The following is a 54,372-nucleotide window of genomic DNA, read 5'->3' as shown; positions in this document are numbered from 1 at the left end:
GGGTGACGTGGCCAATGCCTTCAAGCTCAAGACCGCCGACACCGTGATGAGCGGCGTGCAGAAAGCCGCCGACACGGTGAGCGGCGCGGCCGGCGCCGTCGCAGGGGCCGCCGCCCGCGTCACGGGCCGCGCGAGCCCCGCCGAAGAAGCAGAAGAAGACGAGGGCGAGGACGCCGAGCCCGCCGCCCAGCCCGCCAAGGCCAAGGCGAAGGGCAGCAAGGCGGCAGCGGCCGCCGCCGCCGCCGCCGCGCCCACCGTGGTGGACCCGATGCAGTGGTGGGGCGCGCTCACCGGCCAGTTCCAGCAGATCGCCGCCAACGCCATGAAGGACGCGGCCAAGCAGACCGCCATCGACACCACCAAGAACATGGCCACGGGCCTCGCCAAGGAAGCCCTCAAGACGGCCACCGGCATGGCCACCCAGTTCGCCGCCAAGGGCATGCAGACCATGCAGGGCGGCGCCAAGCGTGCCGCGGCGGCGGGCACCGCCAGGAAGACCGCCGCCACCAACAAGCCCGCGGCCCGCAAGACCACGGCGAAACCCGCCGCCAAAAAAACCGGCAGCAGCACCCGCAGCCCGGCGGCCCGCAAGCGGGCGGGCTGACGCCAACGCGGGCGGGTGGCAACCCGTGGGGGCCCGACACCCCCGCCACCGCCCCTGGCACGGAGATCCACACCATGAAGCTTTTCCCTTCCGGCCACGCCACCCATCCCCAGTGGCGCATGGCCGCCGCGCTGGTTCTGGCGCAGTTGCGCGCCCAGATGGCGCTGCCCGAATACGCCTCGGCGCCCACGCTGGGCCTGCTCTACATCACCGACCACTACGCCAGCGAGGCCCAGGCGCTGCTCGACCACCTCAGTGGCGAACTGCCCGAGGTCACGGACTGGAGCGGCACCGTGGGCGTGGGCGTATCGGCCAACAATGCCGAGTACTTTGACGAGCCCGCGCTGTCGGTGATGCTGCTCGATGTACCCGCCGACCAGTACCGCGTGTTCTCGGGCGTGGCACCGTTGCCCAACCACCCGCGCCACCCGGCCAGCGGCTTCGTCGCGCACACCGCGCTGGTGCATGCCGATGGCCAGACGCCCGAGCTGGCCGAACTGCTGGCGGAGATGGCGGCCCGCACCGATACGGGCTATCTCTTTGGGGGCCTGAGCGCAAGCCGCGGCGCGAGCGTGCAGTTCGCCGTGGGGGGCGATGGGAACATGGCCGGGCAGGGCGCGGCGGGCGGCGTGTTCGATGGCGGCCTGTCGGGCGTGGCGTTTGGCGCCGGCGTGGCGCTGGTGTCGCGCGTCACGCAGGGTTGCCAGCCCGTGGGGGCGCTGCGCACCATCACCGACGCGCAGGAGAACGTGGTGCTGCAGCTCGACGGCGAACCCGCGCTGGACGTGCTGCTGGAGACGCTGGACGTCACGCTCGACGGAGATCCCCAGCCCGCCCTGCGCAAGGTGCGCGCCACGCTGGCGGGCCTGGTCAGCGCGGGCGAGCAGCCCCAGGGCCAGCGCCGCACGGGCCACTTCGGCACCGACACGCGGGTGCGGCACATCGTGGGGCTGGACGGCGCCCGCCGGGGCGTGGCGCTGGCCGACAAGGTCGAGGCCGGCATGCACCTGGCGTTCTGCCAGCGCAACGTGGCCGCGGCGCGCGCCGACCTCATGCGCATCTGCGCCGAGATCCGCGAGGAGCTGTCGCCAGAGGAGCTGGAGCCCGTGCCGCTGGTCTCGGATGCCGCGGCGGGCGCGGCCGCCGGGCCCGCCGCGGGCGGCCAGGGCAGCCTCGCCCCGCAGGCGGGCCGGCGCATCTGCGGCGCCATCTACGTGAGCTGCTCGGGCCGTGGCGGCCCGCATTTTGGCGGCCCCAGCGCCGAACTGCAGATCGTGCGCCACGCGCTGGGCGATGTGCCGCTGGCCGGTTTTTTTGCGGGCGGCGAGATTGCCCACCACCATCTGTACGGCTACACCGGCGTGTTGACCGTGTTTGTGGACGGCGAGCCCTCACCGTCCTGATGTAGAAGAGGGGGCGGGCTGGTGCAGCAGCCCCCGCAATCGCCAACGCCGGTCAGCCCGCGCCGTTGTCGTCGGACTCGGCTTTTTCCTCGGGCGTCAGCCGCGTGGCCAGGATCTTGTCGATGGTCTTGCCGTCCATGTCCACCACTTCGAGCTTCCAGTTCTCCCACTGCACCGTGTCGGTCACCTTGGGCAGGCGGCCGGTCAGCAGCATGATCATGCCGCTGAGCGTGTGGTAGCGGCCGCGCTCCTCCTCGGGCACGGTGTCCAGGTTCAGGCGGTCCTTCAGCTCGGGCACGGGAATGTGGCCGTCCAGCAGCCAGCTGCCGTCCTCGCGCTGCAGCGCCCACGAGGTCTCGGGGTCGCGCGGCTGGAACTCGCCGGTGATGGCCTCGATCAGGTCCTGCAGCGTCACGATGCCCTGCACCTCGCCGTACTCGTCGATGACAAAAGCCATGTGCACGTCCGACAGCCGGAAGTTGTCCAGCAGCTCCATCCCCGTGATGGTTTCGGGCACGTACAGCGCGGTCTGCAGCGTCTGCTGGGTCAGGCCGTGGGCGCGGTCGCGCAGCGTGCGCGACAGCCACTGGCGCGCGTTGAGCACGCCCAGGATGTTGTCCATGCCGCCGCGCACCACGGGAAAGCGGGCATGGTCGGATTCTTCGATGCGCTGCAGGTTGTCTTCGAACGGCGCATCGATGTCCAGGCACACCACGTCGCCGCGCGGCACCATGAGCGAGCCGATCTGGCGGTCATCGAGCCGGAACACGTTGCGCACCATGGTGTGCTCGTGCGACTCGATCACGCCGGCCGTGGTGCCTTCCACCAGCATGGCGTGGATCTCTTCCTCGGTCACGGGGCTGCCGCTGGTTTCCTTCACGCCCAGGAGGCGCAGCAGCGTGCGCGTGGACGTGGACAGCAGCAGCACGAACGGCTTGGTGGCCAGCGCCAGGAAGTTGATGGGCCGCGCGACGAGCCGGGCGAAGGTCTCGGGGTACGACTGGCCGATGCGCTTGGGCACGAGCTCGCCCACGACGATGGAGAAGTACGTGATCAGCACCACCACCAGCCCCGTGGCCGCATAGCCGCCATAGGGCAGCGGCACGCCCAGCGACTCCAGCCAGGACGCGAGCGGCGCGGCCAGCGCGGCCTCGCCCACGATACCGTTGAGGACGCCGATGGACGTGATGCCGATCTGGATGGTGGAGAGGAAGCGGGTGGGGTCCTCGCCCAGCTTCACGGCGGCGGCGGCGCCGCTATCGCCCTCATCGATCAGCTTCTGCAGCCGGGCTTTGCGGGCCGTGACCAGGGCGATCTCGGACATGGCAAACAGGCCGTTGAGGAGGATGAGGGCGAACAGTATTGCTATTTCCATACAAAGGGCGCCTTGCACGCCCTTGGGTGTTGATGAGTATGGGATTGTAAGGACGGGGGCGCGGCGGGTTCCCCAAGGCCACGGCGCCTGCGCGCGCGGCACCCGACGGTGCAGGGCGCGCTGGCCGCAGGGCAGGCCTGGCGCGGGGGGCGTGGCCGCCCGTGCGCCGCGTGCTCAGCCGCCTTCGGTGGGCAGCCCGGTCGCGTCCCACTCGGGCAGCCCGCCGCGCAGCCAGTACACGGACTTGAAGCCCTTGGCCGCCGCCACCTTGGCCGCCTTGTAGGACTTCCAGCATTCGGCGCCGTTGCAGGCAAAGATCACGGGCTTGGCCTTGTCCAGGCTGGGAATCTTGTCGAGCGCCTGGAAATCGTCCTGGGCCGCGTTGAACGCTACGTCCTTGAGGCTCTTTTCCACATAGGCGGCAAACACGGCGCCCCGGATGCGCCGGGTCTTGAATTCCTTTTCGGTGCGCGTGTCCACCAGCGTCGCGCCCTGGGCCTGCAGGCTCTGCGCCTCGCGCGCGGTGATGCGGTTCACCCCGGGCAGGCTGGTGGGCGTGAAGAGGCCGAGCTCCGCAACGCGCCGGTACTCCGCGGCCTCGGGGCGCACGGCGACCGGGGGCAGGCCGGTGGCGGACGAGGCCCCGCCAAACCACTGGGCCAGCTTGCCGCGCGCATCGGCGGGCAGGTCCTTCTTCACCACGATGGAAAACCCGCCCGGCACCGGCTGCGAGGTGGCCAGCACGCGCGCGGTGCCCGGGTGCGCGGCGGACCATTCCGCCCACTCGTCCTCCCGCACCACGGTGGCGTCGGCCGTGCCCAGCGTCAGGGCCGTGAGTCCCGCCTGGGGAAACTTCTCGTACTGCACGGCCCGCAGGTCCTGGAACGACAGGCCCGCCTCGTTGAGCATGCCGCGCGCCATGTAGGTATAGAGCGAATCCTGCTGGGGCAGGTAGAGCCTGCGGCCCTTCATCGCCGGCACCGCGTCGATCTGCGGCAGGCCGACCAGCAGGTACCTGTCCGATTTCTGCGTCGCGCCCACCAGTTCATAGCCGCGCTGCAGGGCGGAAGCGGCCACCTGGGCGGGGCCGATGAAGATGTCGTGGCTGGCGCTGCGCGTGGCGCGCATCACGTCGGCCAGTTCGTCGCTGGTGGCCAGGGCCACCGTCTGGCCGGCCGCCTTGGAGAGCCCGGACTCGGCGGCCGTGCGCAGGATGGAGTGGGCCGCCTTGCGGGCCGTGGGCTCCACCGCCACCATGGCGGTGAGCTGGGCCTGCGCCACGGCACAGGCCGCGCACGCGAAAAGCAGCACCGCGAGCTTGCCGCCCATGGGTCTCCAGTCAGTGTTCATGGCGCGCGCCCTCTCTCAAAAGAAAGGGCGAATATGCCCACGCCCTCCGTATCTGCGTACGAATGTTTCCGATGTTTTGTATTTGTTACGTTTACTAACGCCATGTCGCGCGCGGTGCGCAGGGGCTGCCGCACAGAATGCGGCCTAGGCTGAAAGCCGGGGGCCTGCCCACCGCTGTCGCGAGCCTGCCTGTTCAATCATTATTTTGGAGACCGTTTCCATGAAAGATTCCATGACATTGCCGCGCCGCCACATGCTGGCCGGAAGCGCCGCTGCCTTGAGCGCGCTGGGCCTGGCCGGATGGACCGGCAGCGCCAGGGCGCAGCAGGCCGCCAGCCCCGCCAAGCCGCTGCCCGCGTACGCGGGATGGAAGTCTTCCGATGCGCTCATCGTGCACAGCAGCAGCACGCTGGAAACCCGGCGCTCGGCTTTCGGCACCAGTGTCATCACGCCCTCCAACCAGCTGTATGTGCGCAACAACCTGCCTGCGCCCGATGCGGCCATCCTGGACAACCGGGACGCCTGGACGGTGTCGGTCGAAGGCGTGAAGAACCCGCGCAGCCTCACCCTGGCCGAGCTCAAGACCCTGGGCGTGGAAACCGTGGCCACCGTGCTGCAGTGCTCGGGCAACGGGCGTGGCTTCTTCCCCAGCAAGCCCAGCGGTACGCCCTGGGCCGTGGGCGCGGCGGGGTGCGTCGTGTGGAGCGGCGTGCCGCTGCGCAATGTGGTGGCGGCGCTGGGCGGGCTCGCCGATGGCGCGGCCTACCTCACGGGCACGGGGGGTGAGAAGCTGCCCGAGGGCGTGGACCCGCTGTCCGTGCTGGTGGAGCGCTCCGTGCCCATCAAGGCCACCGAGGACGCGCTGCTGGCCTGGGAAATGAATGGCGAGCCCATCTCGCTGGCGCACGGCGGCCCGCTGCGGCTGGTGGTGCCGGGCTACCAGGGCGTGAACAACATCAAGTACGTCAAGCGCGTGGCCTTCACCGGCGCCCAGTCGCAGGCGCGCATCATGTCGCACGGCTACCGCATGTCGCCCCCCGGCTCCAAGGCCAGCCCCGACCAGCCGTCGGTGTGGGAGATGGGCGTCAAGTCCTGGATCAATGGCCCCCTGCCCGAGAAGGGCCCCCTCAAGGCCGGCCAGGTGCAGGTGCATGGCGTGGCCTTTGGCGGCACGCAGGCCATCAAGGGCGTGGAGGTCTCGGTGGACGGCGGCAAGACCTGGCAGGCCGCGCGGCTCATCGGCCCCGATCTGGGCAAGTTCGCGTGGCGCCAGTTCGTGCTGCCGGTCACGCTGGCGGCGGGCACGCACGTGCTGGCCAGCCGCGCCACCGATGCCGCAGGCAATGTGCAGGCCGAGCAGCGCGAGGAAAACCTGGGCGGCTACAACAACGCGAGCTGGCGCGACCATGCGGTCACGGTGACCGCAGCGTGACCGGGCGCCCCCCTGAGACGCTGCGCGCCTTCCCCCCTGGAGGGGAGCGCGCCCCCCGGACTGGCCGTGCCAGATCCGCGGTGGCACTGGTGCTGGGGCGCATCGGTTTCCAGCATTTGCGCGTGCCTGCGCTCGCGGCCATGTCGAGCGTGCTGCTGCTGTGGACGGGTGCCGGCTGGGCGGCGGATGCCGCCGAGCTGGCGCGGGGCAAGGAGCTGTTCATCAAGATCCAGCCTGCTTGCGCCGTGTGCCACACGCTGCAGGCCGCCGGTGCCGAGGGGCAGGTGGGCCCGGTGCTGGATGAGCTCAAGCCCGACGCGGGCCGCGTGCTGCGCGCGCTCAAGGCGGGCATCGGCGTGATGCCTTCGTATGCCGAACGCATGAGCGAGAAGGACATGCAGGCCGTGGCGCAGTTCGTGGCGCACGCCACGGGCGCTGCCAGGTAGGCCGGGCGCTGGCCCGTGGTGGCAGCGCCGCCTGCGCGGCGGTGCTGCAACCCCGCTGTGCTCCCGTTCAGGCCGTGGTGCGCGATGGCACCAGCGCCTTGTCGGGAGCGCACCCCTGCAGACCCTGGAATGCAAAGTCCACTTCGGGCACCCGGCCGCTCACGATGTCGGCCAGGGCCTTGCCCGAGCCGCAGGCGTGGGTCCAGCCCAGCGTGCCGTGGCCCGTGTTGAGGAAGAGGTTGGCCACCTTGGTGGCGCCGATCAGCGGCACGTTGCTGGGCGTGGCGGGGCGCAGGCCGGTCCAGAACTGGGCCTGGCTGGCATCGCCCGCGCCGGGGAACAGCTGCTCCACGCGGCGCACGATGGCGTCGCAGCGCACCTGGTTCAGGTGGCGGTCGTAGCCGTTCAATTCGGCCGTGCCGGCGATGCGCAGGCGGTCGCCACCCTGTTCGCTGGTGTAGCGCGAGAACACGAGCTTGAACTCGTCGTCCGTGAGGCTCACCTGGTGCGCCTTGCCGGCATCCTTGACCGGCATGGTCACCGAATAGCCCTTGGCCGGATAGATGGGCAGGCGGACGCCCAGCGGCTGTGCCAGCAGCGGGCTGAACGAGCCCATGGCCAGCACGAAGGCGTCGCCGCGCACGCGCTCGAAGCGGCCCTCGGCGTTGGTCACTTCCACATGGTCGATGTGGCCGCCGGCTTCGCGCAGCGCGGTGATGTGGTGGCCCAGGCGGAACTGCACGCCCGCCGCCTCGCACAGCCGGGCCAGCTCGCGCGTGAACTGGTTGGCATCGCCCGACTCGTCCTCGGCCGTGAAGGTGGCGCCTGCGAGCTGCGGGCGGATGTGGGCCAGCGCGGGCTCGATGCGCACGGCCTCGTCGGCGCTGATGACCTGGCGCTCGCAGCCCAGCGCGCGCATCTGCTCAGCCGGGGCCAGAGCGCCGTCGAATTCCTTTGGGTTGGTATAGAAGTGCAGGATGCCTTGTGTGCGCTGGTCGTACTGGATGCCGGTGGCCGCACGCAACTGCTGCAGCGTGTCGCGGCTGTAGGTGCCCAGGCGCACGATCTGCTCGATGTTGTGGCGCGTGCGCGCCGGCGTGCAGTTGCGCAAGAAGTCCAGGCCCCAGAGCCACTGCCGCATGTCGGCGCGCAGGCGGAACAGCAGTGGAGCATCCTCCTTGCCCAGCCACTGCAGCACCTTGAGCGGCGCGCTCGGGTTGGCCCAGGGCTCCGCGTGGCTCACCGAGATCTGGCCACCGTTGGCGAAGCTGGTCTCGGCGCCGGGCGCACCCTGGCGGTCGATGACGGTCACCTCGTGGCCGCGCTGTTGCAGGAAATAAGCCGAAGTCACGCCGAGCAAGCCGGCGCCCAAAACGATCACGCGCATGATTTTCAAAGCCTTTCTGGGCTCTGGCGCTAGAACAACATGCGCTGGCAGCTATGAATTCAATAGCGTGCAGCTGGCGCATGAATGCCCAAGCTGCCGCTCCCCCTGTCCTTGGTACCTGAGAGATTCACCGCGCGGCCCACATGGCGCGCGGTTTGCTCCTTCGGTGCGCTTCGCGTTGCGCGAAGCGGCTCTCCAGACGGCTTTGATGAATGGTGCAGTACGGGACCTGAGCGTGTATGGGAGTTTGCGCCTTCGGTGAAGCGGGCGGGCCGCTGACTCTCCTGCGGGGGCCATTCTAGGAGCCCGCATCGCGCAAAAACCGCTTTGTCCGCGCTAATGAACCGCAATCGTTGCTGATGCTGCGGGCACGGGGTTGGCCATAATCCGCCGGAACCTTCGCCTTTCTCTGCAGGACGCCTTGATGCCCGATACCGCCTTTGATCCGCTGACCAGCGCGGCCGTGCTCACCATGGCCCGCCTGGGGCGCACGCCCCGTCCGCTCGACCTGCCCGCCGCATTGCGTCCCCAGAACGCTGCCCAGGCCTATGCCGTGCAGGACGCCGTGGTGCGCGAGCGCGGCGAGATCTCGGGCTGGAAGGTGGGCGCGGCGTCGCCGCAGGCGCTGCCTGCGCGGGCGGCCCTGGCGCGCGATTCGGTGTTTGCGATGGCCGGCGGGGGCGCGGTGCGCCTGTCCTGCGCGGGCTTCGCCGTGCTGGGTGTGGAGGCGGAACTGGTGTACGAACTGGGTGCCGATCTGCCTGCCCGGGCGCAGCCCTACAGCGAGGCCGAGGTGCTGTCCGCCGTAGCGTCGGTGCGGGCGGCCATCGAGGTCTGCGACACGCGCTACGCCGCCTGGGCGCAGCAAGGCGAGTGGAGCCGGCTGGCCGACCAGGCCTGCCATGGGGCACTCATCGTGGGGTCGGGAACGGAGAGCGCGCAGTCGGTGCAGCCGATGCGGCAGCCCGTGGTGCTGTCGGTGAATGGCGCGCAGGCCGTGCGGCACGCTGGCTGGGGCAACCCGGCGGGCGATCCCTTGCGCCTGCTCGCCTGGCTGGCCAATGGCGGCGCGCACAGCCTGGGTGGGCTGCGCGCGGGACAGTGGGTGACCACCGGGTCCTGCACCGGCACCGTGATGGTGGCGCCGGGCACGGTGGTGGTGGCTGAGTTTCCCGGCCTGGGGCGCGCCGAACTTCAACTGGGCTGACCGGCGGCGCCCTGCGCGGCGCGCGCGCCGGGCGTGGGGTCAGTTGCGGCGCGGGTTGTCGGGCTGCTGGTCGCGGCGGTTCGGTACGCCGTCGCCGTCCCGGTCGCGGTCATGGCGGTTGGCGACGCCATCGCCGTCACGGTCCCAGCCGCCACGCTGAAACTCCCAGCGGCCTTCGCGTTCCACCCAGTGCGGCTGGCGATACTGGTGGCCGGCGCGGGCCTGCACCCAGTGGCCGCGCACCCATTGGTAGCGGTTGCCACGCCATTCCCAGTGGCCTTCTTCCCACACCTGGCCCCGGCGGGGGCGGGGCACGGCTTCATGGCGCGGGGGAGGGGGCGCGGGCCTCACCTGGTACTGCGTGGCGTGGTAGCTGCGCTCCGGCTGGCCCGATTGGACGATGACGGTGCCCTGCGTGGCGGCATGCGCCTGCGGGAGGGTCCACAGCGCCATCAAGGCGATGGAGGCTGCGGTGAATGTCTTGCGGGTCATGAAGGTCATGGGATTCTCCTGATGTTCCTTGCGGAAGCGGTCACTGCATGGTGGCGGCACGGGCAGCCGGGCCGCGTAGGCGCCCTGCGGGGGTGTGCGTAGGCGGCGAGGGCCAGTTCCTGGCGCGCCCGCCGCCCTCGGGGGGGCGGGCGGCGCTCAGGCCCCGTCAATTGCGATAGGGGTTGTCCGGGCGGCGGTCGTGGCGGTTCGGCACGCCATCTCCGTCGCGGTCGCGGTCGTGGCGGTTGGACACGCCGTCGCGGTCCCTGTCATGGTCGCGGTCGTAGCGGTTGGGAATGCCATCGCCATCGCGGTCGCGGTCATAGCGATTGGGGATGCCGTCGCCATCGCGGTCCCAGCCGCCGGGGCGCATTTCCCAGCGGCCCCCATGCTCCACCCAGCGGGGCTCGCGGTAGTAGTAGCCCGGGCGGGCCTTCACCCAGTGGCCCTGGATCCAGACGTGGCGGTGGCCGCGCCAGTCCCAGTACCCAGGCACCCACACCATGTCGCGGCGGGGGCGGGGCACCACTTCGTAGCGCGGTGGCGGGGGTGGGCCGTACTGCACCATCACCGGCGCGGGCGGCGCCTGGTAGTGGTGGGGCTGCCCCGACTGGATGACGACGGTGGCGCTGGTCTGTGCCTGCGCCACGGTCGCGGCGCCCAGCGACAGCAGGGCGATGGAAGCAGCGGCGAGTGCATTGCGGGCCATGATGGTCTCCTCAAAATGATTCCTTGCGGAACCGGAGACTTCATGGTGCAGATGCTGCGTCAAGACGGTGTAGGCGAATTGCGAAGTCTTGTGAAGTTGTGTTTCCCGTGGCGGCAAAGGCGGGGCTTTTCGTGATTTCTTTCACGCCGGGGCGTGCAGGCGGCCGTCCGGTGCAGGCCTGCGCGTGTCAACGCCACCACACCAGGGCCGCCACCACCAGCAAGGCAAACCAGGCAGGGTGCCTGCCCTCGGTGGCATAGAACACCAGCATTCCGCTGACCAAGGTGGCCAGCCCGGCCACGTCAGCCACCCAGGCCCCCAGGTTGGCATCCCCGGGTACGGTCCCCAGGCGCCACAGCAGGGCGCTGAGGGCCCAGCCCAGCACGGTGGCCAGGTGCCAGGTGCCCCACAGGATGCGCACCTGCCGCTCGTGCAGCACGGGCTTGCCGCCGGTGGGCACCACGCCCTGCGTGCGCAATGCGCGAAACACGAGGAATTCACCCAGTACCGAGTGCGCAACGCCCACCAGGGCGAGGCCCCCGGCTGCCAGTACCAGCGCAGTATTCATCATGGACAGTTTTCAAGTCAATCAGGGTGGCCGTGGAAGGTGCAGACGCGGCGCGTCGATCCGTCTTCTTCGCCTTCAGCGCCTTGGGGGCCAGCACAGGGCCAGCGCGGGCGGCAGCGCCAGCCAGAAGCCCGAGGCGGGCATGAGCACGATGCCCAGCAGCGTGAGTGCCAGCAACCCGGCACCGAGCCCGCGCATGGGGACGGGCGCCATGGCTGTGTTGCGTTCGGCCAGCAGGATGGCCCAGCCCAGCAGCGCGAACAACACGCCGAACAGCACAAACCAGACCACGGCGCCCACGGTCGGGTCTTTTTGCACGCTGTTGAAAACGCCGCGCCGCACGATCTCCTGCAGCTGGGTCGGAAACACGACGGCGGCGTACAGCGTGTGCAGCAGCGCCACGGCCAGCATCCACGGGCCCTTCCAGCGGCTGCGAGGCGGCATGGCCGCAGAGCGAGGGGAGGGGGAGGTCAGGGTGGTCATGTGGGCGGGTTCCTAGGAAGAAAGAAGGGCGGGGCAATGCGTGCGCACCCGTGCACCCAGCCCCGTGAGCAGGTGCATCAGGCCCATCCACATGCGCTCGAACGCCGGCATTTCGCCGGGCACCTGCACCAGGTGATCGCCCAGCACGCGCTGGTGGCGGGCGGCGGTGATGGGTGGCGGCGTCTTGGCGCCAAAATCGAAAACCGCCTGCGTGAAGGGTTCCATCTGCCAGGCCTGCATGTCAGCCAGTGCGGGGGTGAGTTCGGCGGCGTAGGCCTGCACGGAGAGGCCGGCGTTGACGAGCCCGAGTGCCTGGTAGGCCTGCAGCACCAGCGCGTCGCGCTGCGGGTCGGAGGGAGGGCGCAGCAGTGCGGACCACGCTTGTGTCACTTGCGCCCGAAACCCGTCGGAGAGGCTGCGCGTGCAGCCAAAGTCGAGCACACCCACCGTGCCATCGGGGGCGAACAGAAAATTACCAGGGTGCGGATCGGCATGCACCCGGCCCAGCACAAAAGTGCAGTGCATGAACCAGTCCCACAGGTGCTGCCCGGCCTGATCGCGTTGCTGCTGTGTGGGTTGCGTGGCCAGCCAGGCCTGCAGGTGCTGGCCCGGCAGGAACTGCTGCGTGAGCACCTGGGCCCGCGTGTGCGACAGGATGGGCCGCGCCAGCACCACGCCGGGCAAAGCCGCGTGCTGCGCAAACCATTGCAGTTGCTCGGCTTCCTGCAGGTAGTCCACCTCGCGCAGCAGCGTGGCCTCGATCTCGGCCATCACGCCGTCCACCACGGTGCTGGCGGGCAGGGGCATGTCGGTGTGGGCCAGCGCGCGCAGCGCGGTGCGCATCAATTGCATGTCGCTGGCGATGGTGGCGGCAATGCCGGGGTACTGCACCTTGACGGCCACCGTGCCGTGGCCCGCCAGCTGTGCGCGGTGCACCTGGCCCAGGCTGGCGGCGGCGAAGGCGGTGGGCTCGAAGTGGTCGAACAGCGCCTCGGGCTCCCGGCCGAAGGCCTGGCGGAACACGCGCCCCACCAGCGCGCGGTTGAGCGGCGGCGCCTGGTGGTGGGCGCGCGCCAGCTCCTGCCGCACGCCGTCGGGCAGCAGGCCCGGGTGCATGCTGAGCAGCTGCGATACCTTGAGCGCCGAACCCCGCAGCTGGCCCAGGGCGCCAAAGAGGATGCGGCCCAGGGCGGCCTCGTGGTCGGCCTGCGCCTGGGCAGACGGCGTGCTGCGCACGCGATGGCCTAGTTGGGCCATGCCGATGCGTGCCGCCGCCAGGCCCGTGATGGTGCCGCGCGCAAGCCGGCTGGTGCGCGGCGGGTCAGCGCGGGCCATGGTTTGAAGCGGCCAGTTGTTGCAGCATGGACTGCACGATGCGGCGGTGAAACGGCGTGATGACGGCCATGTAGGCATGGCCCAGCGTGTTGTGGATGTGCACCACGGTGCTGATGACCACCGTAGGCGCGCTGCCCCGCTGCCCGTGTTTGGTCAGCGAGACCTGCACATCCAGGTGTTTGTCGTCCTGCCCCATCACCACTTCGGTGTCGCTCAGATGGCGGATGAGGAAGATGCCCACGCGGTCTCCGACGCGGTAGCTGCGCGCATTGGTTGGAGAGGCTCCGCTGGCAAGCGGGTGCACGTCCTGCAACTGCCCCACGCCCTTGAGGCCCACCAGCCGCACCAGCTTGTTGCGCACTGCCAGAAGTTGCTCCGTCCACCGCGGTGTCCGGGCCAAGACCTCCAGCCAGGTCTGCAATGCGCTGGCGGCGGGGCGGGGATCGGTCGTTGTGAAGGCGTCAAAAAAATCCGCGTCATGCAAGGTGGCATGGATGACGGTGCCTGGGGGCACCTGGATTTCGCGCACGGCGCGGGCGGTGGTCATGCGGACTTCCTCTTGCGGGGCGTGGCCACTGGCTGTGCGGCGGGTGTCGGGCTGGCAGCGCGGGGTTTGCGCGGCGCACGCGGCGGTTTGGAAGGCTCCGGCGACCGGGATGGTTCAGCGGCTGCCGTGTAGGCGGGGGCCGGGCCGGGCGGTGCGCTGGCCATGGCCTGTCTGGCCAGCTGCAGCATGCCCATCAGGCCGCTGCTGTGCTGCACCATGCGGGCCATCTGGCTGCGCAGCACAAAGCCACCGAGCTGCAGCACGCGGTTGACGAGCCCTCCGCGCAGCGCCTGCACCAGCACGCCGAGCGAGAGGTCCACCAGCTGCGTGGTGTCGGCAAATTCCTCGGAGGTGTCGGCCAGCCAGTACGTCACCACACCGGCCAGGTAGTCGGTGTACAGCCCGCCCGCCATGCCCTTGAAGTCGCAGGGCTCGATCTCGCCACTGGCCTCCGCGGCTTCCAGAAAGCTGGCGACGGCCTCGCGCAGGCTGTGCCGTGCCGCCAGGGGCTCGGCCAGCATCGACAGCGGCGAGCGCCGCGCCAGGCTGCGCACCTGGGCCACGAACTCGCGGTCGGCCAGCAGGCGCTCCAGCACCGCGTCGGTCAGGCGCTGCAGCTTTTCCTGCAGGCCGTAGCCCGCGAAGCCGGGCGTCTGCAGGGTGTCGGCCAGCGCCTGGTGGGCCACGTCGTCCAGGTAGCCCAGCACGATGCGGTCCTTGGTCGGGAAGTATTTGTAGATCGTGGCGTCGCCAATGCCGGCGGCGCGGGCGATGTCCTTCATCGTCGTGCCGTCGAAGCCCTGGCGGGTCATGAGGTCCACCGCGCTGGCCACGATCTGGCGGCGGGTGGCATCTTGCTGCTGGCGGGTGGTCTTCATTTAATATCTTTAAATCTGTCAAATTGACTATTTAAAGAATAGTGTATTCACATTAAAGAGTCAACCGGCGCTGAAACGGGCATTCGGTGCGCTGGAGGCGGCTGTTCTGAGCACTTTTTAGCCCTCTACCGCTTGTCGGTAAAGCGCAAGAAGCTATCAAAAAGATAGTGTTTGTGCTGGCTCGCCCGGCCCCCCGCCATGCCATGCCATCGCCCTCCGAAACCGGCGCGCCCAAGGCCGGTGCACCCGTGGAACCGGCTTTGCCGGGCCACCGGGTGCGTCCCCCGCGGGGGACGCCGCGCAGCGGCTCAGGGGGGGAGTCGTCTCATCCCGGTGAAGGCCTCGAACTCCCAGCTGCGCATGGCCAGCAGCAGGGTGTAGCCCTCCAGCTCGCGCGGCGGCAGTTTCTGGTCGGCCAGGTGCTGCTGCGCGAAGTCCTGCGCCACGCGCTGCATGCGCTCCATGAAGGCGGGCGCCAGGCCCCGGCTGATGGTGCCGTGCACCAGCAGCACGCCTTCGCCCGGGCCGTCGAAGCCGCCCGCGAAGTAGTCGAGCAGCGCATGCTCGCGAAAGTAGTTCATCACCGGCCCGTGGGGCCGCCAGCGGAAGGTCTTGGCCAGCTTGAGGCGGTAGCGGTTCAGCGGCCGCAGCTCGATGATGCCGATGCGGTCGAGCTGCGCGAGGTACTTGATGCCCTCGGCCTCGGTGAGGCGGTAGGTGGTGGTCACCTGCTCCAGCGTCCACTGGCTGAGCACGCAGATGGCCATGAGCAGCAGCTTCTTGTCGGCCACCACCGCGCGCTCCTGCTCCTGGCTCAGTTCCTTGAGCAAGGGCTGGCTGTCGGCCACGCGGCGCGCCAGGTCGGCGAAGTCCAGCGCCAGCGCGCGGCAGATCGCGTCGATGCGCGACAGCGGCATGTCGCCCTTGGCCAGCATGCGCTTGACGCTGGACTCGGCCATGCCCAGGGCCTGGGCCAGGTCCGCGTAGGTCATCTGCGCGGTCTTGAGTTCCTTTTTCAGGGCGGCAACGAGGTCGGCGGTGGTGCTCATGGGTATCGATTATCGGTACCCAGGGTGCTCCGGGTGGCCCTCCGTGCGACTTTTCGCGGCCCGGGACCGTTGGGCTGAAGACACTGCGCGGCATCGATCCACCACCTGCCCACGGACACGACGACCATGACCGTTCTCCCCGCTCCCTTTCGCCATCGCCCCGGCCCGTCGCGCGCCGAGGGGGCCCTGCTGGGCCTCGCCGTGCTGCTGCTGGGGCTGGCGTGCCTGGGCCCGGCGCTGCCGGCCAGCACCCTCCAGCATGCCTTTGCGGACCAGCGCGCGCTGTGGGGCATCCCTTGCGCGCTGGATGTCCTGAGCAACCTGCCATTCGCCGCCGCCGGCCTGTGGGGGCTGCGGTGGCTGCGGCGCGTGGAGCGCCCGGCCATGGATGCGGCCTCCCGGGTCTTCGCGGCCCTGTTCTTCGCGGGCCTGGTGTGCACGGCCGTGGGCTCCGGCCTGTACCACGCGGTGCCCGACGATGCGGGCCTGCTGTGGGACCGGCTGGGCATGGTGCTGCCTTTCGCGGGCCTGCTGGGCCTGGCGGCGGGTGGCCGGGTGAGCGCCCGGGCGGGCTGGGCCGCCGCAGGCACGGTGTTGCTGGCGGGTCCGGCTGCGGTGCTGTGGTGGTCCACCACCGGCAACCTGCTGCCCTGGGCCGTGGTGCAGCTGGGCGGGATGCTGGTGGTGCTGGCGCTGGCCCTGCTGCCCCGGCGTGCGGGCACGCTGCCGGTGCACCTGGGCGCCGTGATCGCGATGTACGCCGTGGCCAAGCTGTTCGAGGCGGCCGACCATGCCGTGTTCGACGCCACGGCGCAGTGGGTGTCGGGCCACAGCCTCAAGCACGTGCTGGCGGCTGGCGCTGCCTGGCCGGTGCTGATGGCGCTGGATGCGCTGGCGGCTTCGCGCCACAGCCGCGCACCGCGCCCCGCATTTGCCGCCATGTGCGGGCAGAATGGCGCCCACACCATGGGTGTCGCACGCGGGCAGGGCCTCCAGCCCCGGGTGCGCCGGGCCATACCAACACACACAGCAGCCACCGCCGACCCATTGGACACGAGGAGAAACGCATGAACCCCGAGACCACCCCAGCCAGCGTGCCCCAGGCGCCCCACGTGCACTCCGTGCAGCACACGGGCAGCCCGGGCCATGGGCATGAGGACCCGAACCAGTTCGCGCTGCTGCGCCAGCGGCGCTTCGCCCCGTTCTTCTGGACCCAGTTCTCCGGCGCCGCCAACGACAACCTCTTCAAGTTCGCGTTCACCGTGATGGTGACGTACCAGCTCAGCGTGTCGTGGCTGCCGCCCGCGATGGCGGGGCTGGTGATCGGCGCGCTGTTCATCCTGCCGTTCCTGCTGTTCTCGGCCACCTCGGGGCAGCTCACCGACAAGTACGACAAGACGCGCATGATCCGCTTCGTGAAGAACCTGGAGATCGCCATCATGCTGGTGGCCGCCTTCGGGTTCATCGCGGGCCACGTGCCCGTCCTGCTGCTGTGCACCTTCCTCATGGGCGTGCACTCCACGCTGTTCGGGCCGGTCAAGTTCGCCTACATGCCGCAGGTGCTCAACGAGCGCGAACTCACGGGCGGCAACGGCATGGTCGAGATGGGAACCTTCGTGGCCATCCTGCTGGGCAACGTGGCGGGGGGCCTGCTGGTGGCGCTGCCGGGCATCGGCCACACCACGGTGGCCGTGGCCTGCGTGGTGGCCGCGCTGGCGGGGCGCGCCGTGGCGCAGTTCATTCCCCCGGTGCCGGCCACCGACCCGGGGCTCACGATCAACTGGAACCCCTTCACCGAGACCTGGCGCAACCTCAGGCTCGCGCATGGCAACATCGTGGTGTTCCGCTCGCTGCTGGGCATCAGCTGGATGTGGTTCTTCGGCGCGGTGTTCCTGAGCCAGTTCCCCAGCCTGGCCAAGGAGGTGCTGCACGGCAACGAGCAGGTGGCCTCGCTGCTGCTGGTGGTGTTCTCCATCGGCATCGGCATCGGCTCGCTGCTGTGCGAGGTGCTCTCGCGCCGCCATGTCGAGATCGGCCTGGTGCCCCTGGGCGCCATCGGCATGAGCGTGTTCTCCATCGACCTGTACTTCGCCGCGCGCAGCCTGCCGCCCGCGGAGATCATGGGCCTTGGCACCTTTCTAGCGCAGAGCCAGCACTGGCGCGTGATGCTCGACCTGGCGCTGCTCAGCCTGTTCGCGGGCCTGTACAGCGTGCCCATGTACGCGCTGATCCAGATGCGCAGCCAGCCCACGCACCGCGCGCGCATCATCGCGGCCAACAACATCCTGAACGCGCTGTTCATGATCGCGAGTTCGCTCATCGCGGGCGCCTTGCTGGGCGCCGGTTTCACGGTGCCGCAGATCTTCCTGTTCACCGGCCTGGCCAATGCGGTGGTGGCGTTCTACATCTTCATGCTGGTGCCCGAGTACCTGCTGCGCTTCGTGGCCTGGGTGTCCTCGCGTTTCGTCTACCGCTTCAAGGTGCAGGGCGACGAGAACCTGCCCAGCACGGGCGCGGCCATCCTGGCCTGCAACCACGTGAGCTTTGTGGATGCCGTGCTGCTCATGGCGGCCAGCCCGCGCCCCATCTACTTCGTGATGGACCACCGCATCTTCCGCGTGCCGGTGCTCGGCTGGCTGTTCCGCCTTGCCAAGGCCATCCCCATCGCGCCCTACAAGGAAGACCCCAAGACCTACGAAGCCGCCTTCGACCGCGCCGCGCAGGTGCTGCGCGAAGGCGACCTGCTGGCCATCTTTCCCGAAGGCGGCATCACCAAGGACGGGCAGCTGCAGGAGTTCAAGGGCGGCATCATGAAGATCATCGAGCGTGCCCGCGAAGAGGGCATCGAGGCGCCCGTCATTCCCATGGCGCTGACCAATCTGTGGGGCTCGTACTTCAGCCGCATCGAGCAGGGCGGGGCCATGGTGCGGCCCTTCCGGAGGGGCTTCTACAGCCGCGTGGGCCTGAACGTGGGGCACGCCGTGGCGCCGTCGGACGTGCAGCCTTCGTTGTTGCGCTCGCGCGTGGCGGACCTGCTCGGAGCCTGACCGCCATGGAGCAGGACCGGGTGGAACAGGAAGAGCGCACCGCGCTGGCCCGCAAGATCATGGCCTTTCTGCGGGAGATCGGCCTGGACGTGGCCGAGGACGAGCTTGCCGGCGGCAACAGCTTCCTGCCCGGCGTGCGCATCGCGCGCGGCGGCCTGAGGGTGGACCTGGCGCGGCTGCGGTGGCCCGGCGACCTGCTGCACGAGGCCGGACACCTGGCCGTGGTGCCCGCAGCCCTGCGCGCGGGCATGGACGATGCCCTTGCCGAACTGCCCCCCGTGCCGCACGGCGGCGAGATCGAAGCCACGGCATGGGCCTGGGCCGCCCTGCAGCATCTGCGGCTGCCATCGGCCGTGCTGTTCCACGAAGGGGGCTACCACGGCCACTCGCAGGGCTTGCGCATGACCTTCGAGCTGGGCGTGTATCTGGGCGCTGCCGGGCTGGTGTCGGCGGGCCTCGCGGCATCGCCCGCACAGGCCGCCTCTTCGGGCGTTGCGCCCTATCCGCACCTGCAGGCCTGGCTGCGCGCCTGAGCCGCGATCCTGCCGGCATGGATACATGGGCCGGGAACCGCCCTCGGGCGTTCCGCCTGGCCTGTCGCCGGGTCAGTCTTTGGGCGCACCCCGGCGCGCCGGTGGCTTGGCCCCCGGCGCTGCGTCCCCGCACGAGAGCAGCTTCTCGTAGTTGCGCCGCAGGATCAGCCCTGCGTAGTACACGTGCTCGCGCATCAGCTGCTCGGCACGCACACAGTCGCGCGCGATGACCGCCTCGATGATGCGGTGGTGGTCGCCGTGCGAGCGCAGGATGATGGGATGGTCGTCCCACAGGATGATGCGGTCCGAGGCGAAGGGAATGTTCTGCGCCTGCTCCGCGAAGCGCGTGACCCAGGGGTTGCCCGAGGCTTCCAGCAGCGTGTCGTGGATGGTCACGTTCATCTGCTGGTAGGGCTCGTGGTCTTCGGGCCGCAGTTCTCCCAGGTCCAGGATGCGGTCGCCGTCCGCCAGCGCCCCGCGCAGCCGCTGCGCCTGTTCGGGCGTGAGTCCACGCATGGCGGCGTTGCGGCAGGCCAGGCCTTCGAGCACCGCGCGCACCTCGTAGGCCGCGACGATCTCCTCCATGTTGAAGCCGCGCACCAGGTAGCCGCGCTTGGGCTGGTGGTCGACCAGCCCCTCGCTGGCCAGGGTGCTCAGGGCGGCGCGCACGGGGGTGCGCGAAACGCCCAGCTTCTCGGCCAGGGGGATTTCCTCCAGCCGCTCGTCGGGCCGTATCTCCCCGTTGAGGATCCAGTTGCGCAGCGTCTCGGTCACGTCCTGGGCCAAAGTTCTCATCCCTGCCGCTCCAGTAGAAATTTTCTTCAAGTATACATGTGCTGCCATTAATGGCATTTTTACGGGTTATCCCTGAGATAAATCAGTAGTCATGTATACATAATTGCCTCGCTCACGCACCATGCGTGATTTTGATCAAGAAGGGCGAGCGTGGATATGGCAAGGGTTGCAAGTGAAGATGGCGGCTGGCTGGGGTTGGCAAACCGCACCGGTGTGGTGACGGGCGCAGGCGGCGGCATCGGCCTGGAGATCGCCGTGCAGCTGCTGGCCGCGGGAGCCCGCGTCGCCTTGCTCGACCGCGATGCACAGCGCCTGGCGGAGATCGCCGGCGGACTGGGCGAGCACCCGGGCCGGGTCCTGCCGATCACCTGCGACGTGACCGACCCGCACAGCGTGCAGGCGGCGGCGGACCAGGTGCAAAAGGCCTGGGGCGCGGTGGATCTGCTGGTCAACAATGCCGCGGCCCTGTACGCCGACGCGCTGATGGACATCGCCGTCGACAAATGGAACCAGCTGCTGTCGGTGAACCTGACCGGCTACCTGCTGTGCGCCCAGGCCTTCGGGCGGCAGATGATCGCCCACGGCGGGGGCTCGATGGTTCACATCGCGTCCATCTCGGCCAGCATTCCGCAGCCCTACAGCGGGGCGTACAGCGTGAGCAAGGCGGGCGTGAAGATGCTGTCGCAGCTGCTGGCCGTCGAGCTGGGCGCGCACGGCGTGCGCAGCAACGTGGTCAGCCCCGCGATGATCCGCACGCCCATGAGCGAGGGCATCTACACGGACCCCGCGGTGCGCCTGCGGCGCGAACAGATCGTGCCCGCCGGCCGCATCAGCACGCCCTCGGACATCGCCGGCGCCGTGCTGTTCCTGTCCAGCGAGCGGGCCAGCTACATCAGCGGCCAGGAATTCCTCGTCGACGGCGGCCTGACGCAGGCCTGGCTGGGCCTGATTCCCCGCCCAGGGTTCGAGAAGAAGGACACGGCCGCACAGCCGGCCGCCTGACGCCATTGCGCTCCCCGTTACCTCACCCCCCCCAAAAAAAGGAGACTCTCGTGAAACCAGCCAAGTCCTTGCTCGTGGCCTGCGTGGCCGCACTTTCCACCTTCTGCGCGCAGGCGCAGACCGAACCGGGCCTGACCGACAAGACCATCAAGCTCGGCCTGTTCGGGCCGCTGTCGGGCAACTCCATGGCCTACGGCTTCGACGTGATGAACGCGGCCAAGATGTACTACGACAAGATCAACAAGGACGGCGGCATCCACGGGCGCAAGATCGAACTGGTGGTCGAGGACGACCGCTGCAACGCCAACGACCTGCTGGCCGCCGTGAAGAAGCTCACCGAGCAGGACAAGGTCTTCGCGCTCAACGGGGGCTCCTGCTCTGCCGCCGTGGTGGGCGCGCGCGAGTACGTGGAACGCTCGCAGATCCCCCTGGTGATGCTCAACGCGTCGGGCGACGGCGCCCTGTACCCGCCGTCGAAGTACATCTACGGCGCGTTCTCCATCTCCCAGCGCGCGGTGGGCGGCTCGATGGTGCAGTTCGCCGCCGAGCACCTCAAGGGCAAGAAGATCGGCTACATCAACCACGACGATGCCTATGGCGGGTGGAACCTCGAAGCGGCGGAGTTCCAGGCCAAGCAGCTCGGGGTGGACCTGCAGGTCCAGTCGGTCGCGCCGAACCTGACCGACGTGACCGCGCCGATGCTCAAGATCCGCGCCGCCAACCCCGACGTGCTGCTGATCACCACCTACGCGCGCCCCGTGAGCCTGCTGGTCAAGAAGGCGCAGGAGCTGGGCTGGACCAAACCCATCGTGATCGCCGTCAACGGCACGGCCGACCTCAAGCAGCTGGTCGAGAACGTGGGCAGCAAGGATGCGTTCAAGAACGTCTACCTGCAGGAAGTGATGGCCGACGTGGCCGGCGGCCCCAAGCTCAAGTGGGTCTACGACATGTACAAGGCCTACTACCCCGAGCTGGCCGCCAAGCCAGGCTATCCGCAGACCTACATGCCCTACGGCATCCCGTCGGCGATGACCGTGGTCAACGCGCTCAAGGCCGCGGGCCCGCAGCTCACGCGGGAGAAGTTCCTCACCGCGCTGTCGCAGACCAAGTTCGAGTCGAACGTGATGGCCGGCCCGATCGAGCTCACGCCCACCGACCACGCGGGCCAGAAGTCGGCCATCTACCTGAAGTTCGACGGCACCAACATGACCGCGGTCCCAGGCGCCTACCGCAGCCTCTGGACCTACCAGCCCAAGTAACCAACCAGGAGAAGGGGCCGGTCCACGCCCGCGTGCGGCCGCCCCTCCATCGCCATGAGTTTCAGTGAGATTTGGCTGTTTCTGCAGCAGGGCATCCTTTCCGGCCTGGTGACGGGCAGCGTCTATGCGCTGCTGGCCATCGCCATCGTCGCGATCTTCAAGACCACCGACGTGCCGAACTTCGCCCAGGGCGAGATCTTCATGATCGGCGGCTATGTGGCGCTGTCCCTGCTGCTGATCGCGGGCTGGTCGTACGCCGTGGTCATCCCCGTCACGGTGGTCGCCGTGGCGGTGGGCGCGGCGCTCTTCCAGCGGGTGGTGATGGAGCGGGTGACCCATTCCAAGGGCGTGGGCCCGCAGCTGGTGATCGCCACGCTGGGCCTGGCCTACATGCTCAAGGGCCTGGTGCGCCAGACCGGGCTGGGCGACACGCCGCGCTCGCTGCCGCCCCTGGTCTCCAACGACCCCGTCATCATCGGCGACGCCTTTCTCACGCGGCTCGACGTGGCGATCTTCGCCGCCTCCATCACCGCGATGGTGCTGATTTACCTGATGTTCAACCACACGCGCATCGGCAAGGCGATGCGGGCCGTGGGCATGAACCCGCGCGCCGCGCAGATCGTCGGCATCCGCCTGTCGCGCATCCGCATGATGGTGTGGGCCATGGCAGGCCTGCTGTCCGCGCTGGCCGCCCTGCTCATTACCCCCAAGATCCTCATCACGCCGGACATCGCGCACATCGCGATCCTGGCCTATGCGGCGGCCATCGTGGGCGGCTTCACCAGCCTGCCGGGCGCCGTGCTGGGCGGCCTCGTCATCGGCATCGTCGAGAACCTGGTGGGCCTGTTCATCTCCACCAACGCCATCGTGGTCGCGCCCTTCCTGGCCATCCTGGTCACGCTGATTGTGCGTCCGCAGGGCATCCTGGGCGGCAAGCCCCAAGTCAAGAAAGTATGAAAACCATGACCCGCGATCACTGGGCATTGCTCGCTGCCGCCCTGGTTCTGTTGATCCTTCCCTTCGCCGTGTCGGGCTATGTCCTGTACGTGGTCAACCTGCTGATGGTCTTCGTGGTGCTGGCCCTGGGCATGCACGTCGTGATCGGCGAATCGGGCCAGTTCGCGCTGGCGCACGCCGCGTTCTTCGGCATCGGCATCTACACGGCCGGCATCATCAACACGGCATGGCACCCGCCCTTCGTGCTGTCCGTCCTGGCCGGCGGGGCCCTGTCGGCCGCGCTCGGCTACCTCATCGGCTACCTGGCGCTGCGCATGCGCGACATCTACCTGGCCCTGGCCACCTTCGCCTTCGGCGAGGCGATGCAATGGGTCTTCCTCACCTGGGAGCGCGTCACGGGCGGCTCCAACGGCATGAAGATGGATCCGGCCAATCTGTTCGGCTACAGGCTGACCAACGACCTGCAGGCCTACCCCTTCGTGGTGGTGCTGGCGGGGCTGATGCTGTGGCTCACCGTGGCGCTGGCGCGCTCACAGTACGGCTCGTCGCTCAGGGCCGTGCGCGAGAGCGATGTGGCCGCGATGGCCATGGGCATCAACGTCAAGGCCATGAAGCAGAGCGCGTTCGCCATCTCGGCGGCCTTCGCGGGCATCGCCGGGGGCATGTACACGCTGTTCACCTCGTTCATCCACCCGGAGAGCCTGGGCTTCCAGACCACCATCCTGGTCCTCACCATGGTCGTCGTGGGGGGCATGGGCTCGGTGCGCGGCGCGGTGGCCGGCGCCATTGCCTTCGGCCTCATCTCCGAGCTGCTGCGCCAGCTCATGTCGGTGCAGGAAATCATCTATGGCGTGATCCTCATGGGGTTCATGATGTTCATGCCCAAGGGGCTGTTCGCCGACCGCAACCGCCGCGTGGCACGCAAGCCCGCCAAGGGGGTGCAGGCATGAGCACGCGCCCCTTCCTGGAAGTCTCCGGCATCACCGTGCGATTTGGCGGGCTGGTGGCCGTGAACAGCCTCTCGTTCGACGTGGCGCGCGGCTCGATCCATGCGCTGATCGGCCCCAACGGGGCCGGCAAGTCCACCACCTTCAACTGCATCTCCCGCTACTACCAGCCGACCGAAGGCCGCATCGTTGTGGACGGCGAGGACGTGACGCACCATGCACCTTCGCGCATGGCAGGCATGGGCATCGCGCGCACCTTCCAGAACCTGGAGCTGTTCGGCGACCTGAGCGTGTACGAGAACGTGCTGCTGGGCTGCCACTCGCACAGCGCGAACACGCTGGGCCGGCTGCTGCGCCGCCCCGGCGGCGAGATCCGCGACCTGGTGGACAGCCTCATCGAGCGCGTGGGCCTGACCCACGACCGCGAGACCCGCGCCAAGGAACTCGACTTCGGCCACCAGAAGCTGCTGGAGATCGCCCGCGCCCTGGCGCTCAAGCCGCGCCTGCTGCTGCTGGACGAACCGGCGGCCGGCCTGCGCAACCGGGACATCGAGAACCTGGACCACCTGCTGACCGAACTGGCCCAGAAGGACGGCATCACCGTGCTCCTGGTCGAGCACGTGATGCAGCTGGTGATGTCGATCTCCGACCGCATCACCGTCATGTCCTTCGGCCAGAAGATCGCCGAAGGAACCCCCAAGGAAATCAGCGAGAACCCGACCGTGATCGAAGCCTACCTCGGCAAGGGAGCGGCCCATGCCTGATCCCATGCAGCAACCAAGCCAGGGCGCACTGCTCGAAGTGCGCGGCATCAGCGCCTCCTACGGCGCCATCCAGGCGCTCTCGGGCGTGAGCCTGGCCGTGCCGCAGGGCGCCATCGTGGCCCTGCTGGGCAGCAACGGTGCCGGCAAGAGCAGCACGTTGAACGCGATCTCGCACCTCATCGATCCCACCGCCGGCGAGGTCCACTTCGCCGGCGAGCCCATCCACCGGCAGCCGTCCGACGAGATCGTCCGCAGGGGCCTGGTGCAGGTGCCCGAGGGGCGCGAGGTGTTCAAGGAAATGAGCGTGCGCGAGAACCTGGAGCTGGGCGCCTTCCTGCGCCGCGACCGCGCCGCGATCGCCGAGGACCTGGACAAGGTCTACACCCTGTTTGCGCGGCTCAAGGAACGCTCCGAGCAGCGGGCGGCCACGCTGTCGGGCGGCGAGCAGCAGATGCTGGCGATCGGCCGGGCGCTCATGTCCCGCCCGCGGCTCATCATGTTCGACGAGCCTTCGATGGGGCTGTCACCGCTGCTCGTCGAGCAGATCTTCGAGGCGATCCTGCGGCTCAACCGCGAGCAGGGCCTGACCATCCTGCTCGTGGAGCAGGACGTGCGCCTGGCGCTCACGGTGGCCAGCCACGCCTACATCCTGGAAAACGGCGAGATCACGCTGCAGGGCGCGGCGGCCCAGCTCATGGACGACCCGGCCGTGCGCCGGGCCTACCTCGGCGTCTGAACGGCGCCCATTCAGCAGGAGAAATCGAATGGATTTGTTGAAAGGCAAGCTCGCGCTGGTGACCGGCGCCGGCGGGGGGCTGGGCTCGGCCATTGCGCTGGGCTTCGCGAACGAGGGCGCCAAGGTGATCTGCGCCGACATCGGTGCGGACAAGGCCGAGGCCACGGCCCGGCGCATCCGCGATGCCGGCGGCGAGGCCTGGAGCGTGGTGCTGGACGTGTGCGACCGGGCCGCCGTCCAGGCCTGCGCCGCGGACCTGCAGGCGCGCATCGGCCCGATCGACGTGCTGATCAACAACGCAGGCATTTCCGGCCGCGCGCGCATCGACGACCCGCACGCGCCCGAGGTGTGGGACCGCCTCATCGACGTGAACCTGCAGGGCCTGTTCAACGTCACGCATGCCTTCGTGCCGGCGTTGAAGAAGACCCGGGGGTGCATCGTGAATCTGTCGTCCATCGTGGCATTCGTGAGCGGCATCTCGTCGGCGGGGTATGTCGCCTCCAAGGGCGCCGTGCGTTCGCTGACCCAGGTGCTGGCCCGCGACCTGGCGCCTTTTGGGGTGCGCGCCAATGCGGTCGCGCCCGGGCTGATGCTGACCGAGATGGTCGCCCCGCAGCTGGCCGTGCCCGGCGGCACGGACTGGTACATGAAGCGCGTGCCCGCGGGCCGCGGCGGCGAGGTCGAGGAAATCGTCGGACCCGTGGTCTTTCTTTCCTCCCACATGGCCAGCTATGTGAATGGTGTGGTGCTGCCCGTCGATGGCGGCTTTCTCTCGGCTTGATCGGAATCTTCGCAAACACATGGACGACAACAGCAACAGCAAACCGATTGCCCTGGTCACCGGCGGTGCCGGCGGCATGGGCCTGGCCACGGTCGAACGCCTGGCCCGCGACGGCTATGCCGTGGTGATGGTGGACCGCGATGAAGCCCTGGCGCAGCGCGAGACCGGCCGCTTGAAGGGCCTGGGCCTGGATGTGCAGTGCCGCGTGCTCGACCTGACGGACGAAGCGGCCGTGCGCGGCCTGGTGCACTCCCTGCCCCCAGTGCGCGCTCTGGTCAACAACGCCGGCATCTTCGACGAGCGCAAGTTCCTGGAGGTGAGCAACGACGACTTCCGCCGTGCCTACGAGGTCAACCTCATCGCCGTGGCCACGCTCACACAGGAAGTAGCCAAGACCATGCCCGAGGGCGGCCGCATCGTGAACATCGCTTCGCGCGCGTACCTGGGGGCGAAGAACCACCCGCACTACGTGGCCTCCAAGGCCGCCGTGGTGGGCTACACGCGCGCCAGTGCCATGGAACTGGCGCCGCGCGGCATCCTGGTCAACGCGATCGCGCCGGGGCTGATCGATACGCCCATCCTGCGCGCGCTCACGCCCGAGCGGCTGGCGGCGCAGCTCGCGCTGCAGCCCACGGGCAAGGCCGGCAGGCCGGAAGACATCGCCCAGGCGGTGGCCTTCCTCGTGTCGCCGCAGACCGGCTTCATCACCGGGCAGGTGCTGTTCGTCGATGGCGGCAAGTCGCTGGGTGGGTCGGGCGCATGACGGCCCCCCACTGGGATGCCGAGTACGACGTCGTCGTGATCGGCGCGGGCGCGGGCGGCATGGCCGCCGCGCTGACCGCGAAGATCGAAGGCTGCAGCGTGCTGCTGGTCGAGAAGACCGACCGCGTGGGCGGCTCCACCGCCGTGTCCGGCGGGGCCGTGTGGGCGCCGCTCAATGCGCAGTCGGCGCGGGTGGGCCACCCCGACAGCTTCGAGAAGGTCTGGACCTACCTGCGCAACACGGTGGGCGACGCGGCGCCGGCCGGGATGCAGCAGGCCTTCCTGCGCCACGGCGCCGGCATGGTCGACTACTTCGAGAAGCACACCGCCGTGCGGCTTGTCGCGCGCAGCTACTCCCCCGACTACTACCCCGACCGCGAGGGCGCGGCCTTCGGCGGCCGCTCGCTCGACCCGGCGATGTTCGACGGGCGTGAACTGGGCGCGCATTTCAAGGAACTGCGCGATCCCCTGCCCGAATTCATGGTGCTGGGCGGGATGATGGTCACCATGACCGACGCCAGGCACCTGCTGGCGGTCACGCGCTCGTTCACGTCCTGGCGCGAAGGCATGAAGCTCGTGCTGCGCTACTTCGCCGACCGGCTGCGCGGCTACCACCGTGGCACGCGCCTGGTGCTGGGCAATGCGCTGGCGGCCCGGCTTTTCAAGAGCGTGATCGACCGTGGTATCGACTACTGGCTGGACACACCGGTGGAGAAGCTGGACGTGTCCCATGGCGCGGTGGTGGGCGTCTCGCTGGTGCGCGCGGGCAAGCCGGTGCAGGTGCGGGCGCGCCGCGGCGTGGTGGTGGCCACGGGGGGATTCCCCTGGAGCGAGGAACTGCGCAGTGCGCACTACCCCGCGCCGACGGGGCCCTGGTCCATGTCGCCGCAGGGCAACCGGGGCGAGGGCATCGCGCTGGCGCGCGAAGCCGGCGCGGTGCTGGGGCAGGGCCATACCAACCCGGCCTTCTGGGCGCCGGTCTCCATCCTGCAGCGGCCCGATGGCTCGGTCGTGCGCTATCCGCACCTGGTCTGGGACCGTGCCAAGCCCGGCCTCATGGCCGTGAACGGTGCCGGCCAGCGCTTCGTCAACGAGTCGACGTCTTACCACGAGTTCGTGCGGGCGATGTACCGCTCGCACGAGACAGTGCCCACCCTGCCGGCTTACCTGGTGTGCGACAGTGACTTCATGGAGCAGTGGGGCATGGGCCTGGCGTTGCCGGGCGGGCGGCCGCGCGATCACCTCGTCAAGGCCGGCTACCTGGTGAAGGCGCCGACATTGCGGGCGCTGGGCGATGCCCTGGGCATCGGCGGCGCCGCGCTGCAGGCCACGGCCGAGCGCTTCAACGCGCAGGCCGACCAGGGGCGCGACGACGACTTCGGCAAGGGCAGCACCGAATACAACCGCTACCTGGGCGACGCGGCGCACCAGCCCAACCCCTGCATCGGTGCCTTGCGCCAGGGCCCGTTCTATGCCGTGAAGGTGTTCGCGGGCGACATTGGCACGGCCGTGGGCATTGCCTGCAACGAAAATGCCCAGGCGCTCGATGCCGCCGGCCAGCCCATCCCGGGCCTCTACGCGGCGGGCAATGACATGCATTCGGTGATGGGCGGCGAGTACCCCGCGCCCGGCATCACCCTGGGGCCCGCGCTGACCTTCGGGTGGATCGCGGGCCGCCAGCTGGCGCAGGCAGCGCCTTCCCATCCATGAACCGGTGAACTTCCATGCAGATCTATTTCTCTCCGTTCTCTCCCTATGTGCGCAAGTGCCTGGTGACGGCGCACGAGCTGGGCCTCAGCGACCGCGTGCAATTGCTGCCGTCGAACGCCAACCCGGTCCGGCGCGACCAGGACATCATCGCCAGGAACCCGCTGGGCAAGGTGCCGACCTTCATCACCGACGAGGGCGCCGTGCTGTACGACAGCCGCGTCATCTGCGAATACCTCGACGAGATCGGCAACGGAACGCTGTTTCCCCGCAGTGGCGATGCGCGCTGGAATGCGCTGACGCTGCAGGCGCTCGGAGACGGCATCCTCGACGGCGCGCTGATCGCCCGCTATGAGGACGTGGCGCGGCCCGAGCCGCTGCGCTGGCCAGAGTGGCGCGCCGCGCAGCTGGACAAGGCCGAGACTTCGCTGGCCCATCTGTCCGCGAACCCCGCACTCATCGCGCCGCAGCGGCTGGACATCGGCACGCTCACGGTGGCCTGTGCGCTGTGGTACCTGGATCTCAGGTTTGCGGACTTCGGATGGCGCCAGCGCCATCCCGCCGTTGCGGCCTGGTACGAGGCATTTTCAAAGCGTCCATCATTGCAGGCGAGCTGGGCGCTGTGATCCGGCGCGCGCCAGCGCCCCATCGCTGCCGCGCTCACTCCGCCCGGATGTTCGCGCGCTGGGCGATCGCGCGCATGCGCGGCAGTTCGTCCTCGATCCGCGCCAGCACGGCGTCGCCGCTGGCATAGGACTGCTCCAGCCCGCTGGCGATGAGCTTGCTGCGGATCTCGGCATCCGCCATGGTCTCGGCCAGGGCCTTGCCCAGCTTCGCCTTGACTTCGGCGGGCAGGCCGCGCGGCGCCACGACGGCCAGCCACGAATCCGCGGCAAAACCCGCGAAGCCGCTTTCCGCCACCGTGGGCACATCCGGCAGCTGCGTGGCCCGCGCCGCGCCGGTGACCACGATGGGCTTGATCTTGCCACCCTTGAGCTGCGGCAGCGCGGCCGCCACCGTGTCGATGGTGAACGGGATCTGCCCACCGATCAGGTCGCTCATGGCGGGTGCGCTGCCCCGGTAGGGCACATGCATCAGCTGGATGCCGGTGGCCGACCACATCAGCTCGGCGGCAAAGTGGCCCGTGGTGCCGCTGCCGAACGAGCCGTAGGAGAACTTGTCCGGAGCGCGCTTCACCGCCGCGATCAGCTGCGGGAGGTTGGCCACCGGCACATCGCGGTGGGCCAGCAGGATCAGCGGCACGCGCGCCACCATGCCGATGGGTTCGAAGCTCTTGACCGGGTCGTACGGCAGCTTGTTGTTGAGCGCCGGGTTGACGGTGAAGGTGGAGCCCGAGCTGATCAGCAGCGTGTAGCCGTCGGCCGGAGCGTTGGCCACGAAGGATGCGCCCACGATGGTGCCCGCGCCGGCCTTGTTCTCGACCACCACCGCCTGGCTCAGGCGTTCGCCCAGCTTCTTGCTGATGAGCCGGCCCACGATGTCGACGGCCCCGCCGGGCGGAAAGGGCACCACCAGCTGCACCGGCTTGGCGGGGTAGCCATCGGCGTGCGCCATGCGCCCCCAACCCAAGCCTGCGATGGCTGCCATGAACAACAAGGCGACGCCGGTGCGTCTTTTGGGCTGTGGGCATTTCATGTGGCGGTCCTTCTGGTGCGGGTTGTTCACCCTGCGTTGCGGCTGTGAACAAGGGGAAGGCGCGCCAGTCTTCGTCTCGCTCTGGCCACGCCTGTCGCTACTGCGGAGTTGTCGAGGCCGCCAGGGCGATGAGATGAGGGCACGGGGCCATGGCGGTGAAAGACCGGGCGGCATGCGCAGGTCTTGTGAGGGCAGAGCGGGGGGCGCTCAGATCACGGACAGCCCGGCCAGCCGGCACAGGCGCTGTTGCTCGGTTTCCTCGCGCGGCGGTGCGTCAGCCGTTGCGAAAAAGAAAGCTGTAGGCGTTCAACGCCGGCACCCCTCCCAGGTGCGCGTACAGCACGCGGGAGCCTTCGGGGAATTCGCCCTTGCGCACCATGTCGATCATGCCGTGCATGGACTTGCCTTCGTACACCGGGTCGGTGAGCATGCCTTCCTGGCGTGCGCACAGGCGGATGGCTTCGAGCGTGCCTTCATTGGGCAGGCCGTATTCGGGGCCGCCGTAGCGCGTGTCGAGCACCACATCCTCGGCCGTGATCTCCTGGCCCAGCTCCACCAGCTTGGCCGTGTTCTGCGCGATGCGCAGCACCTGGGCATGCGTCTTCTCGGGCTTGGCCGAGGCGTCGATGCCGATCACCTTGCGCGCCCGGCCGTCGGCCGCAAAGCCCACCACCATGCCGGCCTGCGTGCTGCCCGTGACCGAGCACACGACGATGTAGTCAAACGTAAAGCCCAGCTCCTTCTCCTGCTGGCGCACTTCCTCGGCAAAGCCCACGAAGCCCAGGCCGCCGTAGGGGTGCTCGGAGCAGCCGGCGGGGATGGGGAAGGGCTTGCCGCCCGCCTTCTTCACGTCTTCCATGGCCTGCTCCCAGCTCGGGCGGATGCCGATGTCGAAGCCCGCAGCGTCCAGGCGCACGTCGGCGCCCATGATACGGCTCATCTCGATGTTGCCCACGCGGTCGTACACCGCATCGGAGTAGTTGACCCAGTTCTCCTGCACCAGCACGCACTTCATGCCCAGGTGCGCGGCCACGGCGGCCACCTGGCGCGTCTGGTTGGACTGGATGCCGCCGATGGAGACCAGTGTGTCGTAGCCGCCCGCGATCGCCTCGGGGATGAGGTATTCGAGCTTGCGCGTCTTGTTGCCGCCAAAGGCCAGGCCCGAGTTGCAGTCCTCGCGCTTGGCGTACAGGTGCACCTTGCCGCCCAGGTGGGCCGACAGGCGCGGCAGCGCGGTGATGGGCGAGGGCCCGAAGGTCAGCGGGTGGCGGGCGAATTTCTGCAGGTTCATGGCGGGTTTCCGGTCGATGGAAGGGATGGTGCAAGAGGTGGCTTGCAGTGCCTTCATCGTAGGAAAACACGCGCATACAGTGGTTGCGAATTTCTTCCTGATTTCAGCGTTTCAGGTTTGTGTATGAGAATATGAAAAACTAATATTTCTCACAGATCACCATGCGCACAACAAAAGTTCGTGCCAAGAATGTGCCGCAGTCCGATGTGTCGGCCGAGCTGGACCGTACCGACAAGGCCATCCTGCGCCAGCTGCAGCGTGATGCCTCGCTGTCCAATGTGGCGCTGGCCGAGAAGGTGCACCTGAGCCCGCCCGCCTGCCTGCGCCGCGTGGAGCGGCTCAAGCGCCTGGGGCTCATCGACGGCATCGTGGCGTTGCTCAACCCCCAGGCCGTGGGCGCGGGCATGCTGGTGATGATTGGGGTGGTGCTCGACCGCTCCACGCCCGAGTCGTTTGCCGAGTTTGAAAAGGCGGCGGCCAAGGTGTCCGGCTGCATGGAATGCCATGTGGTCACCGGCGAGTTCGACTACTTCATGCTGGTGCGCACGCGCGACAACGACAGCTTCAACCGGCTGCATGCCGAGCAGCTGCTCTACCTGCCGGGCGTGCGGCAGGTGCGCTCGTTCATGGTGCTGCGCAATGTGCTGTCCACCACCGAGCTGCCGCTGGCGCTGTAGCGGCGGCCAGCCCTCCGCTCACGGGGCGCCGCGCAGGCGCCCCACCACGGCCGCCCAGGCCGGACCGCCGAACAGGTTGACCACCAGCCCCGCCATCAAGAGCCCCGCGCCCGCAAAGTGCACGGGCAACAACTGCTCGCCGAACACCCACCAGCCCGTGGTCAGGCCCACCACGGGCACCAGCAGGGTGAAGGGGGCGACGCGGTTCACCGGGTAGCGCGACATGAGATACGTCCACAGCCCGAAGCCCAGCAGCGTGGAGATCCAGGCGATGTAGGCCACGGCGGCCATGGATTTCAGCGACAGGTGCTGCACGGCGGCCCACACGGCCGCGGGCCCGTCCAGCAGCAAGGACAGCACCACGAATGGCAGCGGCGCCACCACGCTCGACCACACGATGAAGGCAAACTGGTTCATCGGCCCGTAGCGTTCCACGGCGCGCGTGACGATGTTGCCGCAGCCCCACATCGCCGCCGCCCCCACGGTCAGTGCGAATCCCGCCAGCGGCATCGACGCGCCGTGGGCACTGCCGATCAGCACCAGCCCCACGCCGGCCAGCGCCAGGCCCGCCACCTGGTTGCCCTGCCATGCCTCGCGCAGCCACCAGGCCGCCAGCAGCAGCGTGAAGAACGACTGCGACTGCAGCACCAGCGAGGCCAGGCCCGACGGCATGCCGATGTGGATGGCGGTGAACAGCAGCGCGAACTGGCCCACCGCCATGGTCATGCCGTACAGCAGGTACAGGCGCAGCGGAACCTTGGGGGGCTTGACGAACAGCAGCGCTGGAAACGCCGCCAGCAGGTAGCGCAGCGCGCCCAGCAGCAGGGGCGGCACACCGGCCACGCCCACCTTGATGACGGCGAAGTTGAGCCCCCAGACCACGATGACGAGCAGGGCCAGGGCGAGATCGCGGGGGCGCAGGGCAGTGTTCATGCCCTGTATTTTCGGTGCACCGGCGGGTCCGTGGCCGCGCGTTTCACGACCGGCCTGGTGCGAAAACGGACATGCCCGGGCCCACCCCGGGGGGTTACGCCGCTTCCACCGCGAAGCTCAGCCCCGCGTGGGCCTGCAGCCGCGCGACCAGCTTGCCGCCCAGCGCGGGCGCCGTGGTCCAGATGCCGCCGGGGGTGTCCGTGGCGTCCTGCAGCAGGCACACGGCCGCCTCGGTGATCATCTTGGAGGTGGAGCCATAGCCCGGGTCGCGGTCGCCCTTGACGCCCACGCGCAGGCTGTTGCCCGCGGCGTCGGTGCCCAGGAAGAGCACGTCGTAGAAGCCGTTCTCGCGTTCCTCGCGCGAAGGGCCCTCGCCGGGCTTGGGGCCCTTGTCCGAGCCCAGCGACTTGTCGCCCGCCACGGCATTGGCCATGGCCTCGCCCTTTTCGCCGGGGCCGGTGATGAGCATTTCGTCGTACACGAAGTCGGTGCCGTAGGCGTGCTGCAGCAGGAAATTGGAGCGGTGCACGTTGCGGGTGTTGATGGCGGCCATCACGAACGGGGCCACCCACACTCCTTCGCCCAGGGCCTCGTCCACCATGGGCTTGTTGCCCGAGGGCTGGCGCGGCCCTTCGAAGCCGGGCGTGAGCGAGAACGGATTCTTCAGCAGGTCCAGCACGGCGGGGTGGGTGGCGGCGGCGGCCATGGTGGCCTTCAGGCTGGCGGCGGTGCCGCCCGAGAACGTGCCCTTCATCTTGCGCACCCGTCCGCGCACCCGGCTCGCGGGGTGGCCGAAACGGGCCTTCATCTCGGTTTGCAGCAGGTACACGCCCAGGTCGAACGGGATGGAGTCGAACCCGCACGAGAACACGATGCGCGCGCCGCTGGCCCGGGCCGTGGCTTCGTGCGCGTCGATCATCTGGCGCATCCACGCGGGTTCGCCGCACAGGTCCACGTAGTCCACGCCGGCCGCCGCGCACGCGGCCACCAGTTCGTTGCCGTAGAGCTGGTAGGGCCCCACGGTGGTCAGCACCAGGCGGGTCTGGTCCATCAGCGCCTGCAGGCTGGCGGGGTCGGTGCTGTCGGTCACGATCAGCGGGGTGTCGGCCGGGGCGCCCACTTCGTCGCGCACGGCGGCGAGCTTGTCGGCATTGCGCCCGCCCATGGCCCAGCGCAGGCCGCTGCCGGCGGGATAGCGCTGCAAAAGGTACTCGACCACGAGGCGGCCCGTGAAGCCGGTGGCGCCGTGGACGACAAGATCGAAGGGTTTGGTCATGGGCTGTCTCCGTGCACTGCTGCGTGCGGGTGGGGGAAGGGGCGGGCGCCGCCGCGGGCGGCCGCCGGCTGCTGGGATGCGATTGTGAAAGACAAGCGGGTGCCGGCATGTCGCCCAGGTGCCGCTTGCGATGGGCAAAAAGTATCGTTTGGCGATACCGTGAAGCCGGACTGCCGCCACTGGCGCAACCCGGCGGGGGCGGCGGGGGGCCGGGCCCGGCACCATGCGGTCCGTGTTCAACCACGGGCCTGACAAGGGCCCCACCTCTGTATGTCATCCAATGCTCCCTTCCTCGTTCAGCGTGACACCCGTGCCTGGCAACTGCAGGTGTGGGTCTCGTTCTGCATCGCCGTCTTCCTGTGCGCCGTGGGGCTGGCCTGGCTGCCGGGCGAGCAACTGGAGCAGGCGTTCATGGTGATGGGCTATGTGTTCTGCCTGTCGGCCGCGTTCGTGCTGGCCAAGTTCGTGCGGGACAACGAGAGCGCCGCGCGCCGCGGTGCGGGAGACACGCCCATGTGGAAGCTGGTGGTCTGGGGCGGATTCGCCGTGGCCATGGGCCTCACGGGCTGGGGCCTGTTCGGCATGGAGATCAACGTGACCTACAAGGCCTTCCTGGGTGTGAGCTGGCTGTACCTGATCACCACCGCCTTCACGCTGGCCAAGATGCTGCGCGACCGCCACGAGGCTGACCTGCTGGAAGCACGCCTGCAAGGCCGCCGCGAAGCTGCCGCAGCACATGCTGCTACGTCTGGTAACAACGCCAGCTGAGTTTCCGGCGTTCGCCATGGAGCTATGGCGGATGCTCGGAGGTTGCCCTGAAAAAAACCGGTGCTGCCGCGCTACTGCGCAGCACCTCCTGTGAGGAGTGAAACCATGAAGAAATTGCCGAAGATCCTGACCCTTGCCCTGGCCGCCGGCCTGCTGTGCACGCTGGCCGCCCTGCCCGCGCGCGCCCAGAGCGAGGCCTCGGCCGCGCTGTCGCTGCTGCCTGTCGCTTCGGTGGTGGGCACGGCGTCGGTGGCGTCCGCCGCCGCTGGCGCGGTCGTGGCGGTGCCTGCCGCATTGTCGGTGGCGGGTGCGGCGCTGACCGTGAAGACGGTGGAGGCCTCGGCCACCGGCACGGTGTACTTGCTGGAGCGCGCCTCCGACGGCGCCCAGGTCAGCGTCGAGGTGGCGGGCCGGGGCGTGGGCGCATCGGCGCACACCGTGGGCACGGTGGTGACCTGCAGCGTGATCGGCACGGGCGTGGTGCTGTCGGTGGCGGGCGAGGCGATCGCCTTCGTGCCCAACGCCATCGGCCGTGCGCTGCTGCACAACGAGCGCCTGTAAGGGGCACCGCCATGGATGTGCAGCAGATGACCGTGACGACCCCGGCGCATGCCCGCGTGCGCTCCTTCAACCCCGCCATGCTCGGCCTGGCCCTGGTGGCGGGCGCGGCCATGCTGGCGGCGCCAGCGGCCCACGCGGGCCGCTCCTGCGAGGCCGCCAAGCCCGTGCCGGCCAAGGTGATCGAGCGCGGCATGCAACTGGCGCAGCAGACCTCCGCCGCGCTCGACGCGGAGCATGCGAAGTCCGGCGCCCAGGTGGTGGTGCTCGCCCGCGCCGGGCAGGACCTGAGCAAGTACGGCCTGCGCTATTCGCACCTGGGCTGGGCCTACAAGACACCCGAGGGCCCCTGGCGCGTGGCCCACAAGCTCAACGAATGCGGCACGGCCGTGGGGCACCTGTACCGGCAGGGCCTGGGCGAGTTCTTCCTGGACGACCTGTGGCGCTACGAGGCCGTCTACGCCGTGCCCACGCCCGAGGTGCAGCAGCGCCTGCTGGCCGTGCTGCAGGACAAGGCCCGCACCAGGACGCTGCAGCACCCGCCCTACAGCATGGTGAGCTACGTGTGGGGCCGCAAGTACCAGCAGTCCAACCAATGGGCGCTGGAAACGCTGGCCGTGGCCATGGAGCCCGCCACGGTGCGCAACCGCGAGCAGGCGCAGGCCTGGCTGCAGTTCAAGGGCTACGAGCCGACCACGCTCAAGCTCGGGCCGCTCACGCGGATGGGCGGGCGCGTGGGTTCGGCCAACATCGCGTTCGACGACCACCCGGGCGACAAGCGGTTCTCGGACCGCATCGAGACCGTCACGGTCGATTCGGTGCTGGCCTGGCTGCAGCGGGCCCAGCTGGCGGCCGCGCCGGTGGTGCTGACCGTGAAGAATTGATGAAATGGGCCGATTGCGCTTGACTGGTAAGCGCTAGCAGCTATCAAATGCATAGTATCTACAGAGGGGAATGATCATGAGCAAATCACTGCGGCTGTCTGAAAAATGGTTCCGCCGCGGCCTGTGGCTGGTGGCGCTGGTGTTCGCCAGCTTCCTCATCGGGCTGGGCGGCACCATCGTGGGCGATTTGCCCAAGGTCGAGACGCCGCTGCGCGTGGATGACTTCCTGGACAAGCCGGCCGCTGAAAAGCTGCGCGCCCAGGTCAAGGACGCGCGCCAGGCCGAGCAGGACGCGCAGACCGCGCTGGAGCAGGCGCAGCTGCAGCGCAGCAAGGCCCGCAGCGAAACGCAGGCCGCGCGCGAGACCTTCAACAACTGGCTCTCCACCCGCTCGGCCACCCAGCGCGTCGACCAGGACCCGGAGGTCATTGCGCGCACCCAGGCGCTCGATGTGCTCAAGCTCGCCGAGCGCAAGACCCAGCAGGCGGTGGAGCTGCAGCAGCAGGCCGCGCTCGACGCGCGCCAGGCGGCGGCGGCCACGCAGGAGCGCCTGAACAGCATGGAAGCCGATGGCTACGTGAAGCTGGAGGCCGAGCGCCGCAAGGTGGAGCTGCGCGTGTTCCTGTACCGCCTGGCGCTCACCCTGCCGCTGCTGGCCATCGCCGGCTGGCTGTTCGTGAAGAAGCGCAAGGGCACCTACTGGCCGTTCGTGTGGGGCTTCATCTTCTTCGCGCTGTTCGCGTTCTTCGTGGAGCTGGTGCCCTACCTGCCCAGCTACGGCGGCTATGTGCGCTACGTGGTGGGCATCGGCATCACGGCGCTGGTGGGGCGCTACGCCATCCTCGCGCTCAACCGCTACCTGGAGCGCCAGAAGCTGGCCGAAACCCTGCCCGACCAGGAGCGCCGCAAGGAGCTGAGCTACGACGTGGCCCTGGCCCGCCTGGCCAAGAGCGTGTGCCCCGGCTGCGAGCGGCCCGTGGACTTGAAGAACGAGAAGATCGACTTCTGCCCGCACTGCGGCATCGGCCTGTTCGACCACTGCGGCACCTGCACCACGCGCAAGAGCGCCTTCGCCCGCTTCTGCCATGCCTGCGGCACGGGCGCGGGGGTGCGGCTGGCGCGGGATGACTGAGCGGGTCCCCGCGTGACACCCATGGGGGGGCTGCGCCGCCGCGAGCTTCTGGGCGCGCTGGCCGCCGCCGGACTGGCGGGGGCCTGTGCGCCGCTGCCGGCCCACAGTGCGCCCGGGGCGCTGATCGAGAACGTGACCCGCCTGTACCCCGTGCGCGTGTCGCGGGTGGTGGTGCCCGCCAGCCTGCAGGACGTGGCGCAGGCCGTGCGCAACTGGCCCGGCGCGGTGGCCGTGGGCGGCGGGCGCTACAGCATGGGCGGCCAGGTCGGCGTGGAAGGCGGCCTGCACATCGACATGCGCGGCATGAATGCCCTGGTGTGGCTGGACACCGGGGCGCGCACGGTGCGCGTGCAGGCCGGCATGCGCTGGCGCGACCTGCAGGACCACCTGGACCCCCACGACCTGGCGGTGCGCACCATGCAGAGTTATTCGAACTTCACGGTGGGCGGGTCCGTGTCGGTGAACGTGCATGGCCGCTATGTGGGGCACGGGCCCATCGGCGCGTCCGTGCGGGCCCTGCAGATCGTGCTCGCCAGCGGCGAGGTGCGCGAGGCCAGCCGCCAGCAGCACCCCGACCTGTTCCGTGCCGCGCTGGGCGGCTATGGCGGGCTGGGCGTGATCACCGAGGTGGAGCTGGATCTGGATGCCAACACCGCCATCGAGCGCACCGTGGCCCAGGTGGCGCTGGACGACTACCCCGGCTTCTTTGCCGCCAGGGTGGCCGCCAACGCGCGGGCCGTGATGCACAACGCCGACCTGCTGCCCCCCCGTTTCGACCGCGCCACCGCCGTGACCTGGGCCCGCACCGACAAGCCCGTGACCATGCCCGGGCGCCTGGTGCCGCGCGGCCAGCGGTATGACCTGGACAAGAGCGTGATCTGGGCCATGACCGAACTGCCGGGCGGCCACCAGCTGCAGCACAAGGTGGTGCGCCCGGCGCTGCTGCGTGGCCAGCCGGTGGTGTGGCGCAACCACGAGGCCAGCCTGGATGCCGCCTCGCTGGAGCCCGCGAGCCGCGCACAGTCCACCTACGTGCTGCAGGAGTACTTTGTGCCCGTGGCCCGGTTCGCCGCTTTCACGCGGGGCTTGGCCCGCATCCTGCAGCAGCATGGGGCGCAGGTGCTCAACATCTCGGTGCGCCATGCGCCGCCCGACCCCGATGCCATCATGGCCTGGGCGCGCGAGGAGGTGTTTTCGTGGGTGCTGTACTACAAGCAGGGCACCCGCCCCGAGGCCTGTGCCGAAGTGGCTCTGTGGACGCGTGCGCTGATCGACCTGGCCCTGCAGCATGGCGGCACCTACTACCTGCCCTACCAGCGCCATGCCACGCGGGCGCAATTCGCGGCGGCCTACCCGCAGGCGGACCGGTTTCGCGCGGCCAAGGCCGTCTGGGACCCCGCGGGGCGGATGACCAACATGCTCTGGGCGCAGTATCTGTAGAGGGACGCCGCGGGCCGGCGCGGGGGGCTACCCCATCATCACCCGGTTGCGCCCCTGCGCCTTGGCGCGGTAGAGCGCCGCGTCGGCCGCGAGCAGCAGCATGTCCATGTCGGCATCGCCGCCCAGCGTGGCGCTGTGCACCAGGCCGATGCTGATGGTGGCATGCCGTGGAACGCCCCCGGCGGCGCCAAAGGTCTGCTGCTCCACCACCTTGCGCAGGCGTTCGGCGATCGCGTGCGCCTCGGCGGGCGAGGCATCGGGCAGCACCACCGCGAACTCCTCGCCGCCCAGGCGGCCCAGCACGTCCTGGGGGCGCAGCGCGCCGGCCATGGCCTGGGCGAGGCCGACGAGGAGCTGGTCGCCCGCGCCGTGGCCCAGCTGGTCGTTGACCTGCTTGAAATGGTCCACGTCCACCATCAGCACGGCCAGGCCGGCGGATTCGCGCTGGTAGCGCGCGACCAGCCGCTCGCCCTGCTGCAGGAACGCGCGGCGCGCGAGCACGCCGGTCAGGTCGTCGTGCCGCACGGCGTGGTCCAGGCGGCGCAGGGCCTCGGCGCGCGCGGCGCTGGCGCAGGCCACGGCCAGCGGCCCCAGCGCCAGCAGCGTGACGCCCACGCGCAGCGAGAACACGTCGCTGGCATGCGCGGGCGTGAAGTTGAGCACGCCCGTGGCCACCCCGGCCATGGTCCACAGGCACACCACCAGCGACAGCAGGCTGGACGTGAACGGGCTGTAGCTGAGCGCGCACCACAGCAGCCCCGGCACCACGAAGGCCAGCATGCCGGGCCCGCCGACCACGGTGCGGATGCCCTCGGCCAGCAGCAGCGAGCTCACGGGGGCCACGCGCCAGAACAGCGATGCGCCCGGCAGGCCCTGCGGGGCGTTCATGGTGGGCGGCGGGTCGTCGGCGCGGGGCGCGGCCAGCACCACCGGCACGATGAGCATGTAGTTCATGAGTTCGGTGCTGAACCACAGGGACAACAGGTCGGTCCAGGGGGTATCGAAGTACACCGGCGCGGCGCCGCAGCCCGCCAGGGCCCCCACGGTGCTGGCGACCAGCGCCGCCACCAGCAGGTACAGCGCCGACACCGTGCGCTGCAGGCGCCGGATGCGTTCGTCCAGGCGGCGCAGCACCAGCCAGCCCGCCGTGGCGCCCAGCATGTTGGCCCCGTTGAGCCAAAGTGCCATGGACCAGTCGCTGCCCGTGGCCAGGTCCGCCGCCAGGTAGCCCACGGCGGCCGCCACCCAGGCCGGCGGCCGCGCGAGCCGGGGGTAGCGGACCAGCAGTCCCAGCAGCAGCGCATTGGCGGGCCAGAACGCCGACAGGAAGCCGATGGGCCGCGCAAAGATGCCCACCAGGCAGGCGGCGAAGATCAGCAGGGCCAGCCCCAGCCAGGCCAGGGGCGGCGGAAGCGGTCGCAGGAGCGCGAAAGGGCGGTACATGGGTGGATGGCGGTGGATCGGCGGGAGGGCGGTGGGCGGGGGTGCCCCCGATTGTCCCCGGGCCGGGCGTGGTGGGGGGCTCGCCCGGCACCCCCGGGACACCGTTGTTGACGATTTCAAACGCCCGCCGCGAGGGTCAGGGGGGGCCTGCCAGCAGCAGCGCCACCAGTTCGCCCGTGCTGCTGGCGCCCAGCTTGCGCATGAGCCGGGCGCGGTGGGCGTCCACGGTGCGGTGGCTGATGTCCAGGTGGCGCCCGATCTGCTTGCTGGTGGCGCCCGTGACGATGTGCTGCGCGATCTCGCGCTCGCGCACGGTCAGCGGCGTGCTGACGGGGCGGCGGTGCGAGATGTCCTCGAACATCCACACGGCGCGCGCGAACGGGTCGGCCCTGTCGAGCGCGCGGCCCGCCACGTGGCACCAGAACAGCGACCCGTCGCGCCGCCGCATGATGCGCTCGTCGCTGTAGCCGCCCGTGTCGCGCATGGCCTTCAGGCCCCGGTGGCCGGTGTGCGTGAACTCGTCGAACGACGGGTACAGCGGCGCCAGCGGCTGGCCCAGCAGCTCGGCCTGGGCATGGCCGAACATGTGGGCGAAGGCATCGTTGCACAGCTCGATGGCGCGGTCGCGTGTCACGCACATGCCCACGGGCGCGAGGTGAAAGGCCAGTGCGAGCGCCTCGTTCGGAACGGCGGGGGGTGCGGGCATGGGGTGGCATTCTGCAGCAACCGCCCCCTGGCGCGGTGTGTCCGCGCCCGGCCGGGAGGGGCGGCTCAGGCCGGGCGCTCGTGCACCACCGCCACGCGGTTGCGGCCCGCGCTCTTGGCGTCGTACAGCGCGTGGTCGGCCGCGCTGAGCCAGTCGGCCCAGGTTCCGCCGGCGCGGGCCACGCAGGCCAGGCCGATGCTCACGCTGACGGGGATGTCCTCGCCATTCTCGGTCAGCCGGATCTGCGCCACGGCCGTGCACAGGCGCTGGGCGATGGTGGTGGCGTCGCCCGCCGAGACATCGGGCAGGTAGACCAGGAATTCCTCGCCGCCCATGCGCGCGAGCAGGTCGGAGTCGCGCAGCTGGCGGCGCAGGCATTCGGCGAAGGCGACCAGCACGCGGTCGCCGGCCGCGTGGCCGAAGCGGTCGTTGATGCGCTTGAAGTGGTCCAGGTCGAGCTGCGCGATGGCGCTGCCCACCGGCAGCTGCGCGGGCAGCCGGGACATGACCCAGTGGCGGTTGCCCACGCCCGTGAGCGCGTCCGTCTGCGCCATCCGCTCCAGGCGCGCCTCGGCCCGTTCGCTGGAGAGCGACGAGACCATGAGGGCGATGCCGAAGTGGCAGAACATCTGCACGTAGAAGGCCCGGGCGAAACCGGTGGAGCTGGCGTTCTCGGTGGCGATGTAGAACAGGCGCAGCGCGAAGATGAAGGCGCTGACCAGCAGGAACCCCGCCAGGAGGGCCCGTGATGGCAGGGGCTCGGCGCGGCGGTCGCGCCATATTTCATGGGCCGAGCCCACCAGGGCTGCGGTGGCCGTCACGTGGAAGGCACCGGCCCGCAGGAGGTTGTCCAGCGGAAACTGTGTGGCGATGCCCGCCACCAGCCAGCCCGCGGGCACCAGGGCGAGCCAGCCCATCGGGATGCGCCTGCGCCCGCTCAGCGCCCGAACGCCCGCCCAGAAGAGGCAATAGCCGACCGTGCCGAGCAGCAGGCTGCCGTGTGTCCAGAGCCAGTCCGGCAGGATGAGGTACTCGCCCCGGCCCGCCAGTTCGGCGCCGATGGCCAGCAGCAGGTACGCCCCGGCCAGCGGCCGCAGCCCCTGGGGCCGGTAGGAATGCCGGCTGACGTGAAAGATGCTCAGGGCCCCGGCCACCAGGGCGGTCTTGTAGAGCAGGAGTACGGTGGGGAGGTCAAGCTGTATGCCCATGTCGCGGTGCAATGGCGGGTTGGTGGCGGTCCCAGGCGGGGACCGTGGTCTGTGGTTCGTGGTCGCGATGGGGGAGGCGCTCAGCGGCGGCGCCAGCGTAGCCGCCACTGCCGCCGGATGACCCGCGCCACGCGCCAGGCCCATGACGCGCGGGCGCGCTCCAGCACGGCGTGCTTGATGCCCATCCAGCGGGCATGGGTCCAGGCGAACCAGCGCAGCTGCATCAGCGCGGCCTGGGTGAGGCTGTACAGCCGGGCCACCACGGCGGTGCCCACCACCTTGGCGATCACGATCACGGTCATGCCCAGCACCACGTGCCCCCGGCCCACCGCCCACAGGGCCAGCAGCTTCACGGGCAGCAGCAGCGCCGTGGGCAGCAGGAACACGGCCACCGCCGCCCAGGGCGGCAGGGCGCGCACGCAGCCTTCGATCCAGCGCAGGCCGGGCCAGCGGCCGATGCGTGCCAGCAACTGCTGCAGCGGTACCCAGCCCCATTCCTCGAACAGGATCAGCAGGGCCAGCAGCCCGCTGCCCAGGCCGGTCAGCATGCGCGCGGGCCAGCGCAGCAGTTGGTGCAGGATTTTTGGAATGATTTGGGCCTCTGGCGCTTGTCTATCCAGCGCGGATAGCTATTGTTTTTATAGCTTCCGATCGTGGTTACACGCCCCGGGCCCGCTCGGCCTTGAAGCGCGCCCGGAACTGCGCGAACGCGCCCGCGTCGAGCGACTCGCGCACCTCGCGCATGAGGTTCAGGTAGTAGTGCAGGTTGTGCACGGTGGTGAGCATGGGGCCCAGCATTTCGCCGCAGCGGTCCAGGTGGTGCAGGTAGGCACGGCTGAAACCCTCGCGCCCGCCCTCGTCCCACGACACGCCCGCGCTGCCCGCGCAGGCATAGCAGGTGCAACTGGTGTCCAGGGGCTGGTGGTCGGCCTTGTGGCGCGCGTTGCGGATTTTCAGGTCGCCAAACCGCGTGAACAGCGTGCCGTTGCGCGCGTTGCGCGTGGGCATCACGCAGTCGAACATGTCCACGCCGTCGGCCACGCCCTGCACCAGGTCCTCGGGCGTGCCCACGCCCATCAGGTAGCGGGGCTTGTGCGCGGGCAGGCGGTGCGGCGTGTGGGCCATGATGTCCAGCATCTCGTCCTTGGGTTCGCCCACGCTCACGCCGCCCACGGCGTAGCCGGGGAAATCCATCTCGACCAGGCGCTCCAGCGATTCCTGGCGCAGGTTCTTGTACATGCCGCCCTGCACGATGCCGAACAGCGCGTTGGGGTTCTCCAGCCGCTGGAATTCATCCCGCGAGCGCTTGGCCCAGCGCAGGCTCATTTCCATGCTCTTGCGCGCCTCGGCCTCGGTGGTGAGGTGGCCCTTGGTCTCGTACGGCGTGCACTCGTCGAGCTGCATCACGATGTCGGAGTTGAGCGTGGTCTGGATCTGCATGCTCACCTCGGGCGACATGAAGAGCTTGTCGCCGTTGACGGGGCTGGCGAAGGTCACGCCCTCTTCGGTGATCTTGCGCATCGCGCCCAGGCTCCAGACCTGGAAACCGCCCGAGTCGGTGAGGATGGGCTTGTCCCACTTTTCAAAGCCGTGCAGGCCGCCAAAGCTCTGCATCACGTCCAGGCCCGGGCGCATCCACAGGTGGAAGGTATTGCCCAGGATGATCTGCGCACCCATGTCGTGCAGGCTGCGCGGCATCACGCCCTTGACGGTGCCGTAGGTGCCCACGGGCATGAAGATGGGGGTCTGCACCACGCCGTGGTTGAGCGTGAGCGTGCCACGGCGTGCGTGGCTGGTGGGGTCGGTTTTGAGGAGGTCGAACTGCAGCATGATGGGGCGATTGTCCCAGACGGGCCGCCCCCGCCTTGTGCGGGCAGGCCGCAGGGACATGGGCTGGCGTTGGCGCGCCGCATCGCTACACTGGTTCCAGACGGGCTACCAGCCCATCACAAGGAGAACAACATGCTCAAGATCCTCATCGCCGTGGATGGCTCGGAACTCTCCCTGGACGGCGTGCACCATGCGCTGGCGCTCCTGGGCCAGGGCCTGAAGGCCAGCGTGGTCCTGGCCAACGTGCAGGAACCCGCCACGCTGTACGAACTGGTGACCACGCGCGACCCCGACCTGATCGCCGCCGCCAGCCTGGAGGCCGGCCAGCACCTCATGGCGTCCGCGCGGGCGCTGCTCGACGCGGCGGGCGTGGCCTACGAGACCGACGTGGGCGTGGGCGACGTGGCCCACACGCTGGTGGACATGATCGAGCGCTCGGGCTGCGACATGGTCATCATCGGTGCCAAGGGGCAGGGCGCCATCACCAGCGCGCTGCTGGGCTCGGTCTCGCAGGAGGTCGCGCACGCGAGCCCGGTGCCGGTGACTATCGTCAAGCATGCCGAGGTGCTGGAAGCGCTGGAAAGCGACGTGGCCGAGGACACCGAGGCCTGAGAACCTGTTCAAGAACTTTTCGGGGGGGGGCCAGAAAAGAAAAGGGCCGCTGTGCGCGGCCCTGGCGGGGATCTTCGGAGGACGGGTGCCCGGCGTGTCAGGCCGCCTTGCGAAACGGTTCGGCCGCGGGCCGCTGCAGCTTGCCGTGGGGCAGGGTGGCCAGGCGCGAGAACATGCGGCGCACGTAGCCGCGCACCCACAGGCATTTGTTGAGCTCGTCCACGGGCAGCGGGCCCGACACCACCACGATGTCGTTGGCCACGTCCTGGGCTCCTGCGGCCCGCAGGCGGCGGCGCGTGTTGTTGGCCCAGGACTGGATGCGCGTGGGGCTGCCGTGCTGGTGCACCTCGCCCGTGTGCGCATCGAACGCAATCGCCACGGTATCGGTTTTCAGCTTGAACCTGCGCTCACCCGTCACGGCGCTGGGCGCCTCGCGCATGTCGTAGAGGTAGTAGCTGCCTGCCTTGAGCTGGTATTGCATGTCCATGGGTGTGTTCCTCTCTGTCGGCATTGTCGAGGGCGCACGGTGCGGGCAATGGCAGGTAAAACGGTGGGAAAGGGGCTCTTATCGGGAGCCGTTCGCCAGGGCCGCGCTGGTTTCTGTGCGCGTGCCATTGTGGCGGCGCCCCGGCGCCAGCGCGCGAAACTTGAGGGCGATGTCGTAACGAGTTGTGAGTAGAGTGTGTGGCGCGTCTGGCCTTTGGTTGCGCCCGGCCGTTGCGTTGCCCAAGGCGTATGCGACTGGCGCGGCCCACGCCAGAGCAGCCAAGCAAGGGCCGCCCCGCAGCGAGGGCTGCGTCCCTCTGCCCGCGCAGCGCAGCGGAGCGAGAGCGGGGGGGGACGGCGCACAGCGCCTCAGGGGGGATGTCCCTGCTAGAAATCCACCAGGCTCAGCCCCAGGCTGAACACGGTGCGCTTGCGGTTGTAGTCGATCATGCTGTCGCCATAGCCGCTGAACAGCTGCGTGTGCAGGCGCAGGTTGCTCTTGCTGCCAAAAAGGCCCGTGCCCACCGTCTGCAGCCATTCCAGGCGCACCGAGCCCCGGTCGCTGCTCGACAGCGAGTGGCGCAGCGTGGCGCCCACGGTGTTGTCCTTGTTGACGTTCCAGAACGCCGACAGCTCGCCCCGGCCGACGTAGTCGCTGATGCCGGGGTTGTCGTCGCTGCCCGAGCTTTCGGGCACGCGCTTCCACAGGCGCGCGTTCACGCTGAAGCTGTTGGAAAGCTCCATGCCGGTCATGAGGTACACGCGGTTCCAGCTGCGCGACAGGGGCTTGCTCTGGCCGTTGGACTGGTGCACCAGGCCGATGCCGCTGTAGCGCCACTTCCAGCCGAACGGCAGCTGCGCCGTGGTGGGGTAGACGTACATGACCTCGGGCTCGTGGTCGGTGGCGCGGAAGGGGCGCGAGATCTGGGGCGTGAACAGCTGCCAGTACGACTGCTGCGAATAGCCGAACCACACGGAATCCTTGAGCGTGGGGTGGCCCTGCGTGAGCAGGCCCTGCGCGAGCTTGGTGCGCACCGACAGCTGGATGCGGTTCTCGGTGCGGCGGTAGGGCGTGGATTCGGTGGCCGAGTGGTCCGCCGCGTCGGACGTGGGCTGGCGGTTCACGTTGCTCGACGCCACCACCGACACGGTGATGGGCCGGTAGCCCCGGAAGCTGAAGGTGCCGCAGTCGCTGCCCGATTCCAGCTCCCAGAAGCGCGAGAGGTCGCTGTACTGCGGGTCGCGGCAGCCCTCGGTGCGGGCCACGTCGATGACGCGGGTGGCGGGCAGGGTGGTGTCCACGGGCGGCGGCACGGCCGACGCGGCGGCGGAGGCGCCCGGCGCATTCCAGCTTTGCTGGTCGGCGGCCCACTGGTCGAAGCAGGCCAGGCGCGCCTGGTTGTCGCTGGACAGGGCGGTGCAGCGGCGCCAGGCGCTCTCTGCGCCCCCGGCGGCCGAGGCGGTGGCGCCGGCCGGTGCCACCGCCTGTGCCAGCGCGGCGCCGGCGGGCGCCAGCGCGGCGGCCACCAGCAGCGCCAGCGTGCGACGCGATGGCGCGGCGGCGGGCGTGGCGGTCATGGCCACCCCACCTGCCTGCGCAGCGCGAAAGGGGCCGATGGAGCTGAAGGGGTGGGGGTGGCGTTGTTCCATGTTCCGCGTATTTCCTTGCCGCACGATCCATCCACCACCTGGCCCGTCCAGGGGGTGCTGATGTTCATGCCGTTGATCGATTCTTCCAGGGTCGGGTCGCCGCCATCGGCGTCGCCGCTGACCGGCGCCGTGGTGCCGCCACGCTGCACGGTACCACGCACGCTGTGTGCCAGTGCGGCGTGCTGCCCCAGCTGCGGCGTGGCCGTGGCGCCCGGCGCGGGGGCCGGCGGCTCGGCCAGCCAGCGGCCCCGCAGGCGCGGGTGGCCCCTGTCCGCCGCGGCGGGGCACGTCGCCGTGGATTGTGGTTCATTTCGGCGGTGGGCGCTTGTAGGATAAGCGCTGATAGCTATCAAAATAAAAGCAGCCCCCCGCCGGGGCGCGGGGCGGGGGCGAGCGGGTGCCGGCCGGGGCATGGGGCGCCTCAGGCCGTGGGCGCGGGCTGGGCGGCCACGGCGGCGTTGGCCGCGCTCGTCGCCTGGGCCTTGGCGGCGAATTCGGCGCGCAGGGCCTTGAGCTTCTCGCGCGGGTCTTCGCGGGCGGTGGTCTTGTCCAGGCCCATCTCGGCGATGAAGCGGCTGGGCTGCGCGGCCACCATCTCGCGGCCCTTCTTGCGCCGCTTGGTCCAGCTCACGGCCAGCGTGCGCTGGGCGCGGGTGATGCCCACGTACATCAGGCGGCGCTCTTCCTGCAGGCGCTGCAGCGTGTCGTCGCTCACCTTCTGCTGGCGCCCCTCGTCGTCGTCGAGCTTGAACGGCAGCATGCCTTCGGTCACGCCCACCAGCACCACGTGCGGCCACTCCAGGCCCTTGCTCGCGTGCAGGGTCGACAGCGTCACCATGTCCTGTTCCTGCTCGCGTTCGCTGATGGTGGACAGCAGCGCGATGGTCTGCGACACCTCCAGCAGGCTCTTGGTCTCCTTGGCCACCACGGCGCCCGCCGTGTCGTCGATCTGGCCGCCCGCGCGCTGGGCCATCCAGTCGCAGAACTCCATCACATTGCTCCAGCGCGCGGCGGCCACCTTTTCGCTGTCCTCGTTGTCGTACAGGTGCTGCTCGTAGCCGATCTCCTTGAGCCACTCGTTCAGGAAGGTGCGCGACTCCTCGGCGCCATGCACGCGGCGCGCGCTGTACTCCAGGTAGTTGATGTAGCGGCCAAATTCATGCAGGCCGTCCATGGCCCGCTTGGGCACGGCCGCCGGCAGCATGCCGTTGAACAGCGCGCCGAACATGCTCTGCTTGTGCTGCGTGGCGAACGCGCCCAGCGCCGCCAGCGTGGTGTGGCCGATGCCGCGCTTGGGCGTGGTGATGGCGCGCAGGAACGCCGGGTCATCGTCGTTGTTGATCCACAGCCGGAACCAGGCGCACAGGTCCTTGATCTCGGCGCGGTCGAAGAAGCTGGTGCCGCCCGAGACCTTGTAGGGAATGTTGGCCTTGCGCAGCGCCTTCTCGAACGGCTTGGCCTGGTGGTTGGCGCGGTACAGGATGGCGAAGGCCTTCCAGTCGGGCGGCGGGTTGCTGGCCGCGCGCAGGCTCTGGATGCGGGCCACGGCGCGTTCGGCCTCGTGCTCTTCGCTGTCGGCGTCCACCACGCGCACGGGCTCGCCCTCGCCCAGCTCGGAGAACAGCGTTTTCGGAAACAGCTTGGGGTTGGGCCCGATCACGTTGTTGGCCGCGCGCAGGATGGCGCTGGTGGAGCGGTAGTTCTGCTCCAGCTTGATGACCTTGAGGTGCGGGAAGTCGATGGGCAGCTTCTTCAAGTTGTCCAGCGTGGCGCCGCGCCAGCCGTAGATGGACTGGTCGTCGTCGCCCACGGCCGTGAAGTGCCCGTTCTCGCCCACCAGCAGCTTGAGCAGCTCGTACTGCGTGGCGTTGGTGTCCTGGTATTCATCGACCAGCACGTGGCTCAGCGCCGCCTGCCACTTGGCGCGCACTTCGGGGAAGTCGCGCAGCAGGCGCAGCGGCATGCCGATGAGGTCGTCGAAGTCCACGCTCTGGTAGGCCGCCAGGCGCTCCTCGTAGCGCGCCATCAGCGTGGCGATGATGCGCTCGTTGTCGTCGGCCGCCTGGGCCAGCGCCTGCTCGGAGGTCAGGCCCATGTTCTTCCACTTGCTGATCACCCACTGCCACTGGCGCGCGGTGGCCATGTCGGTGGTGCCGCCCGAGGCTTCTTTCAGGATGCCCGTCACGTCGTCGGCATCCAGGATGCTGAACTGGGGCTTGAGGCCCAGCACCGAACCATCCTCGCGCACCATGCGCACGCCCAGGGCGTGGAAGGTGCACACCAGCACGTCCTTGGCGCGCCGGCCGATCAGGCCCTTGGCGCGCTCGCGCATTTCGGCGGCCGCCTTGTTGGTGAAGGTGATGGCGGCGATGCGCCTGGGCTCCATGCCCTTCTCGATCATGTGCGCGATCTTCTGCGTGATCACGCGCGTCTTGCCCGAGCCCGCGCCGGCCAGCACCAGGCAGGCCCCGTCGGTGTAGTGGACAGCCTGGAGCTGGGCGAGATTGAGACCGGCGGACATGGATGGAGGAAGAAGGAAAAAGCAGGAGAGGAAGAAGGGGCCGGGGGCACCCAGGGGCGGGCGTACCGCAGCGCCGCCGGAGCGCGCAATGATACCGGCGCGCTCCGGCGGGGCCGGGTTGCGCCGCGGCCGGCCCCGGGCCCGGCGGGGTCTGACAGGGGCCTGACGCCGCCCCCGCGCTGCGGGAAACCCCGCTAGGGACGGGATCGTCACACTTTGATACTACGCCCATCGGTTTTCGCCCGATCCGGGTGGCCGCGCCGTGACGAGTCCCACCATGCACCTTCCTGCCCCACTCCGCGCCCTTCGCCCCCTTCGCGCCCGGGCACCGCTGCAACCTGGTACCCGCCGGCGCCGCGGCCGTGGGGCCCTGGGCGCACGCGCAGCTGGGCAGCACCGCCCCGGTGCGTGTCGGCGTGGTCGGCCCGTTCACGGGGCCTTCGGCGGATTTCGGGGTGCCCATGCTCAACGGCATCAAGCTCGCGGTGGACGAGATCAACGCCGTGGGCGGCTACCTGGGGCGGCCGCTGGAGCTGGTCATCAAGGACGACGCCGCCAACCCGGACCAGGGCCGCAAGGTCTCGCAGGAGCTGCTGGGCGAGAAGGTGGTCGCCACCATCGGCTTTTGCAACACCGGCGTGGCGCTCAAGGCCATCGACCTGTTCCAGGAGGCCAGGAGCCCGCTCATCGTGCCGTGCTCCACGGGCACGGCGGTCACGGCCAGGTACCCGGCCGCCGACAGCTACATCTTCCGGGTGCAGGCCCGCGACGCGCTGCAGGCGCCCTTCATGGTGGACGACATCGTCAAGCGCGGCTGGGACAAGGTGGCCATCTTCGCCGACAAGACGGGCTACGGCGAGGGCGGCTACAACGACGTGGTGGCGGCGCTGGCGGCCAAGAACCTCAAGCCCGTGCACGTGGCGCGCTTCGACCTGGGCGTGAAGGACCTCACGGCCGAGCTCGCGGCCGCCCGCGCCGCGGGCGCCAACGTGGTCTACAGCTACACCGTGGGGCCGGAGAACGCGACCATCGCCAACGGCAAGAAGGCGATGGGCTGGAAGGTGCCCCAGGTGGGCGCGTGGCCGCTGTCCTTCCCGTTCTTCCTTGAAGGGGCCAAGGACGCCGCCGAGGGCGCGCTCATGGTGCAGACCTTCATCGCCGAGCCGAGCAACGAGCGCCGGGCCTCGTTCCTGTCGAGCTACACCCGCAAGTACAACGGCAAGGTGGCCGTGCCCATGGCCGCGGCCAACGCGTACGACGCCACGTACCTGCTGATGTATTCCTTCCTCGGCATCCGCGACGGCAACCTCTCGGGCAAGGCCATCAAGGAATCGCTGGAGGGCAGGATGAAGACCTACTACGGGGTGGTGTCCACCTACGACAAGCCGTTCAGCGTGCAGGACAAGGAGGCCATCACCCGCAACATGCTGGTCATCGGCATGGTCAGGAACGGTGCCATCACCTTCGCCTACCCCGAGGACGCCAAGCGCAACCTGATCGTGCAGCGCAAGCAGTAGTGGCGCGCAAGGGCACCGCCGCGCCGGCGCTCGCGCCGTGCATTCGCCAGGGGTGATGGCCCCCGCCTGACTTTGCGCTGACCGCCGCCGGCGCCCGGCGACCGGCCGCGCCGCGCAGCACGGACAATAGCCCCGTGCTCTCCGTCCTGCTCATCACCTTCCCCTTCTTCGCGCTCGTGCTCTGCGGCTATCTGGCCGCGCGGCGCGGCGTGCTGCCCCAGCCGGCCATCCCGGGGCTCAATGCCTTCGTGCTGTATTTCGCGCTGCCCTGCATGCTGTACCGCTTTGGCGCCAGCACGCCCATCGGGCAGCTGCTGGACCCGGCCGTGGCGGGCGTGTACGTGGTGTGCGCCCTGGCCATGGTGGGCGGCACGGTGGCGCTCACGCGCAGTGCGCGCATCGGCTGGAACGACGCGGCCTTCGGCGCGCTGGTGGCCGCCTTTCCCAACACGGGCTTCATGGGGGTCCCGCTGCTCGTGGCCTTGCTGGGCGCGCAAAGCGCGGGCCCGGCCATCGTCACCATCGTGGTGGACATGGTCATCACCAGCTCGCTGTGCATCGCGCTGTCGCGGCTGGACGGCGCCGGCACCCACGGCGTGGGCGTGGCGCTGCGCAGCGCCTTCAAGGGCATGGCGACCAACCCCATGCCCTGGTCGATCGCGCTGGGCGCGCTGGCATCGGCCCTGCAGTTCACGCTGCCGGGCCCGGTCGACAAGACCATCGCCATGCTGGCCGACGCGGCCTCGCCCGTGGCGCTGTTCACCATCGGCGCGGTGCTGGCCCGCTCGCAGATGAACCAGCACGAGCAGGTGCCCGCGCGCGACTACGTGCCCATCGCGCTGGCCAAGCTGCTGGTGCACCCGCTGCTGGTGTGGGGCGCGGGCACGGCGGCCATCGCGCTCGGGGTGCCGCTCACGCCGTTCGCGCTCACGGTGCTGGTGCTGCTGGCGGCCCTGCCCAGCGCCAGCAACGTCTCGCTGCTGGCCGAGAAGTTTGGCGCCAACAACGGGCGCGTGGCGCGGATCATCCTGGTGTCCACGGCGCTGGCGTTCCTGAGCTTTTCGGCGGCGGTGGCGCTGCTGGCCTGATTGCTATATTTTCGATAGCTTTCAGCGCTTTCTGGCAAAGCGCTGGGGGCCAAGAAGCACTTGAAAATTTGTGCCGCCCCCTACCTGGGGCGCATCCCCTGGCTCCGCCGCAGCCAGGCACCGGTCGCCAGAAGCACCAGGCAAAGCATCGCCAGCGCCCAGGGCGAGTTGACGGGAATTTGGCTGGGCGCCACTTCTTCGAGCACGAGGTCGTCGTGGTAGCCCGCCGCGTCGAAGGTGAAGAAGCTGCCGGTCTTCAGCGCGATGGTCACCTGGCTCGAGGCGGCGGTGAAGGTGGCATCGAACGGCTCCCACTGGAACTGGAATACCCCGTTGAGCGCGAGGTTCGAGACGTCGCGGCGGGCGATCATCGTGTCCAGCGGGCCGGGCGCGGCGTCGATGGTGGCGGCCCCCACGGCGCCGTCGTAGGCCACGACCTCCCACCAGGTGGCGTTGCCGCCCGCATTGCCCGTCACGCCCCCTGACCAGGCGCCGCGCAGCCGGTACACCCGCCCGGGGGTCACCGCCACGGTCTGGAACAGGCCGCCGTGCGCATTGCCCGCGCCGCTGCCCTTCTTCTGCGCGTGCGAGGTGCCCGCACCCCCGAAGGGGCACTGGGTGGGCACCCAGATGTCGCAATCGTTGCTGTGGATCCAGGTGCCATCCCAGAAGCCCGGCGGCGCCGTCCAGGTGCTCCAGCCGGCCAGGCCGGCGTCGAAGTTGCCGTTGGTGAGCAGGTTCTGGGCGCGCACGGCGGTCCCCCCCGCGAGGAGGGCCAGCAAGATCAGGGCACGAACAATGGCGGTCATTGGCAGGCTTTCTGACGAGGGAAGGGGGAACGGGGCCGGTCGACGGGCCCTGGATGCCGGGTCCACCGGACCCGCGCAACACAGCCACGCCCCGAGGCGCTGGAGTGCCAGGCCGCAGTATCTGGGGCAAGCCCACGGCAGGCAAGTTTTATCGGGCCCGCGCGACCGTGGGTTGCCGATCGCGCCGGACAGGATCAGCGCCCTGGCCTTGAACGGATGGGTGTGGTCGTCCAGCATGCGCGCCCGCATCGCGCGTGACGGTCGGGGGGGCGCAGCGCCCGGGAAGGCCTTCCTCCACGCCTGTCGCCGGCGAAACGTCCACTGTGGCGTGGTGCGCACACAATGCTATCGCCTGTGCCACTGCAGCATGGGCGTATCCATCCATTCATGAGGAGACCTCCATGCGTTTTGCGAAGCCTTGTTTTCGGAGCTGGCTGGCAGCGGCCGCCGTTCTTTCCGCCGCCGCCACCGCGCAGGCAGGCCAGGTGTTTGCCGACCAGGCACCCTCGGCCGCGCTGGGCCGCGACGTGAAGTTCACGGTGTATGTGCCCGACGGCTACCAGCCCGGCGGCACGGTGAACTATCCCGTGGTCTACCTGCTGCACGGCGCGGGCGGCGACGAGAACGAATGGCGCACCAAGGGGGGCGCGGTCGAGACCCTGGACGGCCTCATCAAGCGCGGGCTGATCCGCCCGTCGGTCGTGGTCATGCCCACGGCGGGCCCGGCGTCGTGGTGGGCCGACGGCGCGGCCGAGAAGGCGGGCACCGCCATCATGAAAGACCTGCTGCCCTACGTCGAGTCGCGCTACCGCGTGCAAAAGGAGCGCAGCGGCCGGGCCATCGGCGGCCTGTCGATGGGGGGCTACGGCGCGTTGAACCTGTCGCTGCGCAACCCCACGCAGTTCTGCGCCGCGGCGGTGATCAGCCCCGCCATCTATGACCCGCTGCCGCCGGACACCTCGGCGGCACGGCGCACCCCGCAGTTCGTGCGCGACGGGCAGTTTGACCCCGACACCTGGAAGTCGCTGAACTACGCGGCGGCGCTCGACGCCTACAAGGCGGGCACGCCGCGTGTGCCGATGTGGATCGTCTCGGGCGACCACGACTACCTGGGCATCGCTCCCATGTCGGCCACCCTGTACTGGCGGATGTACCAGATTCAGCCCAAGCAGGTGGAGCTGCGCGTGATCGACGGCGACCACGAGTGGCTGGTGTTCCGCGACGCGTTGCCCGACGCCCTGCAGTACGTGGACCGGCAGTGCCGCCAGGGGTGACCGGATGGCCTGCGCGCACCCCGGCCCGGAATCCGCCGGGTGCGAGGATGCGCGGGGC

At 69.5% G+C, this 54,372-nt stretch carries 54 protein-coding genes and 1 riboswitch (1 of these 55 only partly in view); of the genes, 28 read left to right on the top strand and 26 right to left on the bottom strand.

Annotation, left to right across the window (positions count from 1 at the left end):
• A protein-coding gene (locus AC3RCE_RS23140) for a PhaM family polyhydroxyalkanoate granule multifunctional regulatory protein (protein WP_492254053.1) crosses the window boundary here: on the top strand, positions 1 to 604 show its 3' portion. Its footprint begins 281 nt before the window's first position; only the last 604 of its 885 coding nucleotides appear in the window; its start codon lies beyond the left edge, outside the window; its stop codon occupies positions 602 to 604.
• A 74-nt stretch (positions 605 to 678) separates the two neighbouring features.
• Positions 679 to 2,007 carry an FIST signal transduction protein gene (locus AC3RCE_RS23135; RefSeq protein WP_492245070.1) on the top strand — a complete coding sequence of 443 codons (1,329 nt, stop codon included), beginning with the start codon at positions 679 to 681 and terminating at the stop codon, positions 2,005 to 2,007.
• A gap of 52 nt (positions 2,008 to 2,059) precedes the next feature.
• On the opposite strand, the gene AC3RCE_RS23130 is transcribed toward AC3RCE_RS23135, so the two are convergent.
• Positions 2,060 to 3,382 carry a hemolysin family protein gene (locus AC3RCE_RS23130; protein ID WP_218341261.1) on the bottom strand — a complete coding sequence of 441 codons (1,323 nt, stop codon included), beginning with the start codon at positions 3,380 to 3,382 and terminating at the stop codon, positions 2,060 to 2,062.
• 174 nt (positions 3,383 to 3,556) lie between these two features.
• Positions 3,557 to 4,732 (bottom strand): rhodanese-like domain-containing protein, encoded by a 1,176-nt coding sequence (locus tag AC3RCE_RS23125; RefSeq protein ID WP_255591614.1) that lies wholly within the window; start codon positions 4,730 to 4,732, stop codon positions 3,557 to 3,559.
• 220 nt (positions 4,733 to 4,952) lie between these two features.
• Between AC3RCE_RS23125 and sorT the strand changes: the two genes are divergently transcribed.
• Positions 4,953 to 6,164, top strand: a complete 1,212-nt coding sequence (gene sorT / locus AC3RCE_RS23120) for a SorT family sulfite dehydrogenase catalytic subunit (protein ID WP_218296855.1) — start codon at positions 4,953 to 4,955, stop codon at positions 6,162 to 6,164.
• Between the two features lie 140 nt (positions 6,165 to 6,304).
• Complete coding sequence (gene sorU / locus AC3RCE_RS23115; protein ID WP_304505101.1) at positions 6,305 to 6,610, top strand: SorU family sulfite dehydrogenase c-type cytochrome subunit; 306 nt, start codon at positions 6,305 to 6,307, stop codon at positions 6,608 to 6,610.
• Positions 6,611 to 6,677: 67 nt separating this feature from the next.
• On the opposite strand, the gene AC3RCE_RS23110 is transcribed toward sorU, so the two are convergent.
• Positions 6,678 to 7,997: a D-amino acid dehydrogenase gene (locus AC3RCE_RS23110; protein ID WP_492254052.1), complete on the bottom strand. Its 1,320-nt coding sequence runs from the start codon at positions 7,995 to 7,997 to the stop codon at positions 6,678 to 6,680.
• Between the two features lie 95 nt (positions 7,998 to 8,092).
• Positions 8,093 to 8,206, bottom strand: a riboswitch (glycine riboswitch).
• 215 nt (positions 8,207 to 8,421) lie between these two features.
• On the opposite strand from AC3RCE_RS23110, the gene AC3RCE_RS23105 reads away from it, so the two are divergent.
• On the top strand, positions 8,422 to 9,204 hold the full coding sequence (locus AC3RCE_RS23105; protein WP_492254051.1) for a 2-keto-4-pentenoate hydratase: 783 nt from the start codon (positions 8,422 to 8,424) through the stop codon (positions 9,202 to 9,204).
• 39 nt (positions 9,205 to 9,243) lie between these two features.
• Here AC3RCE_RS23105 and AC3RCE_RS23100 read toward each other — a convergent pair whose 3' ends face one another.
• The 8 genes from AC3RCE_RS23100 to AC3RCE_RS23065 form a co-directional block, all read right to left on the bottom strand.
• The gene (locus tag AC3RCE_RS23100; RefSeq protein ID WP_369643803.1) at positions 9,244 to 9,696 is read right to left on the bottom strand and encodes a hypothetical protein; all 453 of its coding nucleotides are present in this window, start codon (positions 9,694 to 9,696) and stop codon (positions 9,244 to 9,246) included.
• A 166-nt stretch (positions 9,697 to 9,862) separates the two neighbouring features.
• A complete protein-coding gene (locus AC3RCE_RS23095; protein WP_218296858.1) occupies positions 9,863 to 10,405 on the bottom strand; it encodes a YXWGXW repeat-containing protein in 543 nt (180 codons plus the stop codon).
• 187 nt (positions 10,406 to 10,592) lie between these two features.
• Positions 10,593 to 10,976 (bottom strand): hypothetical protein, encoded by a 384-nt coding sequence (locus tag AC3RCE_RS23090; RefSeq protein ID WP_492254050.1) that lies wholly within the window; start codon positions 10,974 to 10,976, stop codon positions 10,593 to 10,595.
• A 72-nt stretch (positions 10,977 to 11,048) separates the two neighbouring features.
• The gene (locus tag AC3RCE_RS23085) at positions 11,049 to 11,456 is read right to left on the bottom strand and encodes a DUF6463 family protein (protein ID WP_255591616.1); all 408 of its coding nucleotides are present in this window, start codon (positions 11,454 to 11,456) and stop codon (positions 11,049 to 11,051) included.
• Positions 11,457 to 11,468: 12 nt separating this feature from the next.
• Entirely contained in the window at positions 11,469 to 12,791 is a 1,323-nt protein-coding gene (locus tag AC3RCE_RS23080) for an ABC1 kinase family protein (RefSeq protein WP_492254049.1), read from the bottom strand.
• The gene (locus AC3RCE_RS23075; RefSeq protein ID WP_218296861.1) at positions 12,778 to 13,338 is read right to left on the bottom strand and encodes a DUF2867 domain-containing protein; all 561 of its coding nucleotides are present in this window, start codon (positions 13,336 to 13,338) and stop codon (positions 12,778 to 12,780) included. The genes AC3RCE_RS23080 and AC3RCE_RS23075 overlap by 14 nt, the downstream gene beginning before the upstream one ends.
• Positions 13,335 to 14,216, bottom strand: a complete 882-nt coding sequence (locus AC3RCE_RS23070; RefSeq protein WP_218296862.1) for a TetR/AcrR family transcriptional regulator — start codon at positions 14,214 to 14,216, stop codon at positions 13,335 to 13,337. Before AC3RCE_RS23070 ends, AC3RCE_RS23075 begins: the two co-directional genes overlap by 4 nt.
• A 308-nt stretch (positions 14,217 to 14,524) precedes the next feature.
• Positions 14,525 to 15,265, bottom strand: a complete 741-nt coding sequence (locus tag AC3RCE_RS23065; protein WP_218296863.1) for a helix-turn-helix domain-containing protein — start codon at positions 15,263 to 15,265, stop codon at positions 14,525 to 14,527.
• Positions 15,266 to 15,391: 126 nt separating this feature from the next.
• Between AC3RCE_RS23065 and AC3RCE_RS23060 the strand changes: the two genes are divergently transcribed.
• The 3 genes from AC3RCE_RS23060 to AC3RCE_RS23050 are packed head-to-tail and all read left to right on the top strand — an operon-like array spanning position 15,392 to position 18,845.
• The gene (locus tag AC3RCE_RS23060; protein WP_492254048.1) at positions 15,392 to 16,336 is read left to right on the top strand and encodes a hypothetical protein; all 945 of its coding nucleotides are present in this window, start codon (positions 15,392 to 15,394) and stop codon (positions 16,334 to 16,336) included.
• Entirely contained in the window at positions 16,333 to 18,312 is a 1,980-nt protein-coding gene (locus AC3RCE_RS23055; RefSeq protein WP_255591619.1) for an MFS transporter, read from the top strand. The genes AC3RCE_RS23060 and AC3RCE_RS23055 overlap by 4 nt, the downstream gene beginning before the upstream one ends.
• 5 nt (positions 18,313 to 18,317) lie before the next feature.
• Positions 18,318 to 18,845: a hypothetical protein gene (locus tag AC3RCE_RS23050; RefSeq protein WP_255591620.1), complete on the top strand. Its 528-nt coding sequence runs from the start codon at positions 18,318 to 18,320 to the stop codon at positions 18,843 to 18,845.
• A 72-nt stretch (positions 18,846 to 18,917) separates the two neighbouring features.
• On the opposite strand, the gene AC3RCE_RS23045 is transcribed toward AC3RCE_RS23050, so the two are convergent.
• A complete protein-coding gene (locus AC3RCE_RS23045) occupies positions 18,918 to 19,640 on the bottom strand; it encodes a GntR family transcriptional regulator (protein WP_369643547.1) in 723 nt (240 codons plus the stop codon).
• Positions 19,641 to 19,796: 156 nt separating this feature from the next.
• Between AC3RCE_RS23045 and AC3RCE_RS23040 the strand changes: the two genes are divergently transcribed.
• Genes AC3RCE_RS23040 through AC3RCE_RS22995 form a run of 10 tightly spaced genes read left to right on the top strand, consistent with a single transcriptional unit; the run spans position 19,797 to position 29,181 of the window.
• Positions 19,797 to 20,642 (top strand): SDR family NAD(P)-dependent oxidoreductase, encoded by an 846-nt coding sequence (locus tag AC3RCE_RS23040; RefSeq protein WP_218341267.1) that lies wholly within the window; start codon positions 19,797 to 19,799, stop codon positions 20,640 to 20,642.
• Positions 20,643 to 20,692: 50 nt separating this feature from the next.
• Positions 20,693 to 21,901 (top strand): ABC transporter substrate-binding protein, encoded by a 1,209-nt coding sequence (locus AC3RCE_RS23035; protein WP_218296866.1) that lies wholly within the window; start codon positions 20,693 to 20,695, stop codon positions 21,899 to 21,901.
• Positions 21,902 to 21,955: 54 nt separating this feature from the next.
• Positions 21,956 to 22,858 (top strand): branched-chain amino acid ABC transporter permease, encoded by a 903-nt coding sequence (locus tag AC3RCE_RS23030; RefSeq protein WP_218296867.1) that lies wholly within the window; start codon positions 21,956 to 21,958, stop codon positions 22,856 to 22,858.
• A gap of 5 nt (positions 22,859 to 22,863) precedes the next feature.
• On the top strand, positions 22,864 to 23,808 hold the full coding sequence (locus AC3RCE_RS23025; RefSeq protein WP_492254047.1) for a branched-chain amino acid ABC transporter permease: 945 nt from the start codon (positions 22,864 to 22,866) through the stop codon (positions 23,806 to 23,808).
• Positions 23,805 to 24,569 (top strand): ABC transporter ATP-binding protein, encoded by a 765-nt coding sequence (locus AC3RCE_RS23020; RefSeq protein ID WP_218296869.1) that lies wholly within the window; start codon positions 23,805 to 23,807, stop codon positions 24,567 to 24,569. The genes AC3RCE_RS23025 and AC3RCE_RS23020 overlap by 4 nt, the downstream gene beginning before the upstream one ends.
• The gene (locus tag AC3RCE_RS23015; protein WP_255594831.1) at positions 24,562 to 25,305 is read left to right on the top strand and encodes an ABC transporter ATP-binding protein; all 744 of its coding nucleotides are present in this window, start codon (positions 24,562 to 24,564) and stop codon (positions 25,303 to 25,305) included. The genes AC3RCE_RS23020 and AC3RCE_RS23015 overlap by 8 nt, the downstream gene beginning before the upstream one ends.
• Positions 25,306 to 25,333: 28 nt before the next feature.
• Positions 25,334 to 26,086: an SDR family NAD(P)-dependent oxidoreductase gene (locus tag AC3RCE_RS23010; RefSeq protein WP_218296870.1), complete on the top strand. Its 753-nt coding sequence runs from the start codon at positions 25,334 to 25,336 to the stop codon at positions 26,084 to 26,086.
• Between the two features lie 19 nt (positions 26,087 to 26,105).
• Positions 26,106 to 26,849: an SDR family NAD(P)-dependent oxidoreductase gene (locus AC3RCE_RS23005; protein ID WP_218296871.1), complete on the top strand. Its 744-nt coding sequence runs from the start codon at positions 26,106 to 26,108 to the stop codon at positions 26,847 to 26,849.
• A complete protein-coding gene (locus tag AC3RCE_RS23000; RefSeq protein WP_492254046.1) occupies positions 26,846 to 28,558 on the top strand; it encodes an FAD-dependent oxidoreductase in 1,713 nt (570 codons plus the stop codon). The genes AC3RCE_RS23005 and AC3RCE_RS23000 overlap by 4 nt, the downstream gene beginning before the upstream one ends.
• Positions 28,559 to 28,572: 14 nt before the next feature.
• Positions 28,573 to 29,181, top strand: a complete 609-nt coding sequence (locus AC3RCE_RS22995) for a glutathione S-transferase (protein ID WP_218341272.1) — start codon at positions 28,573 to 28,575, stop codon at positions 29,179 to 29,181.
• A 34-nt stretch (positions 29,182 to 29,215) separates the two neighbouring features.
• On the opposite strand, the gene AC3RCE_RS22990 is transcribed toward AC3RCE_RS22995, so the two are convergent.
• Both AC3RCE_RS22990 and AC3RCE_RS22985 read right to left on the bottom strand, forming a co-directional pair.
• A complete protein-coding gene (locus AC3RCE_RS22990) occupies positions 29,216 to 30,211 on the bottom strand; it encodes a Bug family tripartite tricarboxylate transporter substrate binding protein (RefSeq protein WP_492254045.1) in 996 nt (331 codons plus the stop codon).
• A gap of 274 nt (positions 30,212 to 30,485) precedes the next feature.
• Positions 30,486 to 31,502 carry a 1-aminocyclopropane-1-carboxylate deaminase gene (locus tag AC3RCE_RS22985; RefSeq protein WP_218296875.1) on the bottom strand — a complete coding sequence of 339 codons (1,017 nt, stop codon included), beginning with the start codon at positions 31,500 to 31,502 and terminating at the stop codon, positions 30,486 to 30,488.
• A gap of 161 nt (positions 31,503 to 31,663) precedes the next feature.
• Between AC3RCE_RS22985 and AC3RCE_RS22980 the strand changes: the two genes are divergently transcribed.
• Positions 31,664 to 32,179, top strand: a complete 516-nt coding sequence (locus AC3RCE_RS22980; RefSeq protein WP_218341274.1) for an Lrp/AsnC family transcriptional regulator — start codon at positions 31,664 to 31,666, stop codon at positions 32,177 to 32,179.
• Positions 32,180 to 32,197: 18 nt separating this feature from the next.
• Here AC3RCE_RS22980 and AC3RCE_RS22975 read toward each other — a convergent pair whose 3' ends face one another.
• A complete protein-coding gene (locus AC3RCE_RS22975) occupies positions 32,198 to 33,100 on the bottom strand; it encodes an EamA family transporter (protein ID WP_492255428.1) in 903 nt (300 codons plus the stop codon).
• Between the two features lie 106 nt (positions 33,101 to 33,206).
• Positions 33,207 to 34,388: a saccharopine dehydrogenase family protein gene (locus AC3RCE_RS22970; RefSeq protein WP_492254044.1), complete on the bottom strand. Its 1,182-nt coding sequence runs from the start codon at positions 34,386 to 34,388 to the stop codon at positions 33,207 to 33,209.
• A 270-nt stretch (positions 34,389 to 34,658) separates the two neighbouring features.
• On the opposite strand from AC3RCE_RS22970, the gene AC3RCE_RS22965 reads away from it, so the two are divergent.
• The 5 genes from AC3RCE_RS22965 to AC3RCE_RS22945 all read left to right on the top strand — a co-directional run bounded on the left by AC3RCE_RS22965 (position 34,659) and on the right by AC3RCE_RS22945 (position 39,170).
• On the top strand, positions 34,659 to 35,156 hold the full coding sequence (locus AC3RCE_RS22965; RefSeq protein ID WP_492254043.1) for a YiaA/YiaB family inner membrane protein: 498 nt from the start codon (positions 34,659 to 34,661) through the stop codon (positions 35,154 to 35,156).
• 105 nt (positions 35,157 to 35,261) lie between these two features.
• Positions 35,262 to 35,717: a hypothetical protein gene (locus AC3RCE_RS22960; RefSeq protein ID WP_218341278.1), complete on the top strand. Its 456-nt coding sequence runs from the start codon at positions 35,262 to 35,264 to the stop codon at positions 35,715 to 35,717.
• 77 nt (positions 35,718 to 35,794) lie between these two features.
• Complete coding sequence (locus tag AC3RCE_RS22955) at positions 35,795 to 36,598, top strand: DUF2145 domain-containing protein (protein WP_492255427.1); 804 nt, start codon at positions 35,795 to 35,797, stop codon at positions 36,596 to 36,598.
• Between the two features lie 76 nt (positions 36,599 to 36,674).
• A complete protein-coding gene (locus AC3RCE_RS22950) occupies positions 36,675 to 37,730 on the top strand; it encodes a serine endopeptidase (protein WP_492254042.1) in 1,056 nt (351 codons plus the stop codon).
• Positions 37,731 to 37,751: 21 nt separating this feature from the next.
• Entirely contained in the window at positions 37,752 to 39,170 is a 1,419-nt protein-coding gene (locus tag AC3RCE_RS22945) for an FAD-binding oxidoreductase (RefSeq protein WP_255594843.1), read from the top strand.
• A gap of 27 nt (positions 39,171 to 39,197) precedes the next feature.
• On the opposite strand, the gene AC3RCE_RS22940 is transcribed toward AC3RCE_RS22945, so the two are convergent.
• The 5 genes from AC3RCE_RS22940 to tgt all read right to left on the bottom strand — a co-directional run bounded on the left by AC3RCE_RS22940 (position 39,198) and on the right by tgt (position 44,357).
• A complete protein-coding gene (locus tag AC3RCE_RS22940) occupies positions 39,198 to 40,613 on the bottom strand; it encodes a GGDEF domain-containing protein (RefSeq protein WP_492254041.1) in 1,416 nt (471 codons plus the stop codon).
• A 136-nt stretch (positions 40,614 to 40,749) separates the two neighbouring features.
• Complete coding sequence (locus AC3RCE_RS22935) at positions 40,750 to 41,319, bottom strand: LuxR C-terminal-related transcriptional regulator (protein ID WP_218296883.1); 570 nt, start codon at positions 41,317 to 41,319, stop codon at positions 40,750 to 40,752.
• 65 nt (positions 41,320 to 41,384) lie between these two features.
• Positions 41,385 to 42,527 carry a GGDEF domain-containing protein gene (locus tag AC3RCE_RS22930; RefSeq protein ID WP_492254040.1) on the bottom strand — a complete coding sequence of 381 codons (1,143 nt, stop codon included), beginning with the start codon at positions 42,525 to 42,527 and terminating at the stop codon, positions 41,385 to 41,387.
• Between the two features lie 80 nt (positions 42,528 to 42,607).
• Entirely contained in the window at positions 42,608 to 43,075 is a 468-nt protein-coding gene (locus AC3RCE_RS22925) for a hypothetical protein (protein WP_255591624.1), read from the bottom strand.
• 109 nt (positions 43,076 to 43,184) lie between these two features.
• Positions 43,185 to 44,357, bottom strand: coding sequence for a tRNA guanosine(34) transglycosylase Tgt (gene tgt / locus AC3RCE_RS22920; protein WP_218296885.1), 1,173 nt, complete (start codon positions 44,355 to 44,357; stop codon positions 43,185 to 43,187).
• 132 nt (positions 44,358 to 44,489) lie between these two features.
• Between tgt and AC3RCE_RS22915 the strand changes: the two genes are divergently transcribed.
• Positions 44,490 to 44,969, top strand: a complete 480-nt coding sequence (locus tag AC3RCE_RS22915) for a universal stress protein (protein WP_218296886.1) — start codon at positions 44,490 to 44,492, stop codon at positions 44,967 to 44,969.
• Between the two features lie 97 nt (positions 44,970 to 45,066).
• Here AC3RCE_RS22915 and AC3RCE_RS22910 read toward each other — a convergent pair whose 3' ends face one another.
• The 4 genes from AC3RCE_RS22910 to AC3RCE_RS22895 all read right to left on the bottom strand — a co-directional run bounded on the left by AC3RCE_RS22910 (position 45,067) and on the right by AC3RCE_RS22895 (position 49,626).
• Positions 45,067 to 45,456, bottom strand: a complete 390-nt coding sequence (locus tag AC3RCE_RS22910) for a hypothetical protein (RefSeq protein ID WP_010466226.1) — start codon at positions 45,454 to 45,456, stop codon at positions 45,067 to 45,069.
• Positions 45,457 to 45,842: 386 nt separating this feature from the next.
• On the bottom strand, positions 45,843 to 47,033 hold the full coding sequence (locus AC3RCE_RS22905) for a phospholipase A (protein ID WP_369643539.1): 1,191 nt from the start codon (positions 47,031 to 47,033) through the stop codon (positions 45,843 to 45,845).
• Complete coding sequence (locus tag AC3RCE_RS22900; protein ID WP_369643538.1) at positions 47,030 to 47,266, bottom strand: hypothetical protein; 237 nt, start codon at positions 47,264 to 47,266, stop codon at positions 47,030 to 47,032. The genes AC3RCE_RS22905 and AC3RCE_RS22900 overlap by 4 nt, the downstream gene beginning before the upstream one ends.
• 260 nt (positions 47,267 to 47,526) lie before the next feature.
• Positions 47,527 to 49,626 (bottom strand): ATP-dependent helicase, encoded by a 2,100-nt coding sequence (locus AC3RCE_RS22895; protein ID WP_218296888.1) that lies wholly within the window; start codon positions 49,624 to 49,626, stop codon positions 47,527 to 47,529.
• 362 nt (positions 49,627 to 49,988) lie between these two features.
• Between AC3RCE_RS22895 and AC3RCE_RS22890 the strand changes: the two genes are divergently transcribed.
• Positions 49,989 to 51,143, top strand: a complete 1,155-nt coding sequence (locus AC3RCE_RS22890) for an ABC transporter substrate-binding protein (RefSeq protein ID WP_492254039.1) — start codon at positions 49,989 to 49,991, stop codon at positions 51,141 to 51,143.
• Between the two features lie 134 nt (positions 51,144 to 51,277).
• Complete coding sequence (locus AC3RCE_RS22885) at positions 51,278 to 52,231, top strand: AEC family transporter (protein WP_218296889.1); 954 nt, start codon at positions 51,278 to 51,280, stop codon at positions 52,229 to 52,231.
• Positions 52,232 to 52,311: 80 nt separating this feature from the next.
• On the opposite strand, the gene AC3RCE_RS22880 is transcribed toward AC3RCE_RS22885, so the two are convergent.
• Positions 52,312 to 53,040: a hypothetical protein gene (locus AC3RCE_RS22880; RefSeq protein WP_218296890.1), complete on the bottom strand. Its 729-nt coding sequence runs from the start codon at positions 53,038 to 53,040 to the stop codon at positions 52,312 to 52,314.
• A 401-nt stretch (positions 53,041 to 53,441) separates the two neighbouring features.
• Between AC3RCE_RS22880 and AC3RCE_RS22875 the strand changes: the two genes are divergently transcribed.
• Entirely contained in the window at positions 53,442 to 54,314 is an 873-nt protein-coding gene (locus AC3RCE_RS22875) for an alpha/beta hydrolase (protein WP_218296891.1), read from the top strand.
• Positions 54,315 to 54,372: the final 58 nt, after the last annotated feature.

It is taken from the genome of Acidovorax sp. GW823-FHT05D11, from assembly GCF_058795695.1.
Note: the sequence above shows the minus strand (reverse complement) of the source record. Positions and strands in the feature narration are given on the sequence as shown.

Excerpts from the sequence above, each read along its gene's own strand:
- AC3RCE_RS23065 (WP_218296863.1), bottom strand. The coding sequence starts at position 15,265 with ATGAGCACCACCGCCGACCTCGTTGCCGCCCTGAAAAAGGAACTCAAG.
- AC3RCE_RS22895 (WP_218296888.1), bottom strand. The coding sequence starts at position 49,626 with ATGTCCGCCGGTCTCAATCTCGCCCAGCTCCAGGCTGTCCACTACACC.
- AC3RCE_RS23095 (WP_218296858.1), bottom strand. The coding sequence starts at position 10,405 with ATGGCCCGCAATGCACTCGCCGCTGCTTCCATCGCCCTGCTGTCGCTG.
- AC3RCE_RS23015 (WP_255594831.1), top strand. The coding sequence starts at position 24,562 with ATGCCTGATCCCATGCAGCAACCAAGCCAGGGCGCACTGCTCGAAGTG.
- AC3RCE_RS22950 (WP_492254042.1), top strand. The coding sequence starts at position 36,675 with ATGAGCAAATCACTGCGGCTGTCTGAAAAATGGTTCCGCCGCGGCCTG.
- AC3RCE_RS23130 (WP_218341261.1), bottom strand. The coding sequence starts at position 3,382 with ATGGAAATAGCAATACTGTTCGCCCTCATCCTCCTCAACGGCCTGTTT.
- AC3RCE_RS22925 (WP_255591624.1), bottom strand. The coding sequence starts at position 43,075 with ATGCTGACCGGCCTGGGCAGCGGGCTGCTGGCCCTGCTGATCCTGTTC.
- AC3RCE_RS23000 (WP_492254046.1), top strand. The coding sequence starts at position 26,846 with ATGACGGCCCCCCACTGGGATGCCGAGTACGACGTCGTCGTGATCGGC.
- AC3RCE_RS22945 (WP_255594843.1), top strand. The coding sequence starts at position 37,752 with ATGGGGGGGCTGCGCCGCCGCGAGCTTCTGGGCGCGCTGGCCGCCGCC.
- AC3RCE_RS23090 (WP_492254050.1), bottom strand. The coding sequence starts at position 10,976 with ATGATGAATACTGCGCTGGTACTGGCAGCCGGGGGCCTCGCCCTGGTG.
- AC3RCE_RS23045 (WP_369643547.1), bottom strand. The coding sequence starts at position 19,640 with ATGAGAACTTTGGCCCAGGACGTGACCGAGACGCTGCGCAACTGGATC.
- AC3RCE_RS22985 (WP_218296875.1), bottom strand. The coding sequence starts at position 31,502 with ATGAACCTGCAGAAATTCGCCCGCCACCCGCTGACCTTCGGGCCCTCG.
- AC3RCE_RS22970 (WP_492254044.1), bottom strand. The coding sequence starts at position 34,388 with ATGACCAAACCCTTCGATCTTGTCGTCCACGGCGCCACCGGCTTCACG.
- AC3RCE_RS23005 (WP_218296871.1), top strand. The coding sequence starts at position 26,106 with ATGGACGACAACAGCAACAGCAAACCGATTGCCCTGGTCACCGGCGGT.
- AC3RCE_RS23110 (WP_492254052.1), bottom strand. The coding sequence starts at position 7,997 with ATGCGCGTGATCGTTTTGGGCGCCGGCTTGCTCGGCGTGACTTCGGCT.
- AC3RCE_RS23060 (WP_492254048.1), top strand. The coding sequence starts at position 15,392 with ATGACCGTTCTCCCCGCTCCCTTTCGCCATCGCCCCGGCCCGTCGCGC.
- AC3RCE_RS22905 (WP_369643539.1), bottom strand. The coding sequence starts at position 47,033 with ATGACCGCCACGCCCGCCGCCGCGCCATCGCGTCGCACGCTGGCGCTG.
- AC3RCE_RS23050 (WP_255591620.1), top strand. The coding sequence starts at position 18,318 with ATGGAGCAGGACCGGGTGGAACAGGAAGAGCGCACCGCGCTGGCCCGC.
- AC3RCE_RS23020 (WP_218296869.1), top strand. The coding sequence starts at position 23,805 with ATGAGCACGCGCCCCTTCCTGGAAGTCTCCGGCATCACCGTGCGATTT.
- tgt (WP_218296885.1), bottom strand. The coding sequence starts at position 44,357 with ATGCTGCAGTTCGACCTCCTCAAAACCGACCCCACCAGCCACGCACGC.
- AC3RCE_RS22930 (WP_492254040.1), bottom strand. The coding sequence starts at position 42,527 with ATGGGCATACAGCTTGACCTCCCCACCGTACTCCTGCTCTACAAGACC.
- AC3RCE_RS23125 (WP_255591614.1), bottom strand. The coding sequence starts at position 4,732 with ATGAACACTGACTGGAGACCCATGGGCGGCAAGCTCGCGGTGCTGCTT.
- AC3RCE_RS23135 (WP_492245070.1), top strand. The coding sequence starts at position 679 with ATGAAGCTTTTCCCTTCCGGCCACGCCACCCATCCCCAGTGGCGCATG.
- AC3RCE_RS22990 (WP_492254045.1), bottom strand. The coding sequence starts at position 30,211 with ATGAAATGCCCACAGCCCAAAAGACGCACCGGCGTCGCCTTGTTGTTC.
- AC3RCE_RS23010 (WP_218296870.1), top strand. The coding sequence starts at position 25,334 with ATGGATTTGTTGAAAGGCAAGCTCGCGCTGGTGACCGGCGCCGGCGGG.
- AC3RCE_RS22960 (WP_218341278.1), top strand. The coding sequence starts at position 35,262 with ATGAAGAAATTGCCGAAGATCCTGACCCTTGCCCTGGCCGCCGGCCTG.
- AC3RCE_RS22875 (WP_218296891.1), top strand. The coding sequence starts at position 53,442 with ATGCGTTTTGCGAAGCCTTGTTTTCGGAGCTGGCTGGCAGCGGCCGCC.
- AC3RCE_RS23080 (WP_492254049.1), bottom strand. The coding sequence starts at position 12,791 with ATGGCCCGCGCTGACCCGCCGCGCACCAGCCGGCTTGCGCGCGGCACC.
- sorT (WP_218296855.1), top strand. The coding sequence starts at position 4,953 with ATGAAAGATTCCATGACATTGCCGCGCCGCCACATGCTGGCCGGAAGC.
- AC3RCE_RS22955 (WP_492255427.1), top strand. The coding sequence starts at position 35,795 with ATGCTCGGCCTGGCCCTGGTGGCGGGCGCGGCCATGCTGGCGGCGCCA.
- AC3RCE_RS23025 (WP_492254047.1), top strand. The coding sequence starts at position 22,864 with ATGACCCGCGATCACTGGGCATTGCTCGCTGCCGCCCTGGTTCTGTTG.
- AC3RCE_RS23070 (WP_218296862.1), bottom strand. The coding sequence starts at position 14,216 with ATGAAGACCACCCGCCAGCAGCAAGATGCCACCCGCCGCCAGATCGTG.
- AC3RCE_RS23075 (WP_218296861.1), bottom strand. The coding sequence starts at position 13,338 with ATGACCACCGCCCGCGCCGTGCGCGAAATCCAGGTGCCCCCAGGCACC.
- AC3RCE_RS22880 (WP_218296890.1), bottom strand. The coding sequence starts at position 53,040 with ATGACCGCCATTGTTCGTGCCCTGATCTTGCTGGCCCTCCTCGCGGGG.
- AC3RCE_RS22910 (WP_010466226.1), bottom strand. The coding sequence starts at position 45,456 with ATGGACATGCAATACCAGCTCAAGGCAGGCAGCTACTACCTCTACGAC.
- AC3RCE_RS22995 (WP_218341272.1), top strand. The coding sequence starts at position 28,573 with ATGCAGATCTATTTCTCTCCGTTCTCTCCCTATGTGCGCAAGTGCCTG.
- AC3RCE_RS23030 (WP_218296867.1), top strand. The coding sequence starts at position 21,956 with ATGAGTTTCAGTGAGATTTGGCTGTTTCTGCAGCAGGGCATCCTTTCC.
- sorU (WP_304505101.1), top strand. The coding sequence starts at position 6,305 with ATGTCGAGCGTGCTGCTGCTGTGGACGGGTGCCGGCTGGGCGGCGGAT.
- AC3RCE_RS22915 (WP_218296886.1), top strand. The coding sequence starts at position 44,490 with ATGCTCAAGATCCTCATCGCCGTGGATGGCTCGGAACTCTCCCTGGAC.
- AC3RCE_RS23055 (WP_255591619.1), top strand. The coding sequence starts at position 16,333 with ATGAACCCCGAGACCACCCCAGCCAGCGTGCCCCAGGCGCCCCACGTG.
- AC3RCE_RS22940 (WP_492254041.1), bottom strand. The coding sequence starts at position 40,613 with ATGTACCGCCCTTTCGCGCTCCTGCGACCGCTTCCGCCGCCCCTGGCC.
- AC3RCE_RS23105 (WP_492254051.1), top strand. The coding sequence starts at position 8,422 with ATGCCCGATACCGCCTTTGATCCGCTGACCAGCGCGGCCGTGCTCACC.
- AC3RCE_RS22935 (WP_218296883.1), bottom strand. The coding sequence starts at position 41,319 with ATGCCCGCACCCCCCGCCGTTCCGAACGAGGCGCTCGCACTGGCCTTT.
- AC3RCE_RS23100 (WP_369643803.1), bottom strand. The coding sequence starts at position 9,696 with ATGACCCGCAAGACATTCACCGCAGCCTCCATCGCCTTGATGGCGCTG.
- AC3RCE_RS22980 (WP_218341274.1), top strand. The coding sequence starts at position 31,664 with ATGCGCACAACAAAAGTTCGTGCCAAGAATGTGCCGCAGTCCGATGTG.
- AC3RCE_RS22965 (WP_492254043.1), top strand. The coding sequence starts at position 34,659 with ATGTCATCCAATGCTCCCTTCCTCGTTCAGCGTGACACCCGTGCCTGG.
- AC3RCE_RS23040 (WP_218341267.1), top strand. The coding sequence starts at position 19,797 with ATGGCAAGGGTTGCAAGTGAAGATGGCGGCTGGCTGGGGTTGGCAAAC.
- AC3RCE_RS23085 (WP_255591616.1), bottom strand. The coding sequence starts at position 11,456 with ATGACCACCCTGACCTCCCCCTCCCCTCGCTCTGCGGCCATGCCGCCT.